This window comes from Serratia quinivorans (assembly GCF_052113645.1).
GTDB classification, from domain to species: Bacteria; Pseudomonadota; Gammaproteobacteria; order Enterobacterales; family Enterobacteriaceae; genus Serratia; species Serratia quinivorans_B.
In genome coordinates this window covers 115,012-172,682 of the sequence record NZ_JBIEIU010000007.1, presented here as the reverse complement: position 1 = coordinate 172,682, position 57,671 = coordinate 115,012, and the positions used below count along the sequence as shown (strand labels likewise).

The window sequence follows — 57,671 nt, the reverse complement described above, 5'->3', positions numbered from 1 at the left end:
GCCACTCCTCGATGATCTCCCATACGCGCACCTGGTCCTCCGACGCGAGTGCATGTAGCCTTGACACAAGGTCACATAACATCTCGACCGTATAGGACGGCCTGCTTAGCGCGACTTTCACCATCTCTCTGACGAATGCATGGATCGGTCCCCATGTTTTGAAGGGCTCCCCGAACCCGTACCCGTCCGGACGCCACTTCGGCTTATGACTATAGCCGCCGACGCGGCTCCCGTAATCACCGAACTGCTGGAGACAAACCCTCCACCCGACCGTCGGATGCTTATCCAAAAGCATACTGACCGCCTTCAGGCGCATCTCGTGATTTGCAGCCGTCTGCGGCATCCATGAACGAAGTATGGAACCAAGCGATTCAATAGGCTTATTTGCCCAGTTATCGTTAATCTCAACCTCAGAAAGCTGCCCCAGAATCTTTACTACCCGCGGAAAGGTAGTCGGATTCCAAGCAAGTCCTTCTAGCGCCCAAAGCAGTCCAGTGCGCGGACATGAACCAAAAAGCCCCGTATCGACAGGTCTCAGCAAGCCCATGACTTCGGACTTTTCTGCTCGCAGATCACGCTCAATGATATCAAGGAACTCGGCAGGAGCCGCTTCTGCATAAAGTGGAAGGTCACGCCCGTTAGCTTCTAACTTTCTAGTCGTTACAGGCACAAGAAGATCACGCACGATTTTCGCAGCTTCAAGTTCCCCATCAAAGCCAAGGTGCTTCCCGAAGAGATTCTTGCCATACACTGCCAGCAAAACCAAAGTCTCGGAAATGCCTTCTCGCACTGCCCCGGAGAACTCTCGTCTTTTGCCATGCATGGCCGCCGCCCAACGCTCTTCCTCAGGCAAGTCGAGGGCAGGATCATCTTCACCCAGTACAGTCCGCGCAACGTCAAGAAAGCGGTCAAGGTCGGCCCTGGAAACCGTACCGGCAATTGCGAAGAGGGAGTCGATTTTCGAAATCAACCCCCGGTACCCACCAATTGACCAAACTGGAGAGTCGTTGAGCCGCAACAAATCAAGAATGCGCTTTTCCAGTACTTCAAAAGGAGCCTCAGCCAGATGGGACAGGATAGTTCGATCCGCCTTGTTCTGGGTGTCCCATGCGCCGATAAGCACGAGCGGAACAAGCCCCGATGCGATTTTTGGGTCTTCAGCCCAAGCAGGTGTATGGATTGCCGGTATATTCGAGAGTTGACGTCGAAGAACCGTCAACGAACGCCCGGAGGCGTTAGTTAGTTTCGCTATGTCATCGCGCGATTTGCCCATCGTTTCCAGAGCTTTAGTGAATGGCTCGAACCCAAGTGGCTCCAACACGACATGAGGCTCCACGCTAGTAGCATTGCGGGGATAAACAACAATGGTTCGTAGCGATGAGCTGTAGGGCCCAAGCTCACGTTCCACTTCCCGTGTATGGGCTACTGCAATGAAATCGGTAGTGCCTTGGGCGAGTTTCGGCAGTACTCCTGCCTTGTCAAACACCAACACCCGATCCCTATACTGTTCAAGCTCGGGGGTTGCCAGGACCTGACTTAAAAACGCAAGCACCTCTTCAACGGAGTCAGCCGCTATTACTAAGGGGTTCGCATCGTCTTTCGCTAGGAAGGATTTGATCCTGTCGTTCCACACCTCGTTCGCAGTAGCAAAAAGAGAAGGATGAAGCGCGGGGGCCGCTACGTTTGCCCAATCGCTCCAGCAACGCTCCAGCGTTCTGACACCATTAGAGGGACGATCCGTCTGGTTCGCAAACCAGGTCTGGGCCGCGAGTGATTGCTCCATCCACTGCTCAAGATCACTGGCGTCATATGCACGAATGTCTTTCCAGAGCTTCTTGCCCTTCATTTCCGCGACCCAGGCAACCTTACCCGGCCACCGCCTTGGAGTGACAAAGACAAACGTAATATTTGCCCTTTCAGCGCTCTTGAGCGCTCGGACGCTTTTTGCAAAATCCCCGTCTGCCTTGGCTTTAATGTCCGCTGTGACACCGAACTCCCACCCAGAAACACCAGAGGGTATCCAAGGTGTGCCGGAACTGGCCTCAATGAAGCCGTCCCAGCCAGCACGTTCAGCATCGTCGTTACCGGGGAAGTCCACTTTCTGAAGATCGCGTCCTGTTGAGTGAATGAGCGTTCTCAGGAGTACCGAGAGCTTAGTGCGTGCAAGAATTGTCGTTGTGAACCAATTTACGAAATCGTTGGCCTGGACATTAAGAAAAGGAGGCACGTAAGTGCGCGCCTTTTGAGCTGCACCTGCCGTTTTATCAGCTTGCGCGTCATATGCTGTCTGCATATCGAGAATGGCCTTGGCGGAAATACCGAAAGCACGCTCAAGACGTGCAGCCATATCGGGCGTTGTAGATACCTTCCCATTGAGAAAATTCGAAACGCTCGGGCGGCTAACACCGATCAACTTCGCCACCTCAGTAACCGTGAGCCCGCGAGGATCAAGAACATTTTTACGAACATAGGAACCCGGATGAAGGGGGACGGAGTCATCAGTCACGGTTGCTGCCTCGATGTAAAGTGTAAGGTTACACCTTACATCGAAGGGTGTTCATTGCAATATCTTTATGCAGCCTTTTCCGCAATAATCCTCCAAGATAGCGGCTCGCCAGCGCAGTTTTTGCTCATTCGATGAGCAAGCAATGTCATCTTTACTTACGTGTCGAGCATGTCCCACTCATCACCCAAGACCCATCGCAGGGCAGGGCAGGGCAGGGCAGAGAGCTTCCCATTGAGCATCCCCCATTCAAAGTCGCTCCAAGGCCCAGTATCTTCATATTTATCCCTGGCCCGTTGAGCTGCAATTTTTGCTTGGTCGAGGATATCTTCGTGAATCACATCATTGCCGTGGCGTTTTGTGCCAGCGGGGACTACCTCTATATCACCATTACCTAGGTGATACATCATGTTCATATGGCGGTTGTACCAAACTTTATCGAAGAGCTCGTCCATCGCAGACATGATTTCCTGAAGCCCACGAGTTTCGTCCTCCCAAGCAAAGCTATTCTCATAGTGAAATTCTTCAAGATCGAGCAGATCCTCGATGGCAGAGCTTGTGGCGTTAAAGAATAAAGAGCTGTTGCCGTCAAAAATATCTGCGAAATCGTCGTGTGGCTGCCTGTGGTCTTTGCCGGAAAAATCCGTCACATTGTGAGTGACAAATCTAAAGGTTTCGTACTCACTTATGTGCGACAGCCGAAACTCTTGGAAAGTCTCTGCTAACATTGCATCAGCCACACTATTCTTCTGCTTATGGAACGGTGCCTTCTTAGCGATAGCCCGCTCTGCCGCTCTGATTTTTGCGGCATCAGAGATTATAACTTCGTGGGCCATGTCAAAAAGTTTGGTAACACGATTTACTGTATTTTGATTAACTTCGGAAAGAATAGGCAATCTGTGATTAACATCATCTAAGGTCCTGAGCGCAGTATCTTTACCTTCACCGCCAAAAGACTCAACTACCCCTTTAATTACTCGAAATTCACTGGAAAGTCGTTTGCGCGTAGCCTCAATCACCCTATCTTTATTTCGTTCGTACTCGGCACGTATCAGATCGGGCAGTAGTATTTTGATACTCCCATCCTCTACCAGATGTTCGATGGCAGCAAGCATTGGCAATTCAGCTTTTTTAGAGGAAATATCAAGCCAAACACATGGATCGAGCATTATTAGATGCATTGAAGCTCCCAGAAGTTATGAAAGTCAAAGACCTATATCCTATAAGATCGTTACCTGATTGGATTTGACCCTATATATCCAGACGTTTTTGCTCTCTTACGGTTGCGATAACTTCCTGCGTATATATTCCCGTGGTGAGCGATAGTCGTCGTCCCCGGGCAACAAGGGCGCATACGCAATCAACCGTGCTTCCCGTTGCTAACAGCTGCCAGAAAGTGCCAGACATATAAACAAAAAAACCCGCAGTTACGCGGGCTTAGAGGTACTTTACTGCTTTTATGTGCAGGCTGTTGCCAGACGCGAAATCACTCCCACTCAATGGTAGCCGGTGGCTTACCGCTGATGTCATAAACCACACGGGAAATGCCGTTCACTTCGTTGATGATGCGGTTGGACACGCGGCCGAGGAAATCGTACGGCAGGTGTGCCCAATGTGCGGTCATAAAGTCGATGGTTTCCACTGCGCGCAGTGAAACAACCCAGTCGTATTTACGGCCATCGCCCATCACGCCAACCGAGCGTACCGGCAGGAACACGGTGAATGCCTGGCTGACCTTGTTGTACAAATCGGCTTTGTGCAGCTCTTCGATGAAGATAGCGTCGGCACGGCGCAGCAGGTCGCAGTACTCTTTCTTCACTTCGCCCAGCACGCGCACACCCAGGCCTGGGCCCGGGAACGGGTGACGATAAAGCATGTCGTACGGCAGGCCCAGCTCCAGACCGATTTTGCGCACTTCGTCTTTGAACAGCTCTTTCAGCGGCTCGACCAGGCCCAGCTTCATCTCTTTCGGCAGGCCACCCACGTTGTGGTGCGATTTGATCACGTGTGCTTTGCCGGTGGCGGAAGCCGCGGATTCGATCACGTCCGGGTAGATGGTGCCTTGCGCCAGCCATTTCACGTCAGATTGCTTGCAGGCTTCTTCGTCGAACAGTTCAACGAACACGCGGCCAATGATCTTGCGCTTGGCCTCCGGCTCGTCAACGCCGGCCAGCGCGCTCAGGAAGCGATCTTCTGCCGCCACGTGAACGATGTTCAGACCGAAGTGGTCGCCAAACATTTCCAGCACCTGGTCGGCTTCGTTCAGGCGCAGCAGGCCGTTGTCGACGAACACGCAGGTCAGGCGTTTGCCGATGGCGCGGTGCAGCAGCATGGCGGTCACGGAAGAGTCAACGCCGCCGGACAGGCCGAGGATCACGTGATCTTCGCCAACCTGCTCGCGAATACGCTCAACCGCATCTTCGATGATGGTCGCCGGGGTCCACAGGGCTTCACACTGGCAGATATCCAGCACGAAACGCTCCAGCATGCGCTGGCCCTGACGGGTGTGGGTCACTTCCGGGTGGAACTGCACGCCGTAGAAGCGTTTTTCTTCGTTAGCCATAATGGCAAACGGACAGGTATCGGTGCTGGCAACGGTCACGAAGTCAGACGGGATGGCGGTCACTTTGTCGCCGTGGCTCATCCACACGTCCAGCAGCGGTTTGCCGGCTGGGCTCAGGGCGTCTTCGATGCCACGAACCAGTGCGCTGTCGGTGGTGATTTCCACCTGCGCATAACCGAACTCACGCTCGTTGGAGCCTTGCACATGGCCACCCAACTGCATTGCCATGGTCTGCATGCCGTAGCAGACGCCCAGCACAGGGACACCGGCGGTGAACACGTATTCTGGCGCGCGTGGGCTGTTGGTTTCGGTAGTGCTTTCCGGGCCGCCGGACAGGATGATGCCGCTTGGATTGAATTCGCGGATTTGCTCTTCGCTAACGTCCCAGGCCCACAGCTCGCAGTAAACGCCGATTTCGCGCACGCGGCGTGCTACCAGTTGAGTGTATTGCGAACCAAAGTCCAGGATCAGGATGCGATGCTTATGGATATTTTTTGTCATGTGAGGCGAATTCCAGCAACAGAGAAAAAGAGCGAAAAATAGTGTTTTCGGGGTGAGGCGTCAGCCCCACCCCGGCCTCTCCCACAGGAGAGGATAAAGCATTAACCCATGCGGTAGTTCGGTGACTCTTTGGTGATGGTCACGTCGTGCACGTGGCTTTCCTGAATACCGGCGCCGCTGATGCGTACAAATTCAGCCTTGGTACGCAGATCGTCGATGGTGGCGCAACCGGTCAGGCCCATGCAAGAACGCAGGCCGCCCATTTGCTGGTGCACGATCGCTTTCAGCATGCCTTTGTAAGCCACGCGGCCTTCGATACCTTCCGGCACCAGTTTGTCGGCGGCGTTATCGGTCTGGAAGTAACGGTCGGAAGAGCCTTTGGACATCGCGCCCAGTGAGCCCATACCACGATAAGATTTGAACGAACGGCCCTGATACAGCTCGATTTCGCCCGGTGATTCTTCAGTACCCGCCAGCATGGAGCCGACCATCACGCAGGATGCGCCGGCCGCGATGGCTTTGGCGATATCACCGGAGAAACGGATGCCGCCGTCGGCGATAACCGGGATGCCGGTACCTTCCAGCGCTTCAACCGCGTCAGCGATAGCCGTGATCTGCGGTACGCCCACGCCGGTCACGATACGGGTGGTACAGATGGAGCCAGGACCGATACCCACTTTGACCGCGCTAACGCCGGCATCAGCCAACGCTTTGGCACCGGCTGCGGTAGCAACGTTGCCGCCCACGATCTGCAGGTCAGGATATTTGGCGCGAGTTTCGCGAATGCGCTGCAATACACCTTCGGAATGGCCGTGAGAGGAGTCAATCAGCAGGACGTCAACGCCGGCAGCGACCAGCGCATCAACGCGCTCTTCGTTACCTGCGCCTGCGCCAACCGCAGCACCGACACGCAGACGGCCATGTTCGTCTTTACAGGCGTTAGGCTTGCGTTCCGCTTTCTGGAAGTCTTTTACGGTGATCATGCCCAGCAGATGGAAGTTGTCGTCCACCACCAGCGCTTTCTCAACGCGTTTTTCGTGCATTTTCTGCAGCACGACTTCACGCGCTTCACCTTCTTTCACCGTGACCAGGCGCTCTTTCGGCGTCATCACGGCGGTAACCGGCTGGTTCAAATCGGTGACGAAGCGGACGTCACGGCCGGTGATGATACCGACCAGTTCATTTTCTTCGGTCACTACCGGGTAGCCGGCAAAGCCGTTACGCGCGGTCAGTTCTTTCACTTCTTTCAGGGTGGTGGTCGGTGTTACGGCCTGTGGGTCAGTGACCACGCCGCTTTCATGTTTTTTCACGCGGCGGACTTCTTCAGCCTGACGCTCGATGGACATGTTTTTGTGGATGAAGCCTAAACCGCCTTCCTGCGCCAGCGCGATAGCCAGATTGGCTTCGGTAACGGTATCCATGGCTGCGGACAGCATAGGGATGTTCAGGTGGATGGTTTTGGTCAATTGGGTGCCGAGCTCAGCGGTATTAGGCAGAACCGTAGAGTGAGCTGGAACCAGGAGAACGTCGTCGAATGTCAGTGCTTCTTTTGCGATGCGTAGCATGGGCAATATCTCACCAGAGTGGGCTGTGAAAAAGATAAAATATTGCCGCGGCATTATACAGAGCGTAATCGGTTGCCTCCAGCACTTTCTCACAAAAACTCTTGATTACCTTTTTCAGCCATGTAGTATCGACCAATTAAGTGCTTGTTTTGAAATTTGATCTGGGTCACATGTCGCTACCTGTTTCGCCTTCCATTTTTACCGTAAGCCGCCTGAATCAGACGGTTCGACAACTGCTGGAAATGGAAATGGGCCAGATTTGGCTCTCCGCCGAGATCTCCAACTTCTCCCAGCCGTCTTCCGGCCACTGGTATTTCACGCTGAAAGACGACCGCGCGCAGGTGCGTTGCGCGATGTTCCGCAACAGCAACCGCCGCACCACTTTCCGTCCGCAGAATGGCCAACAGGTGCTGGTTCGCGCCAGCATTACGCTGTATGAGCCGCGCGGCGACTACCAACTGATTGCCGAAAGCATGCAACCGGCCGGTGATGGCCTGCTGCAACAACAGTTCGACCAGTTGAAACAGCGTCTGAGCGCCGAAGGCCTGTTCGACCAACAGTTCAAACAACCGCTGCCCAGCCCGGCCAAACGCGTCGGGGTGATCACCTCCGCCAGCGGCGCAGCCTTGCACGACGTGCTGCAGGTGCTGCAACGGCGTGACCCTTCCCTGCCCATCGTTATCTACCCCACGTCGGTGCAGGGCGCAGAAGCGCCACTGCAGATTGTACGCGCCATCGAAACGGCCAACCGTCGTGACGAGTGTGACGTGCTGATCGTCGGCCGTGGCGGGGGCTCGCTGGAAGACCTGTGGAGCTTTAACGACGAACGCGTGGCGCGGGCGATCTTCGCCAGCCGCATTCCGATCGTCAGCGCCGTCGGCCATGAAACCGACGTCACCATTGCCGATTTTGTCGCCGACCTGCGCGCGCCAACCCCTTCGGCCGCTGCCGAACTGGTCAGCCGCAATCAGTTGGAGCTGCTGCGTCAGTTGCAATCGCAGCAGCAGCGAATGGAAATGGCGATGGACTACTATCTGGCGCAGCGCCAGCAACAGTTCACCCGCATCAACCACCGTTTACAGCAGCAGCATCCGCACCTGCGTCTGGCACGCCAACAAACGCTGTTGTTCAAACTGCAACGCCGGTTGGAAGACGGCATGCAGAACCAATTGCGCCTCGCCTCGCGTCGTAGCGAGCGGGCGCAACAGCGTCTGGCACAGATGCAGCCACAGGCGCGCATTCACCGTTACCAGCAACGCGTGCAGCAACAGGAATACCGTTTGCAGCAGGCGTTGGATCGCCAGCTCAATGCCTGGCGTCAGCGTTTTGGCGTGGCCTGCAGTCAGCTAGAAGCGGTTAGCCCCCTGGCGACGCTGGCGCGCGGTTACAGCGTGACGCAAACCCCGCGCGGCGAACTGCTGAAAACCACCAAGCAGGCTCAGGTTGGCGAACTGCTGAAAACCCGTCTGCAGGATGGCTGGGTGGAAAGCGAGGTGAAAACCATCACCGTCGCCAAGAAGCCGCGCAAAAAACGCGCGGCCGAATAATCCCGCTTACTCCAGGGTAAAACTGCTGCCCGGCACGCCGTTGATCCACAGCTCTCGTACCTCTCCGGCAGGCAAACTTAAGCTTAAGGTCTGCCATGCCGGTTTGAACCGGCCTTCGGTAGTGATGTTCAGCATGACGCGTTGATTGTCGCTGAGCATCTCCCAGCGCAGCCACAGCGCGTCGCCCTGCTGCCAGCCATAACTTTCCCCATCATCTTCGAATAACAGCCCAGAAGCGCTGCCACAGCCTTTTAGCGGGTACAGTTTTAGCTCGCGTCGATCGTCCGCCGCCACGTCAACGTGCGCCAATCTGGACGACAGCGGTAATGCGGCTCCGGCACGCACCAACAGCGGCAAGCGCTCCAGCGGTGCCTCCAGCACGACACTCTGGCCGCCGCTAAACCACTGACCGCTGTAAAAACAGTACCAACCGTCGCCGTTATCCGGCAGATACACCGGCCGCTGACGCTGCCCCTGCTCCACTACGCTGGCCACCAGCAGATCGCGGCCAATCATAAAATCATCGGTTTCATTCAGCGTGCGCTCATCATGCTCATGATCGAGGAAGGTCGGTCGCAGCATCGGCTCGTCGTCGGCGCTGGCCTGCCACAGCAGGGTGTAGAAATAGGGCATCAGCCGGTAGCGCAGGTTAATCGCCTCGCGTACCGCCGGGGTGGCGGCCGGGTACATCCAGGGTTCGTTAACCGTGGCGTCGTCGTTCCAGGAATGAATGGTGAAACGCGGATGCATCACACCGTTTTGCACCCAGCGAACCAGGAGTTCGGCGTCCGGCTTGTCGCCGGAGAAACCGCCGACATCGTGCCCCAGGTTATACAACCCAGACAGGCTCATGCCCAACCCCATGCGGATGTTGTAGCGCAGGGTCTGCCAACTGGTGCGGTTGTCGCCGCTCCAGGTCTGTACATAACGCTGCATACCGGCACACCCGGAGCGTGAAATCAGATAGGGCCGTAGCTCGGGAGCAAACCGCTGCTGGGCCTCCATCGAGGCGCGCATCATCAATAACGGCATTACCGGGCGGATATGCTTGATGGCTATCGGCCGGCCAAAGCCGTGACAACGCGCCTCGCCGTCCCACACTTCGTATTCGTTATTGTCATTCCAGGTGGAATCGATGCCCATCTCCAGCAGTTGCTGCGTCACGCCCTGCTGCCACCAGTGCACCGCCGTCGGGTTGGTGAAGTCGAGGTGCGAACCTTCGTCGTCCCAAAAGCTGGAGCGCTCCGGTCGGTCGCTTTCAGAATCGCGAATAAACAGCCCCTGTTGCGCCACCTGCTGATACTGCGGATGATCCTGCAACAGACAGGGCTTGATGTTGGCCGCCAGCTTCAACCCGGCGTCGTGAAACGCCTGGCTCAATTGTTTGGGCTGCGGCACCTTGTCGTAGTTCCAGTTGAATACATAGCGCTTGTTGCCGATCGAGGTGTAACCCGAAGACAGCTGGAAGGAGTCGCAGGGAATGTCATGCCGGCGACAGAGCTCAATGAACTGCTGCAGTTGCTGCTGGGCGTCTGGCGCGTCGGTGTAATGCATGGTGGAGCCGCTGTAACCCAGGCTCCATTTTGGTCCAAAGTGGGTCTTGCCAGTCAGGCGCACAAAGGTTTTGGTCACATCCAGCACCTTCGGCCCCAGGAACAGGTAATAATCCAGATCTCCCGCTTCGGCCTGATAACGGCGATAGGCCAAATGGTAGTTGTCGATCTCGTTGCCCAGATCCAGCCAGCAACTGCTCAGGTTGTCATAAAACAGCCCGAAGCTGGCTTCTTCCCCGCGGGTGATAGTGAACGGAATGTGTTTGTACAGCGGGTCGGTGCTGGCGGCGTTGTAGCCCATCGCATCCAGATTGCGCATTTCAAAACGTCGCCCACTGCGTTCCAAATCGCCGGCCTTCTCGCCCAAACCATAATAACGTTCGGTGGCATGACGGCGTTGGTAATGGGCCACGCCGTCACCGTGCGGGTTTAGCAGGTAAGCGCTGGTTGGCCGATCGGCTGCCAGCGGCCGCCATTCACCGGCCGCATTGCAGTGCTCCCATTCCAGCCACAGCGGCTGATGCACGGTAACGCGCAGCGCAGTGGTGGTCAGCACCAGCCGATCATCATGCTGCTGCAGTTGATAACCCGGCAGACTGAAACCGGCGACGCTCAGCCGGTCGCGCCCTTCCCACGGCACGTCGGTCTGTGGCGCAATGCTCCAGGTGCGATCCAGTGCCAGCTCGCCGTTGCGCTTGACCAACACGCGCAACAGATCGTTTTCCAGCACATACAGGCAGAACAGATGACGCTCGTCGACCCGCAGCTCAATGCGATCGGCGTGTTGCCCTGCCAGCGTCCAGTTTTTTAAGGTTTTCATAGGCATCCAACTTAACTATTGAGTGTTTTTTTACCGCCGCGTTCGGCGATCAAAGCAATCAGGAACAGGGCGCCGATCAGGTCGAAGAACCCCATGGCGATGAACAGCGGGTTGAAGCCGACGGTGTCGGAGACCGCACCGATCAGCAGAGTGAACAGGAAGCTGGCGATCCAGGCGCTGGATCCGCGCATGCCGTTGACGGTCGCCATCTGGTTTTTATCGAATGACTCCACCACCAGCGCGCTGAGCATGCAGGAGATCACCTGATGGCCAAAACCGCCGATCGAGATCAGGGCGATCGCCACGTAGGGATCTTTGGTGATCGCCACAAACGCCAGCGAGACCATCATGAAGGCGCCGGTGACCGAACTGGCGACCACCGAGTTAACCCGGCTGCAACCGAACCACTTGCGGTACAGGGTGGTGAGATAACCGCTGGCGACGCTGCCGATATCCGCCGCCAAAAACGGCAGCCAGGCGAACATGGCGATGTGTTTTAAATCCATGCCACGCTCGGTGGCCAGGTACAACGGTACCCAGAAACTGAACACCGCCCAGGCAGGTTCGGCGAGAAAGGCCGGAATGGCGATGCCATAGAACTTTTTGTTGCGGCACAAAATCGCCAGGGACTTGAGGAACGGCAATCTGGGCAGCTCCGGCTCGTTATCTTCGCGGATCAGATCCAATTCCTGCTGGCTCAGATTGGGGTGCTGCTGCGGCGAGTGATAAAACAGCCACCACAGCACCACCCAGATCAGCGCCAGCGCGCCGGAGAACAAAAAAGCGCCCTGCCAGCCGAAGGAAACATGGGCAATCACGATGATCGGCGGCGCCAGCATGGCGCCAATAGAGAAACCGACGCCCGCCCAACCGGCGGCGATCGGTCGTTCCTTTTTCGGGAACCAGTCGGAAATCGCCTTGGCGTTGGCCGGCGTGGCCGCCGCTTCCGCTCCGCCCATAAAGAACCGCAGGATCGCCAGTTGAACCCAGCTCCCTGCCCCGGCATGCAGCATGCAAACCACCGCCCAAATGCTGGCGCAGATTAAAAAGCCCATCTTCAGGCCGATCACGTCAATCAGCCACCCGCAGATCGGCTGAAACACCGTATAAGCCAACTGGAATGACGCTACCACCCAGGAGTACTGCTCGGTGGTCATGTTCAGGCTGGTTTTCAGCTCCGGAGCCAGAATGCCCAGCGAGTTACGGGTGATGTAGTTGACCGTCACGCCGAGTAAAAACAGCGCCAGCATCCACCAGCGCAGCGATTTGAATTTGCGCCGGCCGCTGTCGGTGACCCTTTGATTAATTTCAACACTCATCTGTCTTCTCTCCACGACGGCTGTCTGGTGAAACAGCACGCCTTTGGTAGGGTACGTTTTGGTATCGAAGGTATGGGGCGTGGGAAATGGCTTTACGCCTGATATTCAATGGCGCACGCAGTTCACAACCACATGATTTATTTTCGTTTTATTTATAATTCAGCCCGTTAATTGGACTGATAAATCTATAAAGTTGGTATACCAATTCAGACTACCCAGCCGGAAGCGTGAGCGAAACGTGGTTTTTTGCAAAAATTCTCATACATAGAATAAAAGCTGGCCATAATGGCGGCAGAAGCCTGACAGTACGCTGAAAAAACACCGTGAAAATATTTTCATCACCAAATTTGAAGGAGATCACAGAATGAACGGAAAGCTGAAAATACAGGAAATTGCCCGGCAAACCGGGCTGTCGATCAGCACCGTTTCACGCGTTTTAGCGGGTAAATCCAACACCAGTGTCGAAGCGCGCCAAAAGGTGTTGGCCTGCGCCCAACAGAACGGCATTCTGCAGGGTATCTCCAGCGGCCGGTTGATGCTCAATAACGTGATGGTCTTCGCGCCACAGCGCGCTTTCGACGTGCGCACCGATATCTTTTACTACAAGGTGATCCAGGGGATCGCCGCGGCGTTGGCCGAGCATGAAGTACGCATTCGCTATTGCGGGTTGGAAGAGTTGCACAGCGACGGTGCGCTGTTTCTGGAAAAGATGAGCGATCCGCAAACCCAGGCGGCACTGATTATCGGCATCGATGACGAACACATTCATCAATTGGCCGCCGATCTGAACAAACCCTGCGTGCTGGTTAACTGTTCCGACCGCCAGATGCGGCTCGACAGCGTGTCGCCCGATCATCAACTGATTGGCGAGTTCTCCGCCAACTATCTGATTCAACAAGGGCACAGCCATATCCTGAACCTGCAATGCCTGCGTCGCCACACCATGGAACTGCGGCTGGCCGGGATTAAACAAGCCTACGCGCGGCACAATATCGCCTTTGACGACGGCCGCCATCTGGTGACCACTTCCGGTTTTGGCAGTGAAGAGGCCGAACAGGCGCTCACCACCTTTATCGAACGGGTGAGCCATCGCTCGCAGCTGCCAACGGCCATTCTTGCCGGCGGCGACTATATGGCGGTCGGCGCGGTCAAGGCACTGAACAAACTGCAACTGAGCGTGCCGGGCGATATTTCGGTGATGAGCACCGACGGTTTCAACCTGGCGGAAATTCACGACGTGCCGCTCACCTCGGTGCATGTGCCGCGCGACGAACTGGGTTATGAGGCGATCCAACTGCTGCAGCGCCGCCTGCTACGCGCCGATGCCCCGCCTTGTAACCTGCTGCTGCACGGCAAGCTGGCGGTACGCGCCTCGGTCAAACGCATCAGCCCCCATAAAACCAGCCCGGCGGTCAGCACTCACGATCATCGTCTTTACGATGTCTGAACTACACTTAGAGGCAGAATTCTTATAGATACCCTGTAGCTTGAAAGATGACGGGTAACTTTTTTTTGCCTAAGGAGAGCCACTATGCCAACCCTGACAGCACGCTCGGTCATTCCCCCTTATATACTGCGCCGGATCATTGAACACGGTAACGCCCCGCAACGCGACTGCGCATTGCACACCCTGAACCACGTCCAGAGCCTGCTCGGCAATAAGCCTTTGCGCGCTCCCGGTGCGAAAACCGCCAGCGCCGGCAAGGTGATTCGCGATATTTACGACGCCGAAAACGGCACCCAACTGCCCGGCAAACAGGTGCGTAACGAGGGTCAGGCCAGTAACCATGACGTGGCGGTAGATGAGGCTTACGACTACCTCGGCGTAACCTACGATTTCTTCTGGCAGGCATTCAAACGCAACTCGCTGGACAACCGGGGCCTGCCGCTGACCGGCAGCGTGCATTACGGTAAGGAATACCAGAACGCCTTTTGGAACGGCCAACAAATGGTATTCGGCGACGGTGACGGCGAAATCTTTAACCGCTTTACCATCGCCATCGACGTGGTCGGCCACGAGCTGGCACACGGCGTCACCGAAAGCGAAGCCGGGTTGATTTACTTCCAGCAGGCCGGTGCGCTGAATGAGTCGCTGTCTGACGTGTTCGGTTCCCTGGTCAAACAGTTCCACCTCAAACAAACCGCGGATAAGGCCGACTGGCTGATTGGCGAGGGGTTGCTGGCGAAAGGCATCAAAGGCAAAGGTCTGCGTTCCATGTCGGCTCCCGGTACCGCTTACGACGATCCACTGCTGGGGAAAGACCCACAACCGGCCAGCATGAAAGACTACATCCAGACCAAAGAGGATAACGGCGGCGTACACCTTAACTCCGGCATCCCCAACCGCGCGTTTTATCTGGCAGCGACCGCACTGGGCGGCTTCGCCTGGGAGAAAGCCGGTTATATCTGGTACGACACGCTTTGCGACAAAGCGCTGCCGCAGGACGCGGACTTCGCCACCTTCGCCCGTACCACAGTAAAACATGCACAACAACGTTTCGACAGCGACGTGGCGGATAAGGTGCAGCAGGCCTGGCATCAGGTGGGGGTGGAATAATGAAACCCTTGCCGGCGCTCAATCAGGACACGGTCATTGAGCTGGCGCGTGAAGGCGGCTTTGCCTTTATTCCCAAACTGGCCGGCCAGCGGCGTATTGCGCTGGCCGACATTACGCCGGAACAACGACAACGCCTGAATCAACTGCTGAACCAGACGCTGCCCTACGCTCAGGAAGAGGGCCAGCCCGGTTCCCCCGGCTGTGGTGACCAGCGTTACTTCCGCGTGCAAATCAGCTATTACAGCCAAACGCTGTGCAGCGAAATCGTCCTGCTGATACCGGAAACCAGCGCTCCACAGGCGTTAGTCGACCTGTGGAAAACCGGCCAGGTGGATGAGTGAACCGAATGAAGGTTTTGAGGCGCAACGCGGGGTTAATCGGGGCGAATTTATTCGCCCTTCCCCCAAGGCACATAGCTAAAAAGTACGCGCTTTTTGGATATCAGCCCATGGCCGTTTTGGCACAGATAGTCCACCGCACCGCAGGCCTTCAGCTCTTGCAACGGTTGCCCGCAATCCGGGCACTGCGCCAACTGCTGATAATCGCTGTGACAGGCTTCGCAATGATAGTGGCCCTCTACCCAGTTCATCGCCTGATGACACTGCGGACATAGCGCTTCCATAGACCCTCCCGAATTAAATTACGCCCCATGAACGTAAGAAGTAGATCCCCAGCGCGGTGGTGAAGAACGACCCAACGGTGGTGATAGCAATGATATTTGCCGCCAACGTGGCATTGCCGCCCATGGCGCGCGTCATCACATAGCTGCCGGAAGCGGTTGGCGTGGCCGAGAACAGGAAGATAATCCCCAATGCCGCGCCGTGGAAACCGCATAACCAACCGCCCAGCGTCATCAGCACCGGCACCAGAAACAGTTTGGCGGAGGAAGACAACGCCGCCACGTTGGACGAGCGAAACATGGCGCGCAAATCCAAACTGGCACCGGTACACAACAATGCCAGCGGCAACGACAAGCCGGAGATATAACTGCCGGTCTGCCGAATGACCTGCGGGATTTCCAGCCCGGTCTGGGCAAAGAGCAACCCACACACCAGGCCGATAATCAGCGGGTTAGTGACGATACTGCGCAACAGCGACAGCCGGCTGATCTTCTTCCCCTGCCCGCCTTGCAGGCTGCGGGTCAGGGTAACCACCGACAGTACGTTAAACAGGATCACCGTCACCGTCAGGTACAACGACCCTAACGCAACCCCTTCGCTGCCATAAGCGGTCATGGCATAGGCCAGACCGACGATGGCGGTATTGGCACGAAAGCCGCCCTGGACAAAGACGCCGCGCTCACGCGGTTCTTTCACCAGCCAAATGGCGGCGATCTCCAGCAGCAAGAAAGTGGCGAGGGTGCCGACTGCGCCGTACATCACCAACGACAGGTTGCCCAACAGCTGCGGATGGTTGGTCGCGATGCTGAAGAACAACAGGCAAGGCAGCGCCAGATTGAATACCAGCCGCGTGGCGCCATCAATAAAACGGTCGTCCATCATGCGCCAGTGGCGTAGCAGTACGCCCAACAACATCATTAACAGATTAGGTACGGTGACGCTGAACGCAAAACTCCAGGTTTCCCAGGACATGGTGTTCCTTCAGGCTGACGGCGGTAATATTCAGATAATAAAACGATTTCGAACCAATAAAAAAGGGGCGCGGTATAGCTACCGCGCCCCTGTTACTGATTATTTGCTTTTCTTCAGGTGGCTCATCAGGCGTTTACGCTTACGCATCTGGTTCGGCGTCAGCAGGTTGCGCTTGCCGGCGAACGGGTTCTCACCCTCTTTGAACTGGATGCGGATAGGCGTACCCATTACCTTCAGAGAACGACGGAAGTAGTTCATCAGGTAGCGTTTGTACGAGTCGGCCAGATCGGTGACCTGGTTGCCGTGGATCACCACAATCGGCGGGTTATACCCACCGGCGTGCGCATATTTCAGCTTCACGCGGCGACCACGTACCAGCGGCGGCTGGTGATCGTCGGCTGCCATCTGCATGATTTTGGTCAGCATCGAGGTGTTCACGCGACGGGTCGCACACTCATAAGCTTCCAGAACCGAGACGAACAAGTTGCCAACACCGCTGCCGTGCAGGGCAGAGATGAAGTGAATGCGGGCGAAATCGACAAAGCCCAGGCGCAGATCGAGCATCTCTTTGACGTGATCGCGATCTTCCTCGCTCATGCCGTCCCACTTGTTGACCACAATCACCAGTGAGCGCCCACTATTGAGGATAAAGCCGAGCAGCGAGAGATCCTGATCGGAAATGCCTTCGCGTGCATCCACTACCAGCAACACCACGTTAGCGTCTTCGATCGCCTGCAGGGTTTTGATTACCGAGAACTTCTCTACGGTTTCCGTCACCTTGCCGCGCTTACGCACCCCGGCGGTATCGATCAGCACGTATTCGCGCTCGTCGCGGACCATCGGGATATAAATACTGTCACGGGTGGTGCCCGGCATGTCGTAAACCACAACACGATCTTCGCCGAGAATACGGTTAGTCAGTGTGGACTTACCTACGTTAGGACGACCGACGATAGCCAGCTTGATTGGCAAATCTTGCGGGTTGAAATCATCTTCCGGCTCATCTTCCGGGCCTTCGAGGTTTTCACCTTCTTGCTCGGCCCAATAAGCGGCGTTAGCCTCTTCTTCGGTCAGCTCGACTTCTTCCGGCTTTTCACCGACAAACGGCACCAGCACGTGTTCGATCAGTTGCGCCACGCCACGACCGTGGGAAGCGGCAATCGCATGCACGTCACCCAGACCCAGCGAGTAGAAGTCGGCGGTGGCCATGTCGGGATCCATACCGTCGGTTTTGTTGGCAACCAGGAAGGTGGCTTTCTGGCGGTTGCGCAGATGCTGGGCAATGCCCAGATCGGCTGGCATCAGGCCCGCGCGAGCATCGACCATAAACAGCACGATGTCTGCTTCTTCGATCGCCAACAGCGACTGGCCGGCCATGCGCGTTTCAACGCCGTCTTCGGTACCGTCAATACCCCCGGTATCGACGATAATGAATTCATTGCCCTCAACTTCTGCACGACCATACTTGCGGTCTCGCGTTAGCCCGGGGAAATCCGCCACCAGCGCATCACGCGTATGTGTCAAACGGTTAAACAAGGTGGATTTACCCACATTCGGGCGCCCAACTAGCGCGACGACAGGTATCATTGTGAAGCCTCATTACTTAATAATCAATGCGTTACTGCACTATGGATAGACACCATAAGTGCAGCTTATAAAAATACGAAACGGCCCCTGAACATTCAGGAGCCGTTTGCAATCCGTGCGACGATCGGCGTTAGCGGGTGAAAGCGTAAACTTTTCCGCCCTTCGCCTGGATGACCAGCTTATCGCCGGCTACCATCGGCGCAGACAGGAAGCCGGAGCTATCCACTTCCTGCTGAGCAACAAAACGGCCGTCCGTGGTGTTAATCCAGTGCAGGTAACCTTCGGAGTCACCGGTCACCAGGAAACCATTATACATCACTGGCGGGGTCAGGTTGCGGTGCAGCAAATCGCTCTGCGTCCATACGGTCACGCCACCTTCGGTGCTCAGCGCAACCACGCGATCGTTCTGATCGACCAGGTAAATGCGGCCTGCATCAACGATAAAGTCGTTCACCGAGCCCAGTTCACGTTTCCACATGATCTGACCGGAACGCAGATCCAACGCCGTCAGGTTGCCATTGTAACCTAATGCGTAGACAACGCCTTCAACTATCACCGGCGTAGTGTCGACATCGTTCAGACGATCAATTTCGGTCGCGCCGCTCGGCTGGGAAATACGTTGCTGCCAGATCAACTGACCTTGTTGCATTAATACGGCGCTGACGCGACCGTTATCACCGCCGACAATGGCTGCGCCAAAGGCAACGGCCGGTGCGGACTCACCGCGCAGCGACAGCGAAGGCATATCCAGGTTAACCGTCCACTTCACCGCGCCGTCAGATTCGTTCAGCGCCTGCAGCAGGCCGTTAGTGGTATGGATCAGCACCATGCCGTCGCTGATCACCGGACGCGAAATCGCTTCACCGGCCACTTTGGTCTGCCACGCCACCTTACCGTCTGCGGTATTCAGTGCGTAAACTACGGCCTTCTCACTGCCGACATAAACTTTGTCGCCCGCTACCGCCATACCGCCCGACAACAGCGCCGGCAGGTTGCTGGAGAGGAAGCCGGTTTTCTCGGAGAGATCAACCTTCCACTTTTCGTTACCGTTGTCGGCGTCCATCGCTTTCACGATGCCGTGACGATCGGCGGCATAAATAGTGTTGTCCTGGAAAGCCGGACGCAGGTGAGAATAGAACTCACCGACACCGTCACCGACCGAGGTACTCCACGCCTTGCTCGGCGTGAACTGATTTTCAACTTTCGGCAGCGGCGACATGGTAACCACGTCTTCTTCACTGTTGAACAGTGAGCAACCACTCAGCAAGGCAACGGAAACCAGTCCGACCAAGAGTGTTTTACGCAATTGCATGGGAATTCCCCTTAGCTGGACAAGTTATTCAATTTCATGCGCAGCAGAACCTGCAGCGCCTGAGAAGCGTTAGACTCAATGCCTTTGCTGTACGCCTCACGCGCACCTTTGGTATCGCCTTTGGCCAACAGCACGTCGCCGCGCGTCTCCTGCGCCATCGCCGCCCAACCTTCGCCTTTCACGCCATCCAGCGTTTTCAGCGCTTCATCCAGCTTTTTCTCCTGCAACTGGACACGCGCCAGACGCAGGTGAATCATCGAAAGCAGGTTTTCGTCTTTGGTCTGACCCTGAGCCAGCACCAGTTGTTGATCTGCTTTGGCAAAGTCATTCTGCTCAACAAAATGCTTCGCCAGCTCCAACGAGGCCAGCACGCCGTAGCTGTTGCTGTTGGCCTGGGCAAACTTCTGCGCCGCGGCCACGTCGTCCGGCTTACCGGCCGCCAGACGATCGCTGGCTTCCTGGTAGGATTGGGACGCAATCATCATGTTGGAGTTCTCGTGGCTCTGCCAGTAACGCCAGCCGACCAGGGCACCAATTCCGAGCACCACGCCCACTGCCAGCGCTTTGCCGTTTTCGGCAAAGAACCGACGCACGGCGTCGACTTGTTCGTTTTCAGTGGTATAGACTTCCACGGTGTCCTTCTCCTTAACCTAACATCAAAGCCAGACGCACAGCGACTTCGCTCTGCGCCAGCGTTTCTTGTTCACCACTGCGCAGGTCCTTGACGACCACCTGCTGGGCTGCGACTTCGTTCTCACCCAGGATCAAGGCAACGCGCGCGCCCCATTTATCCGCACGGGTGATCTGCTTCTTAAAGTTACCGCCGCCGTAGTTGGTCATCAGTTTCAGCTGTGGCGCCGCATCGCGAACGCTCTCTGCCAACTGCATCGCCGCACTCTGGGTACCGGCGCCGGAGGAAATCACGTACACATCAATGGTCGCCGCAGCTTTAAACTCTGGGTTAACCGCCTGAACCAGCAGCACCAGACGCTCCAGGCCCATCGCAAAACCGACCGCCGGCGTTGCGCGCCCGCCCAGTTGTTCGACCAGACCGTCATAACGCCCGCCGGCACACACCGTCCCCTGAGCGCCCAGACTGGTGGTCACCCATTCGAATACCGTACGGTTGTAATAATCCAGACCACGCACCAGGCGTTCATTGATGGTATATGGGATACCTGCCTGCGCCAAAAGTTCACACAGACCTTCGAAGTGGGCTTTGGAGTCTTCATCCAGATACTCGGACAGGCGCGGCGCGTCGTTCAACAGCGCTTGCACTTCCGGGTTCTTCGAATCCAGCACGCGCAGCGGGTTGCTGTACATGCGGCGTTTGCAATCTTCGTCCAGCTTTTCCTGATGCTGTTCCAGGAAGGCCACCAAGGCATCGCGGTAGTTGGCGCGCGCTTCCAGTGAACCGATGGAGTTCAGCTCCAGCTTAACGTGCTCAGCGATGCCCAGGGCTTTCCACCAGCGTGCGCTCAGCAGGATCAGTTCGGCGTCGATATCCGGCCCCTGCAGGCCAAACACTTCGGCCCCCAGTTGGTGGAACTGGCGATAACGGCCTTTTTGCGGACGCTCGTAGCGGAACATCGGGCCAACGTACCAAAGACGCTGCTCCTGATTGTACAGCAGACCATGTTCGATGCCGGCGCGTACGCAACCAGCCGTCCCTTCCGGACGCAGCGTCAGGCTTTCGCCGTTGCGGTCGTCGAAGGTATACATCTCTTTTTCTACGACGTCGGTCACTTCGCCGATCGCGCGTTTGAATAACGGGGTCTGCTCTACAATCGGCAAGCGGATTTCGCTGTAACCGTAGCCGCTCAGCACCTGCTTGAGGATGCCTTCAATACGCTGCCATAATGCCGTTTCTTCCGGCAGGTAGTCGTTCATGCCGCGAATGGCTTGAATGTTCTTTGCCACGTGAGTTCTCTGTCCGTTGTCTATAAAAATGAACCCGATTATAGGGACTTTGCCGTCCCGTATTCAACGCGAATGCAGAGTTCTGCTCCCGGGTTCATAAACAAGCGGGCTAAAAAGCCCGCCGTATCGGTATAATGCTTATTTTTCCAGCAGGTTGACCGAGATGCGATTGCTTTCATCCATCATCGACGCCTTGGCGCGGATTTTGGCTTCCAACTGGTCAATCATCTGCTCGTTGTCAAAACGTTCTCTCTGGCGCACGCCGTCTTCGTAGAAACCGCTCTTTTTATGGCCGCCGGTAACGCCCAGCGTGGAAACCAGCGCTTCGCCCGGACCATTGACCACACAGCCGATAATCGAAATGTCCATCGGCGTGATGATGTCTTCCAGACGCTGTTCCAGCGCGTTGACCGTACCAATGACGTCAAACTCCTGACGCGAACAGGTCGGACAGGCGATGAAGTTAATGCCGCGGGCGCGGATGCGCAGCGATTTCAGAATGTCGAAACCGACCTTCACTTCTTCCACCGGATCGGCTGCCAGCGAGATGCGCAGGGTGTCGCCAATGCCTTCCGACAGCAGCAGCCCCAGGCCAATCGCCGACTTCACTGAACCACTGCGCGCGCCACCGGCTTCGGTGATACCCAGGTGCAGTGGCTGATCGATGCGCGCCGCCAACAGGCGATAGGATTGCACCGCCAGGAACACATCGGAGGCCTTGACGCTGACTTTGAACTGGTCGAAGTTGAGGCGATCGAGGATATCGACGTGGCGCATGGCGGATTCGAGCAGGGCTTCCGGCGTAGGTTCGCCGTATTTTTCCTGGATGTCTTTTTCCAGCGAGCCGCCGTTCACCCCGATGCGGATCGGGATGTTTTTATCGCGTGCGCAGTCTACGACTGAACGGATACGCGACTCGTTACCGATGTTGCCTGGGTTGATGCGCAAGCAGTCTACGCCATATTCAGCAACCTGCAGCGCGATGCGGTAATCGAAGTGGATGTCAGCGACCAGCGGCACGTTAACCTGCTGCTTGATCAGCTTGAACGCCTCGGCGGCATCCATGGTAGGAACTGAAACGCGGACGATATCAACGCCTACGCGCTCCAGCGCTTTGATCTGATTAACCGTGGCTTCAACATCGGTGGTACGGGTGTTAGTCATCGACTGCACGGCAATCGGCGCACCATCACCAATAGGCACATTGCCGACGTAAATTCGCGTTGATTTTCGACGGTTGATGGGCGACTGGTTATGCATTACTTACTCTCCATTGTTGCTCGGGCTTAACGACAATGGCCGCGCAATCACTGCGCGGCAACGGTCAGACGAGCAACACGGTTTGACTTAACAAACCGGCTTAAATCAACCGGCTTACCTTGATATTGGATCTGTACTGCGGCCGGTGCGCCAATGGTCAGTTTATAGGGCGCGGTGCCCGCCAGGCTCAGCTTGCCGCCGCTCTTCTGGCTGCCGCTGTACAACGTTTTGCCGCTGGCGTCGGTGACCTGCAGCCAGCAGTCGGCTGAGAAGTCCATCACCAGCGCGTTTGGATCGGCCGCCGGTGCAGCTACGCCTGCATCTGCCGTCGGCAACGGTGCGGTAGGTGCCGCAGGCGTTGTCTCAGGCAACGTGGTCTGGCTTGGTGAAACCACCGCAGGTTGCTGCGCGGTTGCACTGCCGGTCACGGCCGGAGTCTGTGGCTGCTGTGGTGCAGCGCCGAGATCGACCGGCGTTGACCCATTGTCGGCCAAAGGTGCGCTGTTGTCGGCATTGCTGTCGGTCAACGGCACAGACTGGCCTTCATTGTTGTTCTGTGAGAGCTGGGCGGAGGATTGATCGGCCATAGTAGCGATCTCTTCCTGCTGGGCCTTGTGGTTTTGCCACCACCAGGCACCGGTCAAACCGACCACCACGAAAACGATCAGCCAGGTGAAGCTCATCAGCCAGCCGTCGCGTTTTTTGCGACGCTTGCCCAGTGAGAAACTCTGCATTGGCGCCACTTTCGCGACCTTCAGCGGAGCCTGCTTGGCCAGCATCGGCAGCAGTTCATCCTCTGGCAAACGCACCAGCTTGGCATAGGAACGGATATAACCACGCACGAAGGTTGAAGCCAGGTCTGCGGACAGATTGTCTTCTTCGATATCGCGCACGGTAGACATTTTGAGGCACAGGCGTTCTGCAACGGCCTGTTGACTCAACCCGAGTTGTTCACGGGCCTGACGCAGACGTTCGCCTGTCGTCATTGATACGGTTTTATCTTGGGAGGCTTCAGTATTCATTAGCTAAGAACTGCTGGTACTGTTTGGATTGTGGAAAACTTCGCGATAACTGCTTGCCATAACGTTGCACGCTATCTTGGCGCCCGGCTAACGCGGCGAAACGAATCTGTAACCATAAGCTGTCGGCGCTAGCCGGCAGAACATGTTGATAACTATCCAGTAAAAGTTGCGACTGTGCGCGCTTCCCTTCTCCAAATTGCTTTTCTGCCTCCACCAACAGTGGAGTGCCTTTGTCCGGATCGACCTTCAGCGCACGCGTTAACAAAGTACGTGCTTCATCGTTTTGTCCGGCTTTGAGAAAACAGTAACCTGCGTTTTCCAGGCTGTCGGCAACCTGACCGTAATCCGGCGCCACTGCCGCAGCGCTAAACTGCTGTTGTGCCGGTACATACTGCCCTAAACTGCAAAGAAACGCACCGTAATTATTCAGCACCGTGCCATTGTTCGGCGCAAGTTTGAGCGCCTGCTGATAACGTTGTTCGGCCGCGCTATTCTCGCCAATCCGCTGCTCATAGAGCGCCATTCCCAATTGGGTACGGTAATCCTGTGGGGCGGCATCTGCCGCTTTCTCCAGATTCTGCCGCGCGGCGTTTAAATCGCCCTGCTTCATATATTCCAGACCCAGTTGCAACCGCGTCTGGCCTGCTTCGGACAGCGCGTCTTTTTCTTCCGGCGCTGAACCGGAACAACCGGCCAGTAGCCCGGCCGCCAGCAACGTACCCCACAGAATCAGCTTCATGCCTGCATTCATTTCCTTGTCTAATGTCACCTTGGCGTCTTTCACATAACAGACTGTAAGATAACAAAAATCATGCTATAGGATTCAGACCGCACGCACGGTGATAGGTTCCCCGGCCATTTTCTTTTTCAGGGTACGCTTGGTACGGTCGATCACTTCACCTGCCAGTTGCCCGCAGGCGGCATCGATATCGTCACCACGGGTTTTACGAACAATAGTCGTAAAGCCGTATTCCATCAACACTTTGGAAAAACGATCCACGCGGCTGTTGGAGCTGCGACCGTAAGGGGCGCCCGGGAAGGGGTTCCATGGGATCAGGTTGATTTTGCATGGCGTGTCCTTCAGAACTTCCGCCAGTTGGTGCGCGTCGTCGGTGCTGTCGTTGATATGATCCAGCATCACGTACTCGACCGTCACCCTGCCCTGATTGGCGTTGGATTTTTCCAGGTAACGGCGCACCGCAGCCAGGAAGGTCTCAATGTTGTACTTGCGGTTGATCGGCACGATGTCGTCGCGGATCTTGTCGTTCGGCGCATGCAGCGAGATCGCCAACGCGACGTCGATCATATCACCCAACTTGTCCAGCGCCGGCACTACGCCGGAGGTAGACAAGGTTACGCGGCGTTTGGACAGGCCAAAACCAAAATCGTCCAGCATGATTTCCATCGCCGGCACCACGTTGTTCAGGTTGAGCAAAGGCTCACCCATGCCCATCATCACCACGTTGGTGATCGGGCGTTCGCCGGTGACCTTTAGCGCGCCGATGATTTTCGCAGCGCGCCACACCTGGCCAATGATTTCCGACACGCGCAGGTTGCGGTTAAAGCCCTGCTGAGCGGTCGAACAGAATTTGCATTCCAGCGCGCAACCCACCTGGGAAGAGACGCACAGGGTCGCACGATCGCCGTCCGGGATATACACGGTTTCGACCTGCTGATCGCCCACTTTGATCGCCCATTTAATGGTGCCGTCGGCTGAACGCTGTTCTTCCGCCACTTCTGGCGCACGGATCTCGGCGACGCTTTGCAATTTATTGCGCAGGACCTTGTTGATATCGGTCATCTGCTCAAAATCGTCGCAGCAATAGTGGTACATCCACTTCATCACCTGATCGGCACGGAAGGGTTTCTCGCCCATTTTGGCGAAGAACTCACGCAATTGCTGACGGTTCAGATCCAGCAGGTTAATTTTGGCCACAGCCGGTTGTTCCGCGTTAACGGATTGAGTAGTCAGCGAATTATTTTCAGACACGATGTGCTCGGACGTGATGGGTTCTAACATAATTGATCTCTGGCCTCGTTGTTACACTTTATGGCGCGAAAGAGTGGAAAGTAAGTGCGTCGTTCAACCCGCATAATCGGGTGACGGCGCTAAAAGCGCGCCCCTGATAAGACGTCTCATCAGGGGCGCGGCATTGTACAAATTTTAGTAGCAGCTTTCCACGTCTGAAAGGCATTCAGGGCATTTTTATTGTTTCAGCCGGTGAATACCCTGTTCGAGTAGGGGCACTGCATGCTGCGCCCAAGCCAATCGGGGCGAATATATTCGCCCCCTACAGCTTGAAAGGCAACGGGTATTATTAACGAGAACAGATTTCGCTATCGTTAAAGAAGTAAGCGATTTCGCGCTGAGCAGATTCTACTGCGTCAGAACCGTGTACGGCGTTGGCAGTGAAGCTGTCCGCGTAGTCAGCACGCAGGGTGCCGGCCAGTGCGTTGTCTGGGTTGGTAGCGCCCATGATGTCACGGTTGCGCTGTACTGCGTTTTCCGCTTCCAGAACCTGAACCACGATCGGGCCAGAGGTCATGAATTCAACCAGGCCATCGAAGAATGGGCGGCCTTTGTGCTCAGCGTAGAAGCCTTCAGCTTGTTCGCGAGTCAGACGCAGCATTTTGGATGCGATGATTTTGAAACCGGCACGCTCGAAGCGAGCATAGATTGCGCCGATGTCGTTGTTAGCTACAGCGTTTGGTTTAATGATGGAAAAGGTACGTTCTACGGTCATGATGGCCTCTGTATAACTTCCAAAACAGGCCGGTCTGAAAACAGGGTGCCGGCCTTCTCAAGTGGCGCAGATTATATGTGTGCTGTTAACGCTTGCCTACGGGAAAATCAACATTTCATTAAAAAAATATTATCCTCATTCTTCATTTTGCGGCCCAAAACACGGATAGGGCAAACTCAAGCGGCTTGAGGCTGAATACGCGCAGTGTGCTCGACCGCCCTTCTCCAACCTGTGCCGTTCCCCGCAGTTCAATTCCCTTCTTGCGAAACGCCTCACAGCGAACTGCCATGCCGATCACAATGCGTGACGCCGTGGGTTGAGTTCATCCCTATATTCTTTTAAAACAAACAGATAATAAATAATCACCCGGACTTGGCCTCGCCCAGTGCCGACGCTCTTCGGCAGCCGTGAAACCAGCAGGAAATAAGATGGCCACCATGAAAGACGTTGCCCGACGCGCAGGCGTTTCAACCGCCACCGTCAGCAGGGTGATCAACAGCACCGCTTATGTTGAACCCGTCACTCGCGAACGCGTTGAAAAGGCCATGCGCGAGTTTAACTACCACCGTAATGCCGCCGCGCTGGCCCTGGCGAAAAGGAGCGGGAATATGCTGGGGTTGCTGACCGGCAATCTCGACGACCCATTTTTCTCGCGGTTGGCACGCGGCGTCGAAGATATCACGCGTAAAGGCGGCGTAAAATTGATGGTTTGCAGTGGCGGTCATCAGGCCGAACTGGAGAAAAACGGCCTGGACTTCCTGATTAATCAGGGGTGCGAGTCGATCGTGGCTCACGTCACCCGAATGAGCGATGCCGACATTTTGCGCTACGCCGCCCATACCCCGGCGATGGTGGTGATCAATCGCTATTTGCCCGCCATCGCCAATCGCTGCATCTGGCTGGACAACGTCAGCGCTTCTCACGCCGCCACCCGAATGCTCATCGAGCACGGACACCGGCATATCGCCTGTATCACCACGGATCTGCCGATAGATGACAGAAAACAACGTCTGGAGGGATATCGAGCGGCGATGGCCGAGGCCGGGATTTCGGTACCGGGATCCTGGATCATCAGCGTGCCCTTCAATGAGCAAGGGGGCGAATTGGCAGCAGAAAGGATCCTGGCCAGCAAACACCCTTTTACCGCCGCGCTGACGTTCAACGACGTGATGGCCGCCGGCATGATGCGGACCTTTCGCCAACGGCAGATGAACCTGCCTGAGGATATCTCGATCGTCGGATTCGATGACGTGGCTCTGGCCAAATACCTCCATCCGTCATTGACCACCGTGCATTATCCCATTGAAAGAATGGCGCGACGCGCAGCCAATTTGGCGCTGCAGCTCAACTCCACTGCCGCGCCGCCCCCGCAGAATAATCTATTTTCCGCTGAGTTGATCCTGCGAGACTCGGTCGCTTCGCTTGGAAAAAACATCACATTGGAAGAAAACAAGGCCAATAAGTGAGAGATTGCTCACACAACGTCTCTCCATGAAACCGATTACATGCAGGATTGCCTGCGCTCACATCCCCGTCAAAACGAATTCATTAGGCTTGCGTCACATCCCCATCCTTAACCGGAGTTGTAAATGAATGACAAGAAGAAGCTCAACCTGGGATTAGCGATGCTGCCCATTGTGGCCATGTTATTGCTGCTCATCATAGGCTATGGCCAGCTGGGTCTGCGGATCGAGCCGTTGTTACTGGCTTCCGCTGGCATTGCCGCCGCGCTGGCCTACTGGCAGGGTTACCGCTGGGACGACATTATCGATTCCATCGTTGCCAAGCTGGCCAAAGCGATGCCGGTGATCATGATATTGATTTGCGTAGGCGGGCTGATCGGCACCTGGATGTTCAGCGGTACCATCCCTTATATGGTTTATTGGGGCTTAAAACTGATTAGCCCTCAATATATTCTGATCGCCGCATTCTTCATTACCAGCGTGATCTCCGTTTGCACCGGCACATCCTGGGGGGCGGCAGGCACGGTCGGCGTCGCGCTGATGGGCGTAGCCGCCGGGCTGGATGTCCCTTTGGCCGCCGCTGCCGGTGCCGTCGTCTCCGGTGCCTACTTTGGCGATAAAATTTCTCCGCTGTCCGACTCCACCAATTTTGCGGCTATCGTCGCGGATACCGATCTCTATAGCCATATCCAGCATCTGATGTATACGACGCTCCCGAGCTTCATTTTAGCCGCGGTGGTGTATCTGATTGCCGGGCACACCAGTGCAGTTGGCAGCGTGGCCACTCCGGAAAAAGTCACCGAGATCGTGACGGCACTCGAGAGCCTTTATCACTTCAATCTGTTGTTAATCCTTCCCCCGGTGCTGGTTCTGTGGGGGGCGGTCACCAAACGTCCGGTGATCCCGGTCATGCTGGCCGCCTGCGCCCTGGCCATCGCCATTGGCGTGCTTCTCCAGGGATTCAATCTGCAGCAAGGCTTAAATGCGTTGATGGACGGCTTTAATCTTTCAATGTTTGCGACACAGGGACACGGCATTAGTGGCATCGTCGAGGATGTGCCCCGCCTGCTCAACCGGGGCGGCATGTTTTCGATGATGAGCACCATCCTGCTGGTCTTCTGTGCCTTTTCCTTTGCCGGTGCATTGACCCTGACCGGGGCCTTGACGGTGATCATCAATCGGCTGCTGAAAGTGGTTCATACCACCGGCCAGTTAATCGCCGCCACGGTGGCCACCACCATTCTGGTGACCGGAGCCACCAGCGACGGAAAATTGGCGCTGCTGATCCCCGCCGAACTCTTCAAAGGCGCCTACCGCCGCATGGGGTTAGACAATAAAAACCTGTCGCGGACCGTGGAAGATGCCGGCACCGTCATCGAACCGTTAATCCCGTGGACCGCCGCAGGCATTTATATGGCGACCACTCTGGGGGTCAGCACGCTGGATTTACTGCCGTGGGCCATCCAGTGTTATGCCGCCGTCGTATTCGCCCTGATTTATGGGTTTACCGGGTTCGGGATCGCCAAGATACAGCCACAGAATGATTTACAGAGTAAGGAAGCCTGACGTGAAACAGACCGATTTTAATCAGATCATCAACCGCCACCACACCGGCTCAGTGAAATGGGACTTTATCGACCGCTATCTGCAGCTTGATGAAACCGACCTTTTGCCGATGTGGGTGTCTGATTTTGATTTCCAGTGTCCATTGGAAGTCCGGCAGGCGCTGCATCACCGCGTCGAACACGGCATATTTGGCTATAGCGAACGCGATGACCAGTATTACCAGGCGGCGATGGATTGGTTCGCCAAACGGCATCAGTTGCCTTTGCAGCGCGAATGGTTCACGTCCATCGAAGGCGTCGTTCCCGGCCTGGCCATTCTGATCCAGCTGCTTAGCCAGCCTGGAGACCCGATCGTGGTTCAGGGGCCGTACTACGGATCTTTCGCCAAGATCATCACAATGAACGGCAGAGAGGTGCTCGAAAACCCTTTGATAGCCGGCCCGCAAGGCTATCAATTCGACTTCGATCATCTGGAGGCATGTTTTGAGCAGCGAAAGCCGCCACTGTTGCTGTTATGTAACCCGCATAACCCAACGGGCCGCTGCTGGACCCGCAGCGAACTGACGCAGTTGATGGCGCTGTGCAGCCGCCATGGCGTAACGGTCATCTCCGATGAAATCTGGGCCGATCTGCTGTTGCCCGGCGAAACCTTCACCTCGGTGCTGCATCTGGATGAGGCCTGGCATGACCGTGTGATTTCGGCGACTTCCGCCAGCAAGAGCTTTGGTTTGTCATCATTGCGGATCTCGAATTTCCTGATCCCCAACGCTCACACCCGGAATGCGTTTATCGAACGTCTCAACGCCCACGGGTTGGATGTCTTCAATGCGCTGTCGATGACCGCCGCCACGGCCGCTTATCAGCAGGGAGAAACCTGGCTTGATGCTTTACAGCAGTATCTGGCAGACAACCGGCGCTGGTTTGAACAGGCCTTAGCCTATGCCGCCCCCTGGTGCAAAATGACCCAGGCCGAAGGCACCTATCTTGCCTGGCTGGATTGCCGCGCTTTGGGTCTGGATGATAATGCGCTGCAGCAGGCGCTGATCCACCACTCTAAGATTGCCGCCTCAATGGGCATCAGCTTTGGTGAACAGGGAAAAGGGTTTATACGCATTAACCTCGGCTGCCCTCGTCAATATCTTGAAAGCGCCATTGCAGGGCTTGCCCGGCTAAAACCCTGAACAACAAAAACAAGCGAATGAAAGGCCCCGGTCGGGGTCTTTTTTTTGAACAATATCTGGCGTAAATAGTTGAGCGAATTTACCGCGACCTGACGGTATAGCTTTGAAATTAAAGCTTCTGTTAGACTGCGGATGGGCGCTTGAAGCTTTCTGCTTCAGGCCCTGGGTGGGAAGCAGAAAGAAGAAAGCCCCAAACTGACTCTTAATCAGAATGAGGCTTCACCATACTGCCTGAACACCAGCATGGTAGCCTCTTAACCGCAGAAATGCAACGGAGGGCTGACATGTCGCGAAAACTGTTTTTACCAGGATTTACAGTAGGTTGTATAACGTTCCTGGTATTCATCTGGCTTATGCGTGGCTCAGTTTGCGAGCTTACATTTAAACAGGGAAGTACGGAGGTAGCGGCAGTGTTGTCCTGTAACGTTTAACGTTAAATGGCAACCTGAAGGCGGGGTTCGCCCCGCCTATTTTGGTGTGACGCGGTGGTTTTCCAGCGCCCATTGTTGTATCCGGCCAGCCTTTCAAGGCTGGCCGCTCTCTTCAACGAACAGTAGCAAAACAGGGCTACTGGGTTTTATCAGTCGAAGGAATGATGTTACGCAGCCAACTGCCCCAGCGACGCTGGTAGAAGGGTTGGGTGTGGGTAATCAGATAATGGCTGACCCCACGTTCCTTTTCCGAAACCAGGCAAAAATCTACCGGCTCGTCATCGGGCGCGGTTTCACTGGCCACGCTCCCCGCCTCATTGATCAGCGCCTCGATCTCCGCCTGTTCGCCATCCACTTCCAGCCCGACCAGCAGATTGGGCTTTTCGTCGACCGCCTGATCGTGCATCAGCGCCAGAAACGCGCGGCGTACCGGTTTGCGTTGGCTGAAAAGTGTGGTCAAAGCATCGACCATCGCCGAGGGATATTCCTCCGGCTGGCCCAACAGGATCTGGGTATCCTTATCGATATAGCGTTCCGCCGGTTTGGCTACCCCACCGGTCGCCAGCAGCATCGCCACTTCTTCAGGATAAAACTCTTTGCCGTACTCGGCTTTCGGGTTGAGGAACAGATCCGCCCCCTGAGTGATCTCGAATAACACCCGCGCCGGCATGGCGATAAACGGTTGTTCGTCCTCAACGGCTTTTTGCAGCGCTTCCACCGAGCTGAAAAACGGGATGATGCTGCCGCCGTCCTGCTTCTCCCAGTGCTGAATGTTCACCGGCGTATCGGCGTTCAAGGTGATGTCGCCGCCATGCTGCACCTGTTCGCTGTCACCGAGGATCAACACCGTAGCGTCGAGCAACTCACGAAAGAATGCCGGACGATGGGCCGGCTCCGTCACCGCCAGCTTCAACAGGCGTTCAAGTTCATTTTCGCCGGTGGCGGCATCGTGATGGTGAGAACTCATGGCAAACTCCAGCAATCAAATAACGGGGCCCAGCATGCTGGGCCCCGACAATAAACGACATTCCAAGCCGCCCGCCAAGGCGGGCAGACCATTATTTGGCTTTGCTCAGCAACAGGTTAGCCAAGGCACGCACGCCCAGGCCGGTCGCGCCGGCAGACCATTGATCTACCGCGCCCTTACGGTAAGTGGCGGAGCAGTCGATGTGCAACCAACCCTGACGGTAGTTTTTCACAAAATGCGACAGGAAGGCGGCCGCGGTGCTGGCACCGGCAGTATAAGCCGGACCGGCCACGTTGTTCAGCTCGGCAAAGTTGGACGGCAGTTGGCTGCGGTGGAACTCAGCCAACGGCAGACGCCAGAAAGGCTCTTGCTCAGCCGCCGCGCTGGTCAGCAGTTCCTGCGCCAGGGCGTCATCGAAGCTGAACAATGCATGGTAGTCGTTACCCACCGCCGTTTTCGCCGCGCCGGTCAGGGTGGCGCAGTCGATGATCAATTCAGGGTTTTGTTCGCAAGCATCGATCAGGCCGTCGGCCAGCACCAGACGCCCTTCCGCATCGGTATTCATCACCTCAACGGTTTTGCCGTTGCGGTAACGGATGATGTCACCCAGTTTGAAGGCGTTACCGCTAACCATGTTATCGGCACAGCAGAGGTACAGTTTCACGCGCTGTTTCAGACCTCGGGCCGCCGCCAGCGCCAGTGCGCCGGTAATGGTGGCCGCACCGCCCATATCCGCTTTCATCGAGTCCATAAAAGCGCTTTGTTTCAGGCTGTAGCCGCCGGTATCAAAGGTAATGCCTTTGCCCACCAGGCAGGCAAACACCGGGGCTTCCGGGTTGCCGGTCGGGTTGAAGTCCAGCGCCAACAGCACCGGTGAACGATCCGAGCCCCGACCCACGGTGTGAATACCGGCATAGTTTTGCTCGCGCAGGTCTTCACCCTTGGTAATACGGTAGCTGACGGCATCACAGCCGACGTCACACATCAGATCAACCGCACGCGTAGCCAGTTGTTCCGGCCCCAGTTCTTCCGCCGGCATATTGATGGTGTCGCGCACCCAGTCAACGATCTTCAGGCGCTGTTCCAGCTCTTTGCGTTCCGCTTCCGGCAGTTCTGCCCATTCGACGCTGCGCTTGCCTTTCGGCCCGCGGAAGCCTTGCCAGAATGCCCAGCTGTTTTCCAGATCCCAGCCTTCACCGGCTAATTTGACGTTTTTGACGCCTTGACCGTCGATCTTGCGGGCGGCACGTTGAATGCCACCCAGTTTGTCGTTGCCGGTCAGATGAATGGTCATTCCTTGATCATCGGTGCTCAGCAGCGCTTTCTCACCCCAACGAGCGTCGGCAGGTTGGTTCGACAGCGTGACCAGCATGAATTCTGTTGTCATAGCCTTCTTACTCCGGATTTCCCCTTCATTTTTCACTCTTCAAAGCAAAATTTATTAGGGATTTTTTTATTGCAAACCCTATGGATTTCAAGTTGCAGCTAGGCATCCAGCGACCTTATCCCCAGGAGCTTACTCAGGTAAGTGACTGGGGTAAGGTCGTGCAGATAACAACGCTGCAGCTTGAAAGGCGACGGGTATGTCGGATACAAAATAAACGGGCCGCCTATGGCAGCCCGTTACGCTATTTACTCCGCTTCATCTAACCAGACCAGCAGGATCGCTTCCAGTATTTTCTCATTGGAAGCCTGTGGATCATCGTCAAAATCTTCCAGATCGCAAATCCACTGATGCATGTCGGTAAAACGTACGGTTTTCGGATCGGTATCCGGATATTGGTCGTACAGGGCTTCGCCGATTTCACGGCTATCGGTCCACTTCAATCCCATTATTATCTCCAGCTCTGCGCCACGACTAGCAATTAATGCTCACGCGCATGGTTAACGGTGTAACGCGGCATTTCGACCACCAAATCTTCGTCGGCCACCAGCGCCTGACAGCTCAAACGGCTTTCCGGCTCCAGACCCCAGGCCTTGTCCAGCATGTCGTCTTCCAGCTCGCTGCTCTCTTCAAGCGAGTCAAAACCTTCGCGCACGATGCAGTGGCAGGTGGTGCAGGCGCAGGATTTCTCGCAGGCGTGCTCAATCTCGATACCGTTGCGCAGCGCAACGTTGAGGATTGACTCCCCGTGTTCGGCTTCCAGTACTGCCCCCTCCGGGCATAAATCTTGATGGGGCAGGAAAACAATTTTAGGCATGATTAAACCTCATCCACAGAATGGCCAGCCAGCGCACGGCGAATGGAAGCATCCATGCGGCGCGCGGCAAAGTCTTGCGTTTGTGCATCTAATGTTTTAATTGCGGCTTCGATAGCGGCAGGATCGGTGCCCTGCGTCGCCTGTTGCAAAGCTTCCACCGCAGCGGCGATCGCCGTACTTTCGGCTTCGCTCAGCAACGCGGCATCGCTGGCCAGTGCGCCCTGCAGGCTTTCCAGCACCCGAGACGCCTCAACCCGCTGTTCTGCCAGCTTACGTGCGCCGACATCGCTCTGCGCATTGGCCATCGAGTCTTTGATCATACCGGCGATTTCGGCGTCGGAAAGGCCATACGACGGTTTAACCTGAATCGAAGCCTCAACGCCGGTGGATTTCTCCATCGCGGTAACGCTCAACAGACCGTCGGCATCCACCTGGAAAGTGACGCGAATGTGCGCGCCACCGGCAGGCAGCGGCGGCAAACCACGCAGCGAGAAACGCGCCAGCGAACGGCAATCCTGCACCAGCTCGCGCTCGCCCTGCAGCACGTGGATCATCATCGCGCTTTGGCCGTCTTTAAAGGTGGTGAATTCCTGCGCGCGCGCCACCGGAATGGTGGTGTTGCGCGGGATCACTTTCTCGACCAGACCGCCCATGGTTTCCAGCCCAAGCGACAGTGGGATCACGTCCAGCAGCAACATGTCGCTGTCCGGCTTGTTACCCACCAGAATATCGGCCTGAATCGCGGCACCGATGGCGACCACTTTATCGGGATCAATCGAGGTCAACGGCGTGCGGCCAAAGAACGTGCCCACCTGCTCACGCACCAATGGCACGCGAGTGGAACCACCAACCATCACCACTTCCAGCACCTCTTCGGCGCTGACGCCCGCATCTTTCAACGCGCGACGGCAAGCCATCAGGGTGCGTTTAACCAGAGTGGCGATCAACGTCTCGAACTGCGCACGCGTCACTTCGCCCTGCCAGCCGGCCACTGCAACGCTGACGCTGTCGGCATCGCTCAGTGCAACCTTGGCGGCGATGGCCGCGTCCAGTAACTGGCGCTGAACGCCGTGATCGCTGCGATCGGCCACACCGGCCTGTTCACGCAGCCAGTCGGCCAGCAAATGGTCAAAGTCGTCGCCGCCCAGCGCGGAATCGCCGCCGGTGGCCAACACTTCGAACACCCCACGACTCAGCCGCAGAATGGAAATATCAAAGGTGCCGCCGCCCAGATCGTAAACCGCGATGATGCCTTCCTGCCCGGAATCCAGGCCGTAGGCAATCGCCGCCGCCGTGGGTTCGTTCAGCAGGCGCAGCACGTGCAGCCCGGCCAGACGCGCAGCGTCTTTGGTGCCCTGGCGCTGTGCATCGTCAAAATAAGCGGGAACGGTGATCACCACGCCATCGAGATCCCCTTCCAGCGCGGTTTGCGCGCGTTCGGCAAGTGCTCGGAGGATATCGGCGGAAACGCCTACCGGGTTAACCGGACCGGCAGCGGTGAGGATCATCGGCAAGCCGTTGTCGCTGGCCTGGAACTGGTACGGCAGGTTCGGGTAACGCTGCTGTACGTCGGCCAATGAACGGCCCATCATGCGTTTGATTGAGCTGATGGTGTTGGCGGGATCCTGCGCTGCCTGCCGGCGCGCATCCCAACCGACACGCAAGGTGTCAGCCTGATAGTGCACCACTGAGGGCAGCAAGTCGCGCCCCTGGGCATCGGTCAGCGTTTCCGCTTGCCCGCTGCGCACCGTGGCGACCAGAGAATTGGTGGTGCCTAAATCAATACCGGCAGCCAGACGACGCTGGTGCGGCGCGGCGCTGAGGCCGGGCTCGCTAATTTGTAATAAGGCCATATTGAAGCTTCCACAATCAAAACGTGTACCCGTCGCCTTTCAAGTTACAGCGTTGTTAGCTGCACTCGCTCACTCCGGTTACTTACTTAAGTAAGCGCCCGGGGTGAGCGAGCTGGCCGCCTAGCTGTAACTCGAAATTCATAGGGTTTTACTCAAAACCCAGCAGTTTTTCTTCGAGTTGTTCAACCTGTTGCTGGAGTTTGTCCAAAAAGCGCAGCTTACGCACGGTATCGGCGGCATCAACCCATTGCTGGTTATCCAGTTGCTGCACCATCAGCGCAGTGCGCTGTTTGACCGTCTCGTTCACCCGCGCGCCAAAACCGGCCAGCAGGCTTTCCGCCTCCGCTTTGCGCTCAATGGCGTCGAGCTCTTCGCGTAATTCCAGCTGTTCCATCAGGAACGCGGTATCCCGCAGGGTATGCTGCTCGTTGCCCAAATCAAAACCGTGCAAAGATAACATATACTCTGCGCGTTTTAATGGGTGCTTCAGCGTTTGGTAGGCTTCATTGATAGTCGCCGCCTGTTGCAACGCCATCAGACGTTCGCGTTCCGGCTGGAGAGCATTGCGATCGGGATGGAATTGACGCTGCAGATCCTGATAGCGAGATGCAAGCAGGCTGCCGTCCACAAGATAGCGAACTGGCAGCCCGAATAAAGTAAAGTAATCCATAGCGTGCTCTGGGCTTTATCGGATGAAGTTCCCCCGCGTCGGCGGGGGAGCTCGATGGACTGTCAGACGTTGAAACTTTCGCCGCAGCCGCATTCGCTTGAGACATTGGGGTTGTTGAACTTGAAGCCTTCGTTCAGGCCTTCCTTAACGAAATCAAGCTCGGTGCCGTCAAGGTAGACCAGGCTCTTGCCGTCAATGATCACCTTAACGCCTTTGTTTTCAAAAACGATATCGTCATCGTTCATTTCGTCAACAAATTCCAGCACGTACGCCATCCCCGAGCAGCCGGAGGTTCTCACCCCCAGACGCAGGCCAAGGCCTTTGCCACGGTTATCCATAAATGCCTGAACACGCTGCGCAGCGCTGTCGCTCATGGTAATTGACATCACAACCTCACACTTCAAAGCCCAACCAAGGCTGGGCTAACTGACTCAAAAATAATTACTTGGCGCTATGTTTGCTCTTGTAGTCGGCAATCGCTGCTTTAATGGCGTCTTCCGCCAGGATAGAGCAGTGAATTTTTACCGGCGGTAATTCCAGTTCTTCGGCGATCTGGGTGTTTTTGATCGCTTCGGCCTGATCAAGAGATTTGCCTTTCATCCATTCGGTCACCAGCGAGCTGGAAGCGATGGCGGAACCGCAGCCGTAAGTCTTGAAACGCGCGTCTTCAATGATGCCTTCATTGTTGACCTTGATTTGCAGCTTCATGACGTCGCCACAAGCCGGTGCGCCAACCATGCCGCTGCCGACGCTAGGATCTTCGTTGTCGAACGAACCCACGTTACGCGGGTTTTCATAGTGATCGATTACTTTTTCGCTGTAAGCCATGACCTTGCTCCTGAATCCTGAGAATTAATGATGTGCCCATTCGATGCTGTTGATATCCACGCCCTGCTTGAACATGTCCCACAGTGGAGACAGGTCGCGCAGACGGCCAATGGATTTACGCACCAGCTGAATGGTGTAATCGATCTCTTCTTCCGTGGTGAAACGCCCCAGAGAGAAACGGATCGAGCTATGCGCCAACTCGTCGGTCATGCCCAACGCGCGCAGCACGTAAGATGGCTCAAGGCTAGCGGAGGTACAGGCGGAACCTGAAGAGACGGCAAGGTCTTTCAGCGCCATGATCAGCGATTCACCTTCAACATAGTTGAAGCTGACATTCAGAATGTTAGGAACGCCGTGTTCCAGATCGCCGTTCAGATACACTTCTTCCATATCTTTCACGCCGTTCCACAGGCGGTCACGCAGCGTACGCAGGCGCGCCATTTCCGTCGGCATTTCTTCTTTGGCGATGCGGTAGGCTTCACCCATACCGGCAATCTGATGCACAGGCAGAGTGCCAGAACGCATACCGCGCTCATGACCGCCACCGTGGATCTGGGCTTCGATACGAATACGCGGTTTACGACGCACGTACAGCGCACCAATGCCTTTCGGGCCATAAATCTTGTGGCCGGAGAACGACATCAGATCGACTTTCAGCTTGCTCAGATCGATAGGCAGTTTGCCCACGCTCTGGGTCGCATCAACGTGGTAGATGATACCGCGCGCACGGCACATTTCGCCGATGGCTTCGATATCCTGCACCACGCCGATTTCGTTGTTCACGTGCATGATCGAAACCAGAATGGTGTCGTCGCGCATCGCGGCTTCGAGGGCCTGCAGGCTAATGATACCGTTGCTCTGCGGTGCCAGATAGGTCACTTCAAAGCCTTCACGCTCGAGCTGACGACAGGTGTCCAGCACGGCTTTGTGTTCGGTTTTGCTGGTGATGATGTGCTTGCCTTTCTTTTGATAGAAATTGGCAGCGCCTTTAATCGCCAGGTTGTCGGATTCGGTTGCTCCGGAAGTGAACACGATTTCGCGCGGGTCAGCGCCAACCAGTTCAGCAATTTGGTTACGGGCGATATCTACCGCTTCTTCCGCCTGCCACCCGAAACGGTGGGAACGGGAAGCCGGGTTACCGAAAGTCCCGTCCAGAGTCAAAAACTGCATCATTTTCTCAGCGACGCGCGGATCAACCGGCGTCGTTGCTGAGTAATCCAGATAAATCGGTAATTTCATTGCTCTTGTGCTCCGTACATCACTTCCAAAAACTAAAAAAAGTATCGCCAGCTGCTTATGCGCGCAGATTAACGTTGATAGTTTCTTGCTGACGACCGTTGGCCGTGCGACGGGTATCGTTGTTTTGACGGTCCGCCACCACCAGCACTTCCTGGTTGTTCACCAGTTCAGCCAGCGTAATGTTGTTCAGGAACCCGCTGATGCGCTCGCTCAGATCGCGCCACAGGGTGTGGGTCAGGCAGCGATCGCCACCCTGACAGCCTTCTTTACCCTGGCAACGGGTTGCATCTACCGATTCATCGACGGCGGTGATAACAGCACCAACGGCAATCTCACTCGCGTCTTTGCCCAGCAGATAACCACCGCCCGGTCCGCGCACGCTGGCCACCAGGCCATTTTTACGCAGACGGGAGAATAATTGTTCCAGATAAGAGAGCGAGATACCTTGGCGCTCAGAAATATCCGCCAGAGGTACGGGCCCTTCCTGGGAGTGCAATGCCACGTCAAGCATTGCGGTTACGGCATAACGGCCTTTAGATGTCAGTCTCATAGCTAAGTGGTTACCTGTTGGTCAAACATGGCCGAAAGTCTGACATTCCCGAGTAAATCAGTCAACTATTTAACCTAGTAATTTACTCAAGTATTAGCACATTTTGAACTTAGCAATTCAAAATGCATATAAAATACATGTTATAACCCTTGGATAACTAATACTATTGCCCTGAACCCTCAGACCCCATCAAATTAATTACCTTGATGTTTGTCCTGTTTCTCTATCGACGTCAGCATGCCGCGCAGGATATTCAGCTCTTGAGCTTCCGGCCGCGCACGGGTGAATAAACGGCGTAAACGACTCATCACCTGCCCCGGATGGGACGGACGAATAAAGCCGCTGTGCTGCAGCGTTTGTTCCAGGTGCTGATAAAAACGTTCGAGGTCGTCCACCAGCGGATACGGCGTCTCTTCCAACGGCGGCACACCCGCCTGTTGGCGATCGAGGTAGGCCACACGCACTTCATAGGCCAGGATTTGCACCGCCATCGCCAGATTCAGCGAGCTGTAATCCGGGTTGGCAGGAATGGCGACGTGATAATGGCACTTTTGCAGTTCGTCATTGGTCAGACCGACACGTTCACGGCCGAATACCAGCGCCACCGGCGCATGTTCGCCTTCGTGCACAGCGCGCACGCCGCATTCACGCGGTTCCAGCATCGGCCACGGCAAGGTGCGTGAACGTGCGCTGGTGCCCACCACCAGACTACAGCCGGCAATGGCGTCGTCCAGGGTATCAACGATAGTGGCGTTGCCGATCACGTCGCTGGCGCCAGCGGCCAGGGCGATCGCCTGAGAATCGGGCTTTATCAGTGGATTAACCAGATAAAGGTTGGTTAAACCCATGGTTTTCATGGCTCTGGCGGTCGAGCCCATGTTGCCGGTATGAGAGGTTTCTACCAGAACAATGCGGATGTTATGCAGCATACAAACTCTGAGCGTAGCGGAAAATCACAGCATCTTAACACAGCCGTAGGCATTTTACCGAACACCTGCTATACTTCGCGCCGTTTCCTGTTCTTTAACATCCTAGTTGGAAGATACCCATGCATCCGATGCTGACGATCGCCGTGCGCGCTGCGCGCAAGGCCGGTAACCTGATTGCCAAAAACTACGAAACCCCGGACGCTGTAGAAGCGAGCCAGAAAGGGACCAATGACTTTGTCACTAACGTCGATCGCGATGCAGAGCATCTGATCATCGAAGTCATTCGCAAGTCCTATCCGCAACATACTATTGTTACCGAAGAACGCGGCGAATTAGTCGGCGAAGATAAAGACGTGCAATGGGTGATCGATCCACTGGATGGCACATCAAACTTCATCAAACGTTTCCCACACTTCTCAGTTTCCATCGCCGTACGCATTAAAGGCCGTACTGAAGTGGCTGTGGTTTACGATCCAATGCGCAACGAACTGTTCACCGCGACTCGCGGTCAGGGCGCACAGCTCAACGGTTACCGTCTGCGCGGCACCAACGCCAAAGACCTGGATGGCACCATCCTGGCAACCGGCTTCCCGTTCAAAGTGAAGCAGCACGCGACACCTTACATCAACGTGGTTGGCAAACTGTTCACTCAGTGTGCCGACTTCCGCCGTACCGGTTCTGCCGCACTGGATCTGGCCTACGTGGCTGCCGGCCGCGTGGACGGTTTCTTCGAAATTGGCCTGAAGCCATGGGATTTCGCCGCGGGTGAACTGCTGGTGCGCGAATCTGGCGGCCTGGTGACCGACTTTGTTGGCGGCCACAACCACTTCAGCTCCGGCAACGTAGTCGCCGGTAACCCACGCGTAGTGAAAGCCATGCTTTCCACCATGCGTGAGGAACTGAGCGAAGCGCTGAAGCGTTAATCGCGAAGTGAATGAATAAAGAAAAAGCGCTGCAATCATTGCAGCGCTTTTTTTATGCCTGTCAGCGGGAGAAAGGCCGGATGCCGCCACCAAATTCCGGCTGAGCGCTGACGTACAACAGCAAGCCGGCGAACAGCAGGATCAAGCCACCGGCCAGCGCCAGCGAGCCCCAGGCGACCGCCCCCCAGGCAGCGGGCGCACGTGAACGGCTGAGCCGCACTGCCAGCCGACGGCTGTAATGCACCAGCAACGCCAACAACGAGATAGTCAGCGAAGTCCCCAACGCCATTGCCAACGCCGAAATAACCCCCCAGAAGAAAACGCCAATCACCTTGGAAAACAGCAATACCAGTATCGCCCCCGAGCAGGGCCGCATCCCCATTGCCAACACAATGGCAGCCTGCGTACGCCAGTCGCTGCCGGCCTGCAGTTCACTGTCGCTCGGCAAATGTCGATGACCGCAACCACAATGTTCGCTGTGGACGTGATCCGCCGGCAAGGGTTGCAGGCGGTTGATACGCAGTGCGGGCGCCGGACGCATGGCTTTCACCGCGTGATACAAGCGCTTCACCGCGCGCCAGCTCAGTAACACCCCGAGCAGCATCACCAGAATAAAACTGCCCTTCTCCAACCAGAAACTGCTCTGGTGCAACTGTCGGGATGACAATTGCAATACCACCAGCATCAGCGTCACCAGGGCTATCGCCACCCCGCCCTGCACCAGCGAAGCGGCAAAGGTCAGTTTCAGGCTGCTTTTCAGCCGCGCCGGATGGGTGGCCAGGTAGGTAGCGATCACCACTTTGCCGTGACCGGGGCCGAGCGCATGCAACACGCCGTAGCTCAGGCTGAACAGCATCAGGGCCAATCCGGCTTGCTGCGGCGCCGCTTTGACCTGCTGCAACAGGCCGGCCATCTGCAGGTGCAATCCTTTTTGCCACACCACGCTTTGCAGCAGCAACTGCGGCCAATAGTGCCACGCCAGCTGGGCGCCCAACGCCAGCAACAGCGCGAACAGCAGCAGCGGCCACAGGCTGAAAGCCCAGTGCCGCTTACGCGTGGCAGGCTGGCTGAGGTTTATTGACATTGCAGGCTGACCCTCTGCGCAAACTGTTGTCCCAGTTCCATATCTTCACCGGGTGAATCGTTCTTATCGAGGGATAACGCATAAGCCTGCAAGGAGGAGTTCGGTTTTGGCGTCATCAGTTTGAACTGGCACTGGGCTGCCATCTCCGGCGGCAAATGCAGCGCCGTTTTGTCTTTATAGGTCATATCAACAAAATAGGTCGGATCGTAGGTGGATATCTCAAACGGCTTGCCCGCCAGCGGCTGCGGTTCGGCCAGCGGCAACACAAACTCCAGCACCGCCTGATGCCCCTGGCGCGACAGGTGATATTCCGTCGGCAAGTTCAGGTATTTCACCCGCTTGCCGTCGCGGTACACGTCGGTGAAATAGTGCTGGCCAAGGACGTTGGCCATGACCTGCGCCGCCAACTTTTTCCACACTTCCGAATCGTCTTTGGCGTTCTGCGCATCGTAGAGCAGATCCGCCGAGGTGATTTCATCCATAACCCAAACCATTTTCAAGCCAACCAGCTGTTGATCCTTGGCCACGAAAGTGGTGTTCATATCAATAAAGCTGTGTGGGTGAGCGACAGCACCGGCGCTGAACAGCGTTAAAAAACCGACCAGAATAAATCGTAGCTTCATCATCAAACGATACTCATTATTGTTATAAAGTAACATCAACCAATCTTAAACCACCGCCATTGCAGCCAATAATTGTGACGAAAGTTGTAAGCCGAAGTAAAACCGAGTGCTGTAGCCGCGCCGCGCATCGCCTTTTGCTATGCTTATTCATAATTTAAACGTTACCCACCAGAAGGTGATATGAGCCTGGACACCTCTCCCGTGCCTGAGCTCTCCGGTCAACAGCGACGCTGCCATCTGTTATTGATGCTGTATGCGCCGGTGCCCGCAGTACAACTGGAGACTATCAGCCAAATTAATGGCGTCGCCCCTCCCATCACCCGGCAAGATATAGCCGAGGTTGCCAGTGAAATCCAGCGTTTCCATCACCTGGAAATCGACGGCAATCCCGACGAAGGCTACCGGATCAGGGGAAGCGCGCTCAACCAACGCCTCTGCCTGCTCCACTGGCTGCGACGGGCGCTGCGCTGCAGCCCGGAATTTATCGAACGCCATTTTTCTCTCTGGCTTCAGCAGGCGCTGGGGCCAAGCCGCGATCTGACACCGCAGTTGGAACAGTGCATCAGCGAATGTGAAGCGTTAATCAATCGCAGCTTTGATCAGCGTGATCGTCAATTCCTGCAGCACTACCTGCGCTACTGTGCCTGGGAAAGTCAGCGCCAGCGACACCCCAACTTCAGCCCCCTTCAGCGCGACTGGCTGCATCAGAAACCGGAGCATCAGGCGGCCAGTTGGCTGCATCACTCACTGAATCGGCTCTTTACCCTGCAGCCCGAGGCCAGCGAAAGCGACTTTCTGGTGCTGATGTTCACCATGCTGAAAAATCACAGCTACCACAGCAACGACTCGGCGGAAGATCTGCGGCTAATGGTTGCGATTGAAAATGTGGTCGAGCGATTTCAGCAGATCTCCGGCATGACCTTCAGCAGTAAAGAGGATTTGATCAGCCAGCTGTTTGCCCATCTGGCACCGGCGGTGGAACGCTGTCGCTTTGAGATTGGCATCGACAACATGCTGTTGGAAGAGGTCGAGCGTAAGTACCCGCGTTTGATGCGTACCGCTCAGGAAGCACTGGCGCCGCTCGAACAGGAATACGGCATTCATTTTTCCAGTGAGGAAGCGGGACTGGTCGCCATCAGCTTCGGCGCCTGGTTGATGCAGGGCAATGCGCTGCAGGAAAAACAGGTGCTGTTGTTGACGCTGGACAACCCGCAGTTGGAAGAGGAAGTGGAATATCAGATCCGCGAATTAACGCTGCTGCCGTTGAACATCAAATATCTGCCGCTGCGCGACTATCTGCGTTCCGGTGCGCCGCAGGGCGTCACCTTGGTGATCACCCCTTATGCCGCGGAACACGGTGAGCCGCAGCCACCGCTGATTTACACCGAATTACCCTTAGAGCGCCAGCAACGCAAAGCCATTCGTGCGCTGCTGGAAACCTCTTAACGGCTGTCGCTGACCACCACTGCCGGCGGACGAATAAACAGTGCCGGCAACGCCACCGCCGCCATCACCCAGAATACCCCGCCCTGCAGATGCTCAAACAGGAAGCCGGCAATCACCGTCATAATCGCAATACCGCCCCCCATTGCCAGCGCCGAGTAGACCGCCTGCAACCGGATCACTTCCGGCCCCTTGCGCGCGGCGACAAAACGCATAGCCGCCAGATGGCAAACGGTGAAGGTGCCGCAATGCAGAATTTGGATCACCAGCAGCCATCCCAGTTCGGTGCTGGTCGCCATCAGGCTCCAACGCAGCACGCCGCAGCAGGCGGAAAGCAACAGCAGATTGCGCGCATTCCAACGGCGGAACAGGAAATTGCTGCTGGCGAAAATAATCACCTCAGCCACCACGCCCAGCGACCACAGGTAACCAATGGTCGAAGCCGAATAGCCCGCTTCCTGCCAATAGATCGAGCCAAAGCTGTAATAGCCGGCGTGCGCGCCCTGCAACAGGGTGACACACAGCAGGAAACGCCAGACCGGCCCTTCTTTGAGCATCTCCCACAATGAACGATCGGCCTCGCTGTGGCTGCGCGCTTCGCCCTGCGGCATCACGCTCGGTTTCAGCATCATGCCCAACAGCATCGCCAATATGCTGATGATCAGGCTGTAAAGGATCGCGTTATGGCCCCAGACGGAGACCATCTGCCCGGTCAACGCCGAACCAATCACGAACGCCAGCGAGCCCCACAGCCTGACCCGACCGTAATCCATGGTGATTTGTTTTTGCCAGGTGGCGGCCAGCGCGTCGGTCAGCGGCACCAGTGGTGAGAAGAACAGGTTGAAGCCGGCAATCACCAGCATCAGCCAGCCCCACCCGTTGCCGAAGCAGAACCCGATAGCGAAAGCCAACGTCAGCAATGCCAACAGGCGCAATGCCGTCACCAGATGAGAGGGATCTTTTACCCGGGGAGCAATCAGCAAACTGCCGAGGAAACGTGCAACCAGCCCGGCGCCGAGCAGAATACCGATAGTTTCAGGCGGTATGCCCTCGCCTTTTAACCAAACGCCCCAAAAGGGTAAGAAAATGCCATAAGAAAAGAAGTAGGTGAAATAACTGAGAGCGAGCCAACGCGTTGATTGCAGAACCATGATCCCTCCGGTGTGAGGGCGATACTTTGACAGAGGTCACACTGGCTAGCAATGCACATTCAGGGCTGAGGCTACAGAGTGCTAGGCAGTTCACAGTTTGCCGTAAACAGGCATTAAAAAACCCGCCGAAGCGGGTTCTTAACAGAAAGCGGAATTATGCGTAAACCGGCAGGCGGGCGCAGATATCCAACACTTTCTTCTTGGTGCGTTCGATGGTGGCTTCATCATTGATGTTGTCCAACACGTCGCAGATCCAGCCGGCCAGCTCACGCACTTCGGCTTGTTTGAAGCCGCGGCGAGTGACTGCCGGCGTACCGATACGCACACCGGAGGTGACGAACGGGCTCTTGGGATCGTTTGGCACGCTGTTCTTGTTCACGGTGATGTTGGCGCGGCCCAGGGCGGCGTCAGCTTCTTTACCGGTCAGGTTCTTATCAACCAGATCCAGCAGGAACAGGTGGTTATGGGTGCCACCGGAAACCACTTTGTAGCCGCGCTCCAGGAACACTTCCACCATCGCTTTGGCGTTATCGGCCACTTGCTGCTGATAGATTTTGAACTCAGGCTCCATCGCTTCTTTCAGCGCTACCGCTTTACCGGCAATCACGTGCATCAGCGGGCCGCCCTGGCCGCCAGGGAACACGGCAGAGTTCAGTTTTTTGTACAGATCTTCATCACCGCCTTTCGCCAGGATCAGGCCGCCACGCGGACCCGCCAGGGTTTTGTGGGTGGTGGTAGTCACGATGTGTGCGTGTGGAACCGGGTTCGGATAAACGCCGGCGGCGATCAGGCCCGCAACGTGCGCCATGTCTACGAACAGGTAGGCACCGATGCTGTCAGCGATTTCACGCATTTTTGCCCAGTCAACGATACCGGAGAAGGCAGAGAAGCCGCCGATGATCATTTTTGGCTTGTGAGTCTGCGCCTGCTTGGCCAGATCTTCGTAATCGATTTGGCCCTTATCGTCGATGCCGTAAGGCACCACGTTATACAGTTTGCCGGACAGGTTAACCGGAGAACCGTGGGTCAGGTGGCCGCCGTGCGCCAGGTTCATCCCCAAAATGGTGTCACCCGGCTGCAGCAGCGCGGTGTAAACGGCGAAGTTGGCCTGGGAGCCGGAGTGCGGCTGTACGTTGGCGTAATCGGCACCGAACAGCTCTTTGGCACGGTCGATAGCCAGTTGCTCAACGATATCCACGTATTCGCAGCCGCCGTAATAACGCTTGCCCGGATAACCTTCAGCGTATTTGTTGGTCAACTGGGAACCCTGGGCCTGCATGACGCGCGGGCTGGTGTAGTTCTCAGACGCAATCAGCTCAATGTGCTCTTCCTGACGCACCACTTCTTGCTCCATTGCACGCCACAGTTCGGCATCGTAATCAGCAATGTTCATTTCACGCTTTAACATCCGGCTTCTCCTGACTTAAATCAGCTAACTAAAAAATCACCCGGTTGGGTTCTGGGCCACAGTGTAAACTGTTTCCCCCCACCGAGGATAGGTCTTGACAGAGGTTTTTACGCAAACGATTGGCATTAGGCACGGCAAGGCTTTGATCCGATAAATTCCCCCATTCGGCAACGGACTTTTACTCATGCCGAGAATGCGGTTTTTTCATGTTCTGTGAGCGAGATCGCCGCATGACGACCCCGCAATAAAAACAGGGGTATTTACAGCCGCGGCAGAAACCGCTAGGATGCGTTTAAACCAAAAGATGCATCTGAAATGCATCATTAGATTATTCCAATAATGACCGACCAAGGAGCGTTACCATGCTGGATAGCCAAACCATCGCCACCGTAAAATCTACTATTCCCCTGCTGGCCGCTACCGGACCGAAACTGACCGCCCATTTCTACGATCGCATGTTCGAGCACAATCCCGAGCTAAAGGATGTGTTCAATATGAACAATCAGCGCAATGGCGATCAGCGTCAGGCGCTGTTCGACGCGATCTGCGCTTATGCCGCGAATATCGAAAACCTGGCGGCGCTGCTGCCGGCGGTGGAACGCATTGCCCAGAAGCACACCAGCCTGAATATTCAGCCGGATCAATATCAGATTGTCGGTGGCCATTTGCTGGCGACCCTGGACGAGATGTTCAGCCCGGGTCAGGAAGTGTTGGATGCCTGGGGCAAAGCCTATGGCGTTTTGGCGGATGTGTTTATCCAGCGTGAAGGTCAGATTTATCAGGCCAGTGAAACCGCCGATGGCGGCTGGCGCGATCTGCGTGCTTTCCGCATCGTCAAAAAACAGCCGCAGAGCGAGGTGATTTGCAGCTTCGTACTGGCGCCAGTTGACGGTGGCCGGGTGATCGACTTCAAACCGGGGCAATACCTGGCGATCTACATCAATCACGACAGCATGGAAAATCAGGAAATTCGCCAATACTCACTGACCACCGCCCCTAACGGCGAATACTATCGCATCGCGGTGAAGCGTGAAGATCAGGGCAAGGTTTCGAACTTCCTGCATCAGCAGGCCAAAGAAGGCGATGTGATTTACCTCGCCCCACCGCACGGGGATTTCTTCCTCGAAGCGCAGCCGGACACGCCAGTGGCATTGATCTCCGCCGGCGTTGGCCAGACACCAATGCTCGGCATGCTCAATACCCTGCACGATAACCAACACCAGGCGGACGTGCACTGGCTGCACGCGGCGGAAAACGGCAGCGTTCACGCCTTTGCCAATGAAGTGGCGGATATCGCCGGGCGCATGCCGAACCTGAGCCGTCACGTGTGGTACAACCAACCGGGTGCCAACGACGTGGAAGGCCGCGACTACCAGAGCCGTGGCCTGATGAACCTCAGCGCCCTGCGCGACAGCCTCAGCACGCCGCAGATGCATTACTATTTCTGTGGGCCGGTGCCGTTTATGCAGTCTGTGGGTAAGCAATTACTGGAGATGGGCGTGAGCGCCGATCGCATCCACTACGAATGCTTCGGCCCGCATAAGGTTCTGTAATTGAAATGGGGCGCGGCCGGTACATGCCGCGCCCTTTTGTTATTTCTCCGCCAGCTTGCGCGTCTCCTGCACCTGCTGCGCCGTGACCGGTGCCGCCTGATTCCCCCAACTGCCTCGCAAATAGCTCATCAGATCGGCAGCCTGCTGGTCGTTCAACGCCCAGGCGTAACCCGGCATGGCGATCGCAGTAGCCTGTTGGGTGATTGGCGTATGCGCCCCTTCCAGCACCACGCGCAGCGCGGTGATCGGATTATCTGCCGTCACCGTCGCATTCCCCGCCAGCGCCGGAATGGTGTTATCGCTGCCCTCGCCCTTATTGCCATGACAGGTTGAACAGTACATGGCATAGCTGCGCTGTCCCTGCGGGTTGCCGGTGGCTACCGCCGTCACTTTCTCCGCCTGCGGTTTTTCTGCCGCCAGGCTGTGCAGATAGGTGGCAATGGCATTCAGATCGCCGTCGCTAAGATACTGCGTACTGTGGCTTACCACTTCGCTCATCGGCCCGGAAACCGCCGCGTGTTGGCTGCGCCCGGTTTTCAACAGGGCGACCACCTCATCCTGTTTCAGCCCACGCAACCCGGAAGCGTACCAGCCGTCCAGCTCGGCACCGCTCAGGAAGGCCGGCTCTTTGCTGTCCAGACCTTTTTCCTGCATCGCCCAGCCACGCGGCGTATGGCAACTGCCACAGTGCCCCGCCCCCTGAACCAAATAGGCGCCGCGATTCCACTCGGCGCTCTGGCCGTGGTCAGGCTGGTAAGGCGTATCGTCATGGAACAGCTGATTCCATACCGCCAGCGGCCAGCGCATCGACAACGGCCAACTGATGTCACTGGCGCGGTTGGCGGTATTCTGCGCCGGCACTTCCTTCATCAGGTAGTCATACAGCGCGCGCATATCTTCCGCATTCATTTTGGCGTAAGAGGTGTAAGGCATTGCCGGGTAAAGCCGGTGGCCGTCTTTGGCGATCCCCTGGCGCATGGCCCGGTCAAACTCGTCAAAAGAATAAGCGCCGATACCCTGCTGTTTGTCCGGCGTAATATTGGTGGCGTAAATATTGCCCAGCGGGGTCGGGAACTTCATGCCGCCGGCAAACAAGGCGCCACCCGGCGCGGTATGACAGGCGGTACAGTCACCGGCCTTCGCCACGTATTCCCCGGCCGACATCGCCTGGGCCGAACCGCCCGCCGCCAGTAAGGTCAGCAAATACAGTGAACGCATTTTCATGCTCCCTCCTTTGCGGCTACCTGGCCAAAAGCCAGCTCATTGACCGCACGCCATGCCTGGTCGATCGCCGAGTTGGCGTACGGGCTCCAGTCTGAATCCGAGTTGGCAATCACGATTTTGCCGATCGGCTGGCGCGCCGTCTCAATGATTTTCTGCGCCTCGTCCTCGTCGTCAAACAGCCCGTTGAGGAAGTAGGAATAACCGTGCGACCAGCGGTTGACGGTGATGGCTTCAATATCCCGCTGATGATCGAAACCGGCTGAGCCCAACATGCCCTGCAATTGTTCGCGGATCATCTGCTCATGCACTTCAAACGGCGTGCCCAGCAGCAATGCGCGGCCTTTCCGTGACTGCTCACGCGGGCTGAGTCCGCTGCCCGCCAACGTCGGCACATAGACCATATGCAAGCCAATCGGCTGGTTGGGATCGCGTGGGTGCTGATAGCCGCCCATGCTCACCGGATAATCCAGCTTCACGCGGCAATAAGGCGCGGTTGGGGAATAAACTTCATGCACGCCCAGCTTGATGAACGACTGCCAGTTGCGGATCACCACTTTGCTGTACACCAGCGGCGACTTCACGTTCTGCTTCAGCGCCTCTTGCTGTTCGGTCGACATTTCCGGCACCAGGTACGGGATCATCATGTTATACCCGGCCATCACCACCTGCCCGGCGCGCACTTTGGTCATTTTCTCACCGGTCATATAGGTCACTTCAACCTTGTCGCCAACGTTGGCCGCGTGCAATCCGGTGCTGTTCAATCGCAGTTTTACCGGCGAATCGGCCCGGTCAAGCTGGCTGTAATCGAACCTGGCGAGGACGATGTCATTCATGTCTTTGCCGCCCGGTGAGACCGCCGGGATCAAATGGCGCACCATCAGACGCGTCAGGGTGGCGTTGCCATCCGGGAAATGGAACACGTAAGGATCGTCGAGATCCGCCTGCGACTCTTCGTCCAGCGGCGGCAAGTTCATGCCGTTCAGACCCGGCAGGTCGCAAATACGGGCGTCGCTGCACGAAGTGGCGTCGATGCCCACCGCCTGGAAATCACTGGTGGTTTGCTGGAAATAGCGGATCGCCATTTCGCTCAAGCCCACCTTTTCACGCAGGAATTCGGTGTAGCTGTGCTTGTCGAGCCATTCGCTTTTCTGCTCCTGACTCATCTCCGGCAGGTAGTCTTTATCCACCGTGTGCAGCTCAATCAGCGCCTGGCGGTCACTTTCGGGCAGCGGGAAATCACCGATAAAGGCTTCGTAGGAGCGGCCGTTGAGACGGTCATGCGGAATATCGTCCGCCACCATGCGCCCAGGATCGCCGCTCACCACTTTGTCGACGCCAAAGTTTTTACGATCGAAATAGACGCCGCGACTCAGGTTCAGGTTCGGGTAGAAGGTGGTATCGAAAGCCTTTTCCAGGTTATCGATGCTGACGCCCAGCTTTTTCAATAAACCCATCGCCACCGGGCTAAAGTTGGAACGCGGCGACTGCAGCGACTCGCTGCCGCCATAGCCAAGAATGGTGCCGTTCTCACTGCTGAACTCATTGCGCTTGGCGTGGCCACCGAAGTCATCGTGATTATCGATCAGCAAAATACGCTGCTGCTGCCCCTTCATTTGTTGCCAGAAACAGGCCGCAGCCAACCCGCTGATCCCGGCGCCGACCACCACCAAATCGAACTCTTCCGTCGCCGGTACGGCGGCAAAATCGAAGGCCCTGCCGTCACGCCCCAATTGATGCGCATGCTCAAATGAGCCGGGATGGTTGCCCCGCAGCCCGGTCAGCGTCGGCGGATAATAGAGGGTTTGATTGGCGGTTTGCGGCGATGCCCGCAGGATCTGCATCGGCGTTAACCCGGCAGCGATAGTGATCGCCACCCCATTAAGAAAATCGCGTCGGGTGATACCCATAATTGGCTTCCTTTCAGTTTTCCCCGTCGTATTTAAAGCTACAGCGTTGTTACCTGCACTTGCTCACCCCAGTAACTTGACTTTAGTAAGCGCCTGGGGATGAGCAAGCTGGCCGCCTAGCTGTAGCTTCAAATCCATAGGGGATATTATTATCAAGCCAGTAGTCACCAGCCTGAAAGCCGCGTTATTTTGCAGATAAAACCTGATGAATCAATGTTTAAACATCACATGGCGGATAGCGGTGTAATCTTCCAGGCCGTACATCGACATATCCTTGCCGTAACCGGACAGCTTTTGGCCGCCGTGCGGCATCTCGCTCACCAGCATGAAGTGGGTATTCACCCAGGTGCAGCCATACTGCAGACGGGCGCTTAAACGGTGTGCCCGGCCGACGTCGCGGGTCCACAGCGACGACGCCAGGCCATACTGTGACTCGTTGGCCCAGGCCAACACCTGCGCCTCATCGTCAAACGAAGTGACGGTCACCACCGGGCCGAACACTTCGCGCTGCACAATCTCATCTTCCTGACGCGCCCCGGCCAGCAGCGTTGGCTGGAAATAGTAACCCGGCCCGTTCACCCGTTCACCGCCGGTCACCACCTGCACATGCGGCAGCGCCTTGGCTCGCTCCACAAAACCCACCACCCGCTCCAGATGCTGGGCGGTGATCAACGGGCCCAGCTCGCTGTCTGGATCTTCCGGCGGGCCTATCTTCAGGCTGCTAATAGCCTCACCCAAGGCCTTCACCAACTGCGGGTAAATGCCTTTTTGCGCATAAATCCGGCAGGCGGCGGTGCAATCCTGGCCGGCGTTGTAGAAACCAAAGCTACGAATGCCCTCCACCACTTGCTGCAGATCGGCATCGTCAAACACCAGCACCGGTGCCTTACCCCCCAGCTCCATATGGGTACGTTTAATGCCGGGTGCGGTATGGGCAATGATGTGTTCGCCGGTGGCGATTGACCCGGTCAGCGACACCATGCGCACTTTGTCATGTCCGGTCAGCCGATCGCCGACGCTGGCACCACGGCCAAACAATACGTTGAACACCCCCGGCGGAAACAGGCCGGCGGCCAACTCGGCCAGCTTAAAAGTCGTCAGCGGAGTTTGCTCCGATGGCTTCAGCACCACACAGTTACCCGCCGCCAACGCCGGGGCCAGCTTCCACGCCGCCATCATCAGCGGGTAGTTCCAGGGGGCGATCGAGGCGATCACGCCCAGCGGATCGCGGCGGATCATCGACGTGTACCCGGCCAGATACTCACCGGCCGCCAGCCCGCTCAGGCAACGGCTGGCCCCGGCGAAAAAGCGGAAAACGTCAGCCACGCCCGGCAGTTCGTCATTCAGTACGCAGTGATAGGGTTTGCCGCAGTTAAGCGATTCCAGGCGGGCAAAGGTTTCCGCATGGCTGTCGATCAGATCCGCCAGCTTCAGCAGGTATTCTGCCCGCTCCTTCGGTGTGGTCTGCCCCCATTCGGCAAACGCAGCGTCGGCCGCCAGCACCGCCTGATCGACCTGCTCTGCACTGGCTTCAGCCACCTGTACCACCACCTCTCCGGTTGCCGGGTTATACACCGGCAACAACGCGCCCTGGCCGGTAACCAGTTGGCCGTTAATCAACAGTTGGCTTTGCATATAGACGAACCCCTCAGTTATTTATTTTTAGCGACATGATCCCTTTCCCCAATGGATTTCAAGTTGCAGCCAGGCGGCAAGAGCGTAAATCCCCCAGAGCTTATACAAAATAAGTGACTGGGGTTTACGCTCGCAGCCAACAACGCTGCAGCTTGAAAGACGAAGTGGAAAGTTATTTGCCGCTGCCGGCGACGCTTTCGCCACCCTTGGTCAGGTAATAGGCCCCCAGAATCGGGATCATGGTCAGCAACATCACCGACAGCGCCACCACGTTGGTGATCGGCACGTCGCGCGGGCGACCGAGCTGGTTCAGCAGCCACAGCGGCAGCGTGCGCTCATGCCCGGCGGTGAAAGTGGTGACGATGATTTCATCAAACGACAACGCGAACGCCAGCATGCCCCCGGCCAGCAGCGCCGAGCCGAGGTTGGGCAGCATCACGTAGCGGAAGGTCTGCCAGCCGTCGGCACCGAGGTCCATAGAGGCCTCAATCAGGCTATGAGAGGTACGGCGGAAACGGGCAATCACGTTGTTGAACACGATCACCACGCAGAAAGTGGCATGGCCGATCACTATCGTCAGCACCCCCGGCTCGATATTCAGCGCTTTGAATGCCGCCAACAGCGCCAGGCCGGTGACGATGCCCGGCAGCGCGATCGGCAACAGCAGCAACAGCGAAATGCTGTCTTTGCCGAAGAAATCACGTCGGTACAGGGCCGCAGCCGCCAGCGTGCCCAGCACCAGCGCCACGGCGGTGGCCAGCGCGGCAATCTGCGCGGAAAGCAGCATCGCATCGATAATGTCCTGCCGCCCGGCGGCAACGCTGAACCAATGCAGCGTGAAACCCTTCGGCGGGAAGCTGAACGCCGCATCCTCGGTGTTAAAGGCGTAGATGGCGATAATCGCCAGCGGGAAATGCAGGAAAATCAGTCCGCCCCAGGCAGCCAGTTTTAGCCCTAATGGCGCGCGTTCAGAGTGCATCGAAGGCCCCCAGACGTTTCACAATGGAAAGATAAATCGCGATCAGCACGATCGGCACCAGGGTAAAGGCGGCAGCCATCGGCATATTGCCGATCGCCCCTTGCTGGGCGTACACCATGCTGCCGATAAAGTAGCCCGGCGGCCCCACCAGCTGCGGCACGATAAAGTCCCCCAGCGTCAGCGAGAAGGTGAAGATGGATCCGGCGGCGATCCCCGGCACCGCCAGCGGCAGGATCACGTAGCGAAAAGTCTGCGCCGGTCGCGCGCCCAGATCCGCCGATGCGTGCAACAGCGAAGGAGGTAAACGTTCCAGCGCCGCCTGGATCGGCAGGATCATGAACGGCAGCCAGATATAAACAAACACCAGAAAACGGCCCAACCCGGAGGTGGACAGCGTGTTGCCCCCGACGCCCGGCACGGTCAGGATCGTCGCCAGCACCGGCTCCAGCCCCAGATGCTGCAAGAACCACTGCGCCACGCCATCCTTCGCCAGCAGCAGCGTCCAGGCATAGGCCTTGACGATATAACTGGCCCACATCGGCATCATCACCGCAATGTAAAAGAACGCTTTGGTGCGGCCACTGGTGTAGCGCGCCATATAATAGGCAATCGGAAACGCCAGCACCGCGCTGGCCAGGGACACCAGTATCGCCATCGTCAGCGTACGCAGAATGATGTCGTAATTGGCCGGATTGAACAGCGCCCGCAGGTTATCGAAGGTCAGATCCGGCGTCACCGTCATGGTGAAGTCGTCGAAGGTGTAGAAACCCTGCCACAGCAGCGTCAGCAGTGAGCCGAGGTACACCGCGCCAAACCACAGCAGCGGCGGCACCAGTAACAGCAGCAGGTAGAGCGTCGGCCGGCGATAAAGGTAGGTCGACAGGGTGCGCAAGGTACCGCGGCGCGGCGCGGGATAATCGATGCTCATTTCCATCTCACCTCGCCTCCAGCAATGGCACCATCGCCTCGCGCGACCAACAGGCGGTGACCGGTTGGCCGATCAGATGTTGCTGCCCGTCGACGTGCCACTGCGGATTCGCCTGGCTGACCAGCAGTTTTTCACCGCTGTTCAAGGCAATTTCATAGCGCGTCGCCGCCCCCTGATAATGGATCTCTTGCAACGTCCCCTGCACCTGGATTTCACCCTGCGCCGCACCGGCCTGATCCGCTAAGCGAATATGCTCGGGACGGATCGAGAAAGTGGCCGCCTGCCCCAACAACCGCTGTGCCAAATCGCTGCGCACCACGTTAGAGGTCCCGACAAACTCGGCGACAAACGGCGTCTTCGGGCGCATGTAAAGCTCGCGCGGCGCGTCAACCTGTTCGATGCGGCCATTGTTGAACACCGCGACCCGATCGGACATCGACAACGCTTCGCTCTGATCGTGGGTGACGAAAATAAAGGTGATGCCAAGCTGGCGCTGCAGCTTTTTCAACTCCCCCTGCATCTGCTCGCGCAGCTTGAGATCCAGCGCGCCGAGGGGTTCATCCAACAGCAGCACCCGCGGCCGATTGACCAGTGCGCGAGCCAGGGCGACACGCTGCCGCTGGCCACCGGAAAGGTGCGCCGGCTTGCGTTCGGCAACAAACCCCAGCGCCACGCTGTCCAGCGCTTCTTGCGCACGCACCAACCGCTCACGCTTGGCGACGCCTTTAACCATCAGCCCGTAGGCGACGTTTTCCAGCACCGACATGTGCGGGAACAGTGCGTAATCCTGGAAAACGGTATTCACGTCGCGCTGATACGGCGGCAAATTGGCCGCCTCCTGCCCGTGAATGCGGATCGAACCGGCGCTGAGCTGTTCAAAGCCGGCGATCAATCGCAGGCAAGTGGTTTTCCCCGAACCGGAAGGCCCGAGCATGGAGAAGAATTCCCCGTCCTGTATTTCGATAGAAACCCGGTCCACGGCACGAACCTCGCCGAAGCTCCGCGATACATCGATAAATTGCACGGCAATGGTCATGATCTGCGCTCCTGAAAGGCATTAATCGGGCGTAGCAGGCTACGCCCCCGCGGGTTAGCGACCGCCCATGATGGCGATATAGTCCTGAGTCCAGCGGCTGTATGGCACGAATTTGCCGCCCTGTGCCTGCGGTGTTTTCCAGAAGGCAATCTTGTCGAACTGGTTGAAGCCGTTGGTTTCACACCCTTTATCACCCAACAGCGTGCTGGCCTTGCAACCCGCCGGTGACGCCGGCACAGAACCGAACCAGGCGGCAACGTCGCCCTGCACTTTGGGTTCCAGCGACCAGTTCATCCACAGGTAGGCGCAGTTCGGGTGTTTGGCATCGGCGTGCAACATGGTGGTGTCGGCCCAGCCGGTCACACCCTCTTTCGGGAATACGGTCGCGATTGGCTGGCCTTCCCCTTTCAGGGCGTTGGCTTGATACGGCCAGGCGCTGGAGGCGACCACACCCTCGTTTTTGAAATCGCTCATTTGTACCGAGGTGTCATGCCAGTAGCGGTGGATCAACGCATGCTGGGTGCGCAACAACTTCAACGCCGCCTGATATTGCTCTTCGTTCAACTGGTACGGATCGCTGATACCGAGCTGCGGTTGCGTCGCCTTCAGGAACAGCGCCGCATCGGCGATGTAAATCGGCCCATCGTAGGCCTGCACCCGGCCCTGATTGGTCTTGCCGTCCGGCAGGTTCTGTTGCTGGAACACCACCGCCCAACTGTCCGGCGGCGTCGAGAAGGTTTTGGTGTTGTACATCAGCAGATTCGGGCCCCATTGGTACGGGGTGCCGTAGGTTTTGCCGTCCAGGGTATACCAGGCACCGTTCAGCAGGCGCGGGTCGATGTTTTTCCAATTGGGGATCAGTGCAGGGTTGATTGGCTGCACCCGTTTGCCGAAGATCAGTCGCAACGAGGCATCGCCGGAAGCGGTGACCAGGTCATAACCCCCTTTGGCCATCAGACTGACCATTTCATCGGAGGTGGCGGCGGTTTTCACATTCACCGCACAGCTGGTTTGCTTTTCAAACTGGCTGACCCAGTCATAGTTTTTGTCGGACTGACCGCGCTCGATATAGCCGGGCCAGGCAATGATATCCAGTCGCCCTTCCCCTTTACCCAGCGCCTGTGGCAAGTCGGCCGCCTGGGCCAGACCGCAAAGCACGGTGAAACAGAGTGCGGAAACTGTGGTGGTGACTGCGGTAGTTTTTCCCATCGTAATTACCCCTGTGTGGCCTATCTGTGTGCGGCAGGGAACGGCTGCCGCCCTAGTCTCATTAGAAGCTGGCTTTAAACTTCGCCATGACGTGTCTGACCACGCTGTAGTCCTGCAGTGAATCACTGGAAAGATCCTTGCCATAGCCGGAGCGTTTCAGGCCCCCGTGCGGCATCTCACTCGCCAGGGTGAAATGGGTGTTGATCCAGGTGCTGCCGTATTGCAGATGGGCGGCGATATGCAACGCCCGATCGATATTCTGCGTCCAGACCGATGAGGCCAGGCCGTATTCGGAATCGTTTGCCCAGTTGACCGCCTGCTCCAGA

At 56.6% G+C, this 57,671-nt stretch carries 51 protein-coding genes (2 of these 51 only partly in view); 11 read left to right on the top strand and 40 right to left on the bottom strand.

Going from position 1 to position 57,671, the window contains the following annotated elements; translation table 11 throughout:
* The 4 genes from ACGS9J_RS14815 to guaB all read right to left on the bottom strand — a co-directional run.
* Positions 1-2,506, bottom strand: partial view of a HigA family addiction module antitoxin gene (locus ACGS9J_RS14815; RefSeq protein ID WP_442231628.1) — the 5' portion only. The gene continues 1,592 nt to the left of window position 1, outside the view; only the first 2,506 of its 4,098 coding nucleotides appear in the window; it begins with the start codon at positions 2,504-2,506; the stop codon falls past the left edge of the window.
* Positions 2,507-2,661: 155 nt separating this feature from the next.
* The gene (locus ACGS9J_RS14810) at positions 2,662-3,684 is read right to left on the bottom strand and encodes a PIN domain-containing protein (protein ID WP_442231627.1); all 1,023 of its coding nucleotides are present in this window, start codon (positions 3,682-3,684) and stop codon (positions 2,662-2,664) included.
* A gap of 305 nt (positions 3,685-3,989) precedes the next feature.
* The gene (gene guaA, locus ACGS9J_RS14805; protein ID WP_442231626.1) at positions 3,990-5,567 is read right to left on the bottom strand and encodes a glutamine-hydrolyzing GMP synthase; all 1,578 of its coding nucleotides are present in this window, start codon (positions 5,565-5,567) and stop codon (positions 3,990-3,992) included.
* A gap of 101 nt (positions 5,568-5,668) precedes the next feature.
* Positions 5,669-7,132, bottom strand: a complete 1,464-nt coding sequence (gene guaB, locus ACGS9J_RS14800; protein ID WP_442231625.1) for an IMP dehydrogenase — start codon at positions 7,130-7,132, stop codon at positions 5,669-5,671.
* A 170-nt stretch (positions 7,133-7,302) separates the two neighbouring features.
* On the opposite strand from guaB, the gene xseA reads away from it, so the two are divergent.
* Entirely contained in the window at positions 7,303-8,679 is a 1,377-nt protein-coding gene (gene xseA / locus ACGS9J_RS14795; RefSeq protein ID WP_442231624.1) for an exodeoxyribonuclease VII large subunit, read from the top strand.
* Between the two features lie 6 nt (positions 8,680-8,685).
* On the opposite strand, the gene ACGS9J_RS14790 is transcribed toward xseA, so the two are convergent.
* The gene (locus ACGS9J_RS14790; protein ID WP_442231623.1) at positions 8,686-11,052 is read right to left on the bottom strand and encodes a TIM-barrel domain-containing protein; all 2,367 of its coding nucleotides are present in this window, start codon (positions 11,050-11,052) and stop codon (positions 8,686-8,688) included.
* 11 nt (positions 11,053-11,063) lie between these two features.
* On the bottom strand, positions 11,064-12,371 hold the full coding sequence (locus ACGS9J_RS14785) for an MFS transporter (RefSeq protein WP_442231622.1): 1,308 nt from the start codon (positions 12,369-12,371) through the stop codon (positions 11,064-11,066).
* Between the two features lie 364 nt (positions 12,372-12,735).
* Between ACGS9J_RS14785 and ACGS9J_RS14780 the strand changes: the two genes are divergently transcribed.
* From ACGS9J_RS14780 to ACGS9J_RS14770, 3 genes are all read left to right on the top strand, one after another.
* Positions 12,736-13,818: a LacI family DNA-binding transcriptional regulator gene (locus ACGS9J_RS14780; RefSeq protein ID WP_442231621.1), complete on the top strand. Its 1,083-nt coding sequence runs from the start codon at positions 12,736-12,738 to the stop codon at positions 13,816-13,818.
* A gap of 84 nt (positions 13,819-13,902) precedes the next feature.
* A complete protein-coding gene (locus ACGS9J_RS14775; RefSeq protein WP_442231620.1) occupies positions 13,903-14,928 on the top strand; it encodes a M4 family metallopeptidase in 1,026 nt (341 codons plus the stop codon).
* Complete coding sequence (locus tag ACGS9J_RS14770) at positions 14,928-15,269, top strand: protealysin inhibitor emfourin (RefSeq protein WP_442231619.1); 342 nt, start codon at positions 14,928-14,930, stop codon at positions 15,267-15,269. Before ACGS9J_RS14775 ends, ACGS9J_RS14770 begins: the two co-directional genes overlap by 1 nt.
* A gap of 47 nt (positions 15,270-15,316) precedes the next feature.
* Here ACGS9J_RS14770 and ACGS9J_RS14765 read toward each other — a convergent pair whose 3' ends face one another.
* The 11 genes from ACGS9J_RS14765 to ndk form a co-directional block, all read right to left on the bottom strand.
* Positions 15,317-15,550 carry a zinc ribbon domain-containing protein gene (locus ACGS9J_RS14765; protein ID WP_442231618.1) on the bottom strand — a complete coding sequence of 78 codons (234 nt, stop codon included), beginning with the start codon at positions 15,548-15,550 and terminating at the stop codon, positions 15,317-15,319.
* A gap of 13 nt (positions 15,551-15,563) precedes the next feature.
* Positions 15,564-16,520 (bottom strand): AEC family transporter, encoded by a 957-nt coding sequence (locus tag ACGS9J_RS14760; protein WP_442231617.1) that lies wholly within the window; start codon positions 16,518-16,520, stop codon positions 15,564-15,566.
* Positions 16,521-16,619: 99 nt separating this feature from the next.
* A complete protein-coding gene (der, locus tag ACGS9J_RS14755) occupies positions 16,620-18,107 on the bottom strand; it encodes a ribosome biogenesis GTPase Der (RefSeq protein WP_442231616.1) in 1,488 nt (495 codons plus the stop codon).
* Between the two features lie 130 nt (positions 18,108-18,237).
* Complete coding sequence (gene bamB, locus ACGS9J_RS14750; RefSeq protein WP_442231615.1) at positions 18,238-19,419, bottom strand: outer membrane protein assembly factor BamB; 1,182 nt, start codon at positions 19,417-19,419, stop codon at positions 18,238-18,240.
* An 11-nt stretch (positions 19,420-19,430) separates the two neighbouring features.
* Entirely contained in the window at positions 19,431-20,051 is a 621-nt protein-coding gene (locus ACGS9J_RS14745; protein WP_442231614.1) for a YfgM family protein, read from the bottom strand.
* 13 nt (positions 20,052-20,064) lie between these two features.
* Positions 20,065-21,339, bottom strand: coding sequence for a histidine--tRNA ligase (gene hisS, locus ACGS9J_RS14740; RefSeq protein WP_442231613.1), 1,275 nt, complete (start codon positions 21,337-21,339; stop codon positions 20,065-20,067).
* A gap of 138 nt (positions 21,340-21,477) precedes the next feature.
* On the bottom strand, positions 21,478-22,599 hold the full coding sequence (gene ispG / locus ACGS9J_RS14735) for a flavodoxin-dependent (E)-4-hydroxy-3-methylbut-2-enyl-diphosphate synthase (protein ID WP_442231612.1): 1,122 nt from the start codon (positions 22,597-22,599) through the stop codon (positions 21,478-21,480).
* A 47-nt stretch (positions 22,600-22,646) separates the two neighbouring features.
* Positions 22,647-23,621: a cytoskeleton protein RodZ gene (gene rodZ / locus ACGS9J_RS14730; RefSeq protein ID WP_442231611.1), complete on the bottom strand. Its 975-nt coding sequence runs from the start codon at positions 23,619-23,621 to the stop codon at positions 22,647-22,649.
* Positions 23,611-24,360: a type IV pilus biogenesis/stability protein PilW gene (gene pilW, locus ACGS9J_RS14725; protein WP_442231610.1), complete on the bottom strand. Its 750-nt coding sequence runs from the start codon at positions 24,358-24,360 to the stop codon at positions 23,611-23,613. The genes rodZ and pilW overlap by 11 nt, the downstream gene beginning before the upstream one ends.
* Before the next feature lie 84 nt (positions 24,361-24,444).
* Entirely contained in the window at positions 24,445-25,641 is a 1,197-nt protein-coding gene (locus ACGS9J_RS14720; protein WP_442231609.1) for a bifunctional tRNA (adenosine(37)-C2)-methyltransferase TrmG/ribosomal RNA large subunit methyltransferase RlmN, read from the bottom strand.
* A gap of 298 nt (positions 25,642-25,939) precedes the next feature.
* Positions 25,940-26,365, bottom strand: coding sequence for a nucleoside-diphosphate kinase (gene ndk / locus ACGS9J_RS14715; protein ID WP_085118257.1), 426 nt, complete (start codon positions 26,363-26,365; stop codon positions 25,940-25,942).
* A 428-nt stretch (positions 26,366-26,793) separates the two neighbouring features.
* Here ndk and ACGS9J_RS14710 point away from each other — a divergent pair, with 428 nt between their 5' ends.
* The 4 genes from ACGS9J_RS14710 to ACGS9J_RS14695 all read left to right on the top strand — a co-directional run bounded on the left by ACGS9J_RS14710 (position 26,794) and on the right by ACGS9J_RS14695 (position 31,005).
* Positions 26,794-27,831, top strand: a complete 1,038-nt coding sequence (locus ACGS9J_RS14710; RefSeq protein WP_442231608.1) for a LacI family DNA-binding transcriptional regulator — start codon at positions 26,794-26,796, stop codon at positions 27,829-27,831.
* Between the two features lie 123 nt (positions 27,832-27,954).
* Positions 27,955-29,394, top strand: coding sequence for a Na+/H+ antiporter NhaC (gene nhaC / locus ACGS9J_RS14705; RefSeq protein ID WP_442231607.1), 1,440 nt, complete (start codon positions 27,955-27,957; stop codon positions 29,392-29,394).
* Between the two features lies 1 nt (position 29,395).
* Complete coding sequence (locus ACGS9J_RS14700; RefSeq protein ID WP_442231606.1) at positions 29,396-30,574, top strand: MalY/PatB family protein; 1,179 nt, start codon at positions 29,396-29,398, stop codon at positions 30,572-30,574.
* Positions 30,575-30,840: 266 nt separating this feature from the next.
* Positions 30,841-31,005, top strand: coding sequence for a Hok/Gef family protein (locus tag ACGS9J_RS14695; protein WP_442231605.1), 165 nt, complete (start codon positions 30,841-30,843; stop codon positions 31,003-31,005).
* 136 nt (positions 31,006-31,141) lie between these two features.
* Here ACGS9J_RS14695 and sseB read toward each other — a convergent pair whose 3' ends face one another.
* The 11 genes from sseB to trmJ form a co-directional block, all read right to left on the bottom strand.
* Positions 31,142-31,972, bottom strand: a complete 831-nt coding sequence (gene sseB / locus ACGS9J_RS14690) for an enhanced serine sensitivity protein SseB (protein WP_442231604.1) — start codon at positions 31,970-31,972, stop codon at positions 31,142-31,144.
* 91 nt (positions 31,973-32,063) lie between these two features.
* Positions 32,064-33,359, bottom strand: a complete 1,296-nt coding sequence (gene pepB, locus ACGS9J_RS14685) for an aminopeptidase PepB (RefSeq protein ID WP_442231603.1) — start codon at positions 33,357-33,359, stop codon at positions 32,064-32,066.
* 245 nt (positions 33,360-33,604) lie between these two features.
* Entirely contained in the window at positions 33,605-33,805 is a 201-nt protein-coding gene (gene iscX / locus ACGS9J_RS14680) for a Fe-S cluster assembly protein IscX (protein WP_020828161.1), read from the bottom strand.
* 32 nt (positions 33,806-33,837) lie between these two features.
* Complete coding sequence (gene fdx, locus ACGS9J_RS14675) at positions 33,838-34,173, bottom strand: ISC system 2Fe-2S type ferredoxin (protein ID WP_442231602.1); 336 nt, start codon at positions 34,171-34,173, stop codon at positions 33,838-33,840.
* A 2-nt stretch (positions 34,174-34,175) separates the two neighbouring features.
* The gene (gene hscA / locus ACGS9J_RS14670) at positions 34,176-36,026 is read right to left on the bottom strand and encodes a Fe-S protein assembly chaperone HscA (RefSeq protein ID WP_442231601.1); all 1,851 of its coding nucleotides are present in this window, start codon (positions 36,024-36,026) and stop codon (positions 34,176-34,178) included.
* A 148-nt stretch (positions 36,027-36,174) separates the two neighbouring features.
* Positions 36,175-36,696: a co-chaperone HscB gene (hscB, locus tag ACGS9J_RS14665; RefSeq protein WP_442231600.1), complete on the bottom strand. Its 522-nt coding sequence runs from the start codon at positions 36,694-36,696 to the stop codon at positions 36,175-36,177.
* 62 nt (positions 36,697-36,758) lie between these two features.
* On the bottom strand, positions 36,759-37,082 hold the full coding sequence (gene iscA, locus ACGS9J_RS14660; protein ID WP_037417508.1) for an iron-sulfur cluster assembly protein IscA: 324 nt from the start codon (positions 37,080-37,082) through the stop codon (positions 36,759-36,761).
* 55 nt (positions 37,083-37,137) lie between these two features.
* Positions 37,138-37,524: a Fe-S cluster assembly scaffold IscU gene (gene iscU / locus ACGS9J_RS14655; RefSeq protein ID WP_012146333.1), complete on the bottom strand. Its 387-nt coding sequence runs from the start codon at positions 37,522-37,524 to the stop codon at positions 37,138-37,140.
* A gap of 24 nt (positions 37,525-37,548) precedes the next feature.
* Positions 37,549-38,763 (bottom strand): IscS subfamily cysteine desulfurase, encoded by a 1,215-nt coding sequence (locus tag ACGS9J_RS14650; RefSeq protein ID WP_020828165.1) that lies wholly within the window; start codon positions 38,761-38,763, stop codon positions 37,549-37,551.
* A gap of 55 nt (positions 38,764-38,818) precedes the next feature.
* Complete coding sequence (gene iscR / locus ACGS9J_RS14645; protein WP_442231599.1) at positions 38,819-39,313, bottom strand: Fe-S cluster assembly transcriptional regulator IscR; 495 nt, start codon at positions 39,311-39,313, stop codon at positions 38,819-38,821.
* A 194-nt stretch (positions 39,314-39,507) separates the two neighbouring features.
* Positions 39,508-40,242, bottom strand: a complete 735-nt coding sequence (gene trmJ / locus ACGS9J_RS14640; RefSeq protein ID WP_037417502.1) for a tRNA (cytosine(32)/uridine(32)-2'-O)-methyltransferase TrmJ — start codon at positions 40,240-40,242, stop codon at positions 39,508-39,510.
* Positions 40,243-40,361: 119 nt separating this feature from the next.
* On the opposite strand from trmJ, the gene suhB reads away from it, so the two are divergent.
* The gene (suhB, locus tag ACGS9J_RS14635; RefSeq protein ID WP_442231598.1) at positions 40,362-41,165 is read left to right on the top strand and encodes an inositol-1-monophosphatase; all 804 of its coding nucleotides are present in this window, start codon (positions 40,362-40,364) and stop codon (positions 41,163-41,165) included.
* Positions 41,166-41,226: 61 nt separating this feature from the next.
* Here suhB and ACGS9J_RS14630 read toward each other — a convergent pair whose 3' ends face one another.
* Complete coding sequence (locus ACGS9J_RS14630; protein ID WP_442231597.1) at positions 41,227-42,249, bottom strand: nickel/cobalt transporter; 1,023 nt, start codon at positions 42,247-42,249, stop codon at positions 41,227-41,229.
* On the bottom strand, positions 42,240-42,908 hold the full coding sequence (locus tag ACGS9J_RS14625) for a DUF1007 family protein (RefSeq protein ID WP_442231596.1): 669 nt from the start codon (positions 42,906-42,908) through the stop codon (positions 42,240-42,242). The genes ACGS9J_RS14630 and ACGS9J_RS14625 overlap by 10 nt, the downstream gene beginning before the upstream one ends.
* A 144-nt stretch (positions 42,909-43,052) precedes the next feature.
* Between ACGS9J_RS14625 and csiE the strand changes: the two genes are divergently transcribed.
* Positions 43,053-44,318: a stationary phase inducible protein CsiE gene (csiE, locus tag ACGS9J_RS14620; protein WP_442231595.1), complete on the top strand. Its 1,266-nt coding sequence runs from the start codon at positions 43,053-43,055 to the stop codon at positions 44,316-44,318.
* Here csiE and ACGS9J_RS14615 read toward each other — a convergent pair.
* Positions 44,315-45,466, bottom strand: a complete 1,152-nt coding sequence (locus ACGS9J_RS14615) for a 3-phenylpropionate MFS transporter (RefSeq protein ID WP_442231594.1) — start codon at positions 45,464-45,466, stop codon at positions 44,315-44,317. The two genes, csiE and ACGS9J_RS14615, sit on opposite strands and share 4 nt — an antisense overlap.
* Positions 45,467-45,620: 154 nt before the next feature.
* A complete protein-coding gene (gene glyA / locus ACGS9J_RS14610) occupies positions 45,621-46,874 on the bottom strand; it encodes a serine hydroxymethyltransferase (RefSeq protein WP_442231593.1) in 1,254 nt (417 codons plus the stop codon).
* Between the two features lie 362 nt (positions 46,875-47,236).
* Between glyA and hmpA the strand changes: the two genes are divergently transcribed.
* Positions 47,237-48,427, top strand: coding sequence for an NO-inducible flavohemoprotein (hmpA, locus tag ACGS9J_RS14605; RefSeq protein ID WP_442231592.1), 1,191 nt, complete (start codon positions 47,237-47,239; stop codon positions 48,425-48,427).
* A 39-nt stretch (positions 48,428-48,466) separates the two neighbouring features.
* On the opposite strand, the gene ACGS9J_RS14600 is transcribed toward hmpA, so the two are convergent.
* The 8 genes from ACGS9J_RS14600 to ACGS9J_RS14565 form a co-directional block, all read right to left on the bottom strand.
* The gene (locus ACGS9J_RS14600; RefSeq protein WP_442231591.1) at positions 48,467-49,651 is read right to left on the bottom strand and encodes a c-type cytochrome; all 1,185 of its coding nucleotides are present in this window, start codon (positions 49,649-49,651) and stop codon (positions 48,467-48,469) included.
* Entirely contained in the window at positions 49,648-51,558 is a 1,911-nt protein-coding gene (locus ACGS9J_RS14595; RefSeq protein WP_442231590.1) for an NAD(P)-binding protein, read from the bottom strand. Before ACGS9J_RS14595 ends, ACGS9J_RS14600 begins: the two co-directional genes overlap by 4 nt.
* Positions 51,559-51,768: 210 nt before the next feature.
* Positions 51,769-53,193 carry an aminobutyraldehyde dehydrogenase gene (patD, locus tag ACGS9J_RS14590; RefSeq protein ID WP_442231589.1) on the bottom strand — a complete coding sequence of 475 codons (1,425 nt, stop codon included), beginning with the start codon at positions 53,191-53,193 and terminating at the stop codon, positions 51,769-51,771.
* Between the two features lie 172 nt (positions 53,194-53,365).
* Positions 53,366-54,172: an ABC transporter permease gene (locus tag ACGS9J_RS14585; RefSeq protein ID WP_012146350.1), complete on the bottom strand. Its 807-nt coding sequence runs from the start codon at positions 54,170-54,172 to the stop codon at positions 53,366-53,368.
* Positions 54,162-55,106 carry an ABC transporter permease gene (locus tag ACGS9J_RS14580; RefSeq protein WP_442231588.1) on the bottom strand — a complete coding sequence of 315 codons (945 nt, stop codon included), beginning with the start codon at positions 55,104-55,106 and terminating at the stop codon, positions 54,162-54,164. Before ACGS9J_RS14580 ends, ACGS9J_RS14585 begins: the two co-directional genes overlap by 11 nt.
* Position 55,107: 1 nt before the next feature.
* The gene (locus ACGS9J_RS14575; RefSeq protein ID WP_442231587.1) at positions 55,108-56,136 is read right to left on the bottom strand and encodes an ABC transporter ATP-binding protein; all 1,029 of its coding nucleotides are present in this window, start codon (positions 56,134-56,136) and stop codon (positions 55,108-55,110) included.
* A 54-nt stretch (positions 56,137-56,190) separates the two neighbouring features.
* A complete protein-coding gene (gene ydcS / locus ACGS9J_RS14570; protein WP_442231586.1) occupies positions 56,191-57,345 on the bottom strand; it encodes a putative ABC transporter substrate-binding protein YdcS in 1,155 nt (384 codons plus the stop codon).
* A 61-nt stretch (positions 57,346-57,406) separates the two neighbouring features.
* Positions 57,407-57,671 carry the final stretch of a gamma-aminobutyraldehyde dehydrogenase gene (locus tag ACGS9J_RS14565; RefSeq protein ID WP_442231585.1) on the bottom strand. It continues 1,199 nt past the right edge of the window, so the window shows 265 of its 1,464 coding nt (coding positions 1,200-1,464); the start codon falls outside the window, past its right edge; its stop codon occupies positions 57,407-57,409.

Coding starts and splice junctions, on each gene's coding strand:
- ACGS9J_RS14710 (WP_442231608.1), top strand. CDS start 26,794: ATGGCCACCATGAAAGACGTTGCCCGACGCGCAGGCGTTTCAACCGCC.
- pepB (WP_442231603.1), bottom strand. CDS start 33,359: ATGACAACAGAATTCATGCTGGTCACGCTGTCGAACCAACCTGCCGAC.
- ACGS9J_RS14775 (WP_442231620.1), top strand. CDS start 13,903: ATGCCAACCCTGACAGCACGCTCGGTCATTCCCCCTTATATACTGCGC.
- csiE (WP_442231595.1), top strand. CDS start 43,053: ATGAGCCTGGACACCTCTCCCGTGCCTGAGCTCTCCGGTCAACAGCGA.
- ACGS9J_RS14615 (WP_442231594.1), bottom strand. CDS start 45,466: ATGGTTCTGCAATCAACGCGTTGGCTCGCTCTCAGTTATTTCACCTAC.
- ACGS9J_RS14630 (WP_442231597.1), bottom strand. CDS start 42,249: ATGTCAATAAACCTCAGCCAGCCTGCCACGCGTAAGCGGCACTGGGCT.
- xseA (WP_442231624.1), top strand. CDS start 7,303: ATGTCGCTACCTGTTTCGCCTTCCATTTTTACCGTAAGCCGCCTGAAT.
- fdx (WP_442231602.1), bottom strand. CDS start 34,173: ATGCCTAAAATTGTTTTCCTGCCCCATCAAGATTTATGCCCGGAGGGG.
- ACGS9J_RS14780 (WP_442231621.1), top strand. CDS start 12,736: ATGAACGGAAAGCTGAAAATACAGGAAATTGCCCGGCAAACCGGGCTG.
- ydcS (WP_442231586.1), bottom strand. CDS start 57,345: ATGGGAAAAACTACCGCAGTCACCACCACAGTTTCCGCACTCTGTTTC.
- ispG (WP_442231612.1), bottom strand. CDS start 22,599: ATGCATAACCAGTCGCCCATCAACCGTCGAAAATCAACGCGAATTTAC.
- hscA (WP_442231601.1), bottom strand. CDS start 36,026: ATGGCCTTATTACAAATTAGCGAGCCCGGCCTCAGCGCCGCGCCGCAC.
- ACGS9J_RS14695 (WP_442231605.1), top strand. CDS start 30,841: ATGCAACGGAGGGCTGACATGTCGCGAAAACTGTTTTTACCAGGATTT.
- ACGS9J_RS14600 (WP_442231591.1), bottom strand. CDS start 49,651: ATGAAAATGCGTTCACTGTATTTGCTGACCTTACTGGCGGCGGGCGGT.
- ACGS9J_RS14810 (WP_442231627.1), bottom strand. CDS start 3,684: ATGCATCTAATAATGCTCGATCCATGTGTTTGGCTTGATATTTCCTCT.
- glyA (WP_442231593.1), bottom strand. CDS start 46,874: ATGTTAAAGCGTGAAATGAACATTGCTGATTACGATGCCGAACTGTGG.
- nhaC (WP_442231607.1), top strand. CDS start 27,955: ATGAATGACAAGAAGAAGCTCAACCTGGGATTAGCGATGCTGCCCATT.
- iscU (WP_012146333.1), bottom strand. CDS start 37,524: ATGGCTTACAGCGAAAAAGTAATCGATCACTATGAAAACCCGCGTAAC.
- ndk (WP_085118257.1), bottom strand. CDS start 26,365: ATGACCGTAGAACGTACCTTTTCCATCATTAAACCAAACGCTGTAGCT.
- hmpA (WP_442231592.1), top strand. CDS start 47,237: ATGCTGGATAGCCAAACCATCGCCACCGTAAAATCTACTATTCCCCTG.
- sseB (WP_442231604.1), bottom strand. CDS start 31,972: ATGAGTTCTCACCATCACGATGCCGCCACCGGCGAAAATGAACTTGAA.
- guaA (WP_442231626.1), bottom strand. CDS start 5,567: ATGACAAAAAATATCCATAAGCATCGCATCCTGATCCTGGACTTTGGT.
- ACGS9J_RS14625 (WP_442231596.1), bottom strand. CDS start 42,908: ATGTTACTTTATAACAATAATGAGTATCGTTTGATGATGAAGCTACGA.
- rodZ (WP_442231611.1), bottom strand. CDS start 23,621: ATGAATACTGAAGCCTCCCAAGATAAAACCGTATCAATGACGACAGGC.
- ACGS9J_RS14650 (WP_020828165.1), bottom strand. CDS start 38,763: ATGAAATTACCGATTTATCTGGATTACTCAGCAACGACGCCGGTTGAT.
- suhB (WP_442231598.1), top strand. CDS start 40,362: ATGCATCCGATGCTGACGATCGCCGTGCGCGCTGCGCGCAAGGCCGGT.
- iscX (WP_020828161.1), bottom strand. CDS start 33,805: ATGGGATTGAAGTGGACCGATAGCCGTGAAATCGGCGAAGCCCTGTAC.
- iscR (WP_442231599.1), bottom strand. CDS start 39,313: ATGAGACTGACATCTAAAGGCCGTTATGCCGTAACCGCAATGCTTGAC.
- ACGS9J_RS14720 (WP_442231609.1), bottom strand. CDS start 25,641: ATGTTAGAACCCATCACGTCCGAGCACATCGTGTCTGAAAATAATTCG.
- ACGS9J_RS14575 (WP_442231587.1), bottom strand. CDS start 56,136: ATGACCATTGCCGTGCAATTTATCGATGTATCGCGGAGCTTCGGCGAG.
- ACGS9J_RS14585 (WP_012146350.1), bottom strand. CDS start 54,172: ATGCACTCTGAACGCGCGCCATTAGGGCTAAAACTGGCTGCCTGGGGC.
- patD (WP_442231589.1), bottom strand. CDS start 53,193: ATGCAAAGCCAACTGTTGATTAACGGCCAACTGGTTACCGGCCAGGGC.
- ACGS9J_RS14760 (WP_442231617.1), bottom strand. CDS start 16,520: ATGTCCTGGGAAACCTGGAGTTTTGCGTTCAGCGTCACCGTACCTAAT.
- der (WP_442231616.1), bottom strand. CDS start 18,107: ATGATACCTGTCGTCGCGCTAGTTGGGCGCCCGAATGTGGGTAAATCC.
- ACGS9J_RS14595 (WP_442231590.1), bottom strand. CDS start 51,558: ATGGGTATCACCCGACGCGATTTTCTTAATGGGGTGGCGATCACTATC.
- ACGS9J_RS14770 (WP_442231619.1), top strand. CDS start 14,928: ATGAAACCCTTGCCGGCGCTCAATCAGGACACGGTCATTGAGCTGGCG.
- guaB (WP_442231625.1), bottom strand. CDS start 7,132: ATGCTACGCATCGCAAAAGAAGCACTGACATTCGACGACGTTCTCCTG.
- hscB (WP_442231600.1), bottom strand. CDS start 36,696: ATGGATTACTTTACTTTATTCGGGCTGCCAGTTCGCTATCTTGTGGAC.
- trmJ (WP_037417502.1), bottom strand. CDS start 40,242: ATGCTGCATAACATCCGCATTGTTCTGGTAGAAACCTCTCATACCGGC.
- ACGS9J_RS14765 (WP_442231618.1), bottom strand. CDS start 15,550: ATGGAAGCGCTATGTCCGCAGTGTCATCAGGCGATGAACTGGGTAGAG.
- ACGS9J_RS14785 (WP_442231622.1), bottom strand. CDS start 12,371: ATGAGTGTTGAAATTAATCAAAGGGTCACCGACAGCGGCCGGCGCAAA.
- pilW (WP_442231610.1), bottom strand. CDS start 24,360: ATGAAGCTGATTCTGTGGGGTACGTTGCTGGCGGCCGGGCTACTGGCC.
- bamB (WP_442231615.1), bottom strand. CDS start 19,419: ATGCAATTGCGTAAAACACTCTTGGTCGGACTGGTTTCCGTTGCCTTG.
- ACGS9J_RS14790 (WP_442231623.1), bottom strand. CDS start 11,052: ATGAAAACCTTAAAAAACTGGACGCTGGCAGGGCAACACGCCGATCGC.
- ACGS9J_RS14580 (WP_442231588.1), bottom strand. CDS start 55,106: ATGGAAATGAGCATCGATTATCCCGCGCCGCGCCGCGGTACCTTGCGC.
- iscA (WP_037417508.1), bottom strand. CDS start 37,082: ATGTCAATTACCATGAGCGACAGCGCTGCGCAGCGTGTTCAGGCATTT.